Consider the following 57,671-nt stretch of genomic DNA (forward strand, 5'->3'; position numbering starts at 1 on the left):
CCACCCCCGCTGACCCGCAGCCCTCGGTCAGCTTCGACGGATTCTGCCGCCACGAAAGGTGCACGATGTCCTCCCCCATCAGCAGACGGCACCTCCTGCAAGCAGCCGGGGCCACCGCCGCCGTCACTGCAACCGGACCCCTCATCGGCAGCTCTCCCGCCCACGCGGCGGCCGTTCCTCCGGTGAGGGCCGACATCGGGGTCTCGGCGCACCCCTTCGCACTCGGCCAGGTCCGGCTCACCGCGAGCCGATGGCTGGACAACCAGGACCGTACGCGGAACTACCTGCGGTTCGTCGACGTCGACCGGCTGCTGTACAACTTCCGCGCCAACCACCGGCTGTCGACCAACGGCGCGGCCGCCACCGGCGGCTGGGAGGCTCCGGACTTCCCCTTCCGCACCCACAGCCAGGGGCACTTCCTCACGGCGTGGGCGCATCTGTACGCGGTGACCGGGGACACCGTCTGCCGGGACAAGGCCACGTACATGGTCGCTGAGCTGGCCAAGTGCCAGGCCAACAACAGTGCCGCCGGTTTCGGCGCCGGATACCTCTGCGGCTACCCCGAGTCCGACTTCACCGCCCTCGAACAGCGGACCCTGAACAACGGCAACGTGCCGTACTACACCATCCACAAGACCCTCGCCGGCCTGCTGGACGTATGGCGCCACATCGGCAGCACGCAGGCCCGGGACGTGCTGCTCGCCCTGGCGGGGTGGGTCGACCGGCGCACCGGCCGGCTGACCGGCCAGCAGATGCAGACCATGCTGCAGACCGAGTTCGGCGGCATGAACGCCGTGCTGACCGATCTGTACCAGCAGACGGGCGACGAACGGTGGCTCACCGTCGCCCAACGGTTCGACCACGCCGCGGTGTTCGACCCCCTGGCGGCCAACCAGGACCGGCTCAACGGACTGCACGCCAACACCCAGGTGCCCAAGTGGATCGGGGCCGCCCGGGAGTACAAGGCCACCGGCACCACCCGCTACCGGGACATCGCCACCAACGCCTGGAACATCACCGTCAACGCGCACACCTACGCCATCGGCGGCAACAGCCAGGCGGAGCACTTCCGCCCCCCGAACGCCATCGCCGGCTACCTGAACAACGACACGTGCGAGAGCTGCAACACCTTCAACATGCTGCTGCTCACCCGGGAGTTGTTCGCGCTGGACCCGAACCGGGCCGAGCTGTTCGACTACTACGAGCGGGCGTGGCTGAACCAGATGATCGGCCAGCAGAACCCGGCCGACAACCACGGCCACATCACCTACTTCACCCCGCTGAACCCGGGCGGCCGACGCGGGGTCGGCCCGGCGTGGGGCGGCGGCACCTGGAGCACCGACTACGGCTCCTTCTGGTGCTGTCAGGGCACGGGCCTGGAGATGAACACCAGGCTGATGGACTCCGTCTACTTCCGCAGTGACGACACCCTGATCGTCAACCTGTTCGTGCCCTCGGTGCTCACCTGGTCGGAGCGCGGCATCACCGTCACCCAGACCACGAACTATCCCGTCAGCGACACCACGACCCTGCGGGTCACCGGCAACGTCAGCGGGACCTGGGCGATGCGCATCCGCATCCCGGGCTGGACCACCGGGGCCACCGTCAGTGTCAACGGCACGGCGCAGAACATCACCACCACCCCCGGCAGCTACGCCACCCTGACCCGCTCCTGGACCTCCGGCGACACGGTCACCGTCCGCCTGCCCATGCGGATCGCCCTGCGAGCGGCCAACGACAACGCGAACGTCACCGCGGTCACCTACGGGCCGGTGGTCCTGGCCGGCAACTACGGCAACTCCTCGCTCAGTTCCCTCCCGACGCTGAACACGTCCTCGATCACACGGACCGGCAGCAGTTCGCTCGCCTTCACCGCCACCGCCAACGGCTCCACCGTCAACCTGGGCCCGTTCCACGAGGCGCACGGCCACAACTACACCGTCTACTGGAACACCGGCGGCGGCACCGTCCGCCTCGCCAACGCGGGCAGCGGTCTCGTGCTGGGCGTCCAGAACATGTCCACGGCCGACGGCGGCCGCGCCCTGCAGTGGCACGACTCGGGCACCGCGGACCACAACTGGGAAATGATCACCGACGGCAATGCGGTCCGCTTCCGCAACGCCCACAGCGGCAAGGTGCTCGGCGTCCAGGGCATGTCCACGGCGGACGGCGCGACCGTCCTGCAGTGGTCGGACAACGGCACCCCCGACCACCGATGGACGCTCCTCGACCAGGGAGACGGCACCTACAAGATCCGCAACGAGCACAGCGGCAAGCTGCTCGCCATCGCGGGCAACTCCACCGCCGTCGGCGCCTTCGCGGTCCAGGACTCGGACGACGGTACTGCCGACAACCGCTGGCGTATCGTCCGCAACGGCTGACGAGATCGCCGGGCGGGGCTCCGTGTGGTCGGCCGCCGACCACACGGAGCCCCGCCCGGCTCGACGCCGGACCTGATGACGAGCTGCGCGCGGGCGGTGAGGCGGGCGTCGCCGCGGCGAGAGCGTCGACGCCGACCGCCATGCCCCGGGGACTGCGGGCCGTGGCGCACCGCACCGATGCCGTCGCCCCGTCGATGTCGCGGTCCCGGACACAGCCGGTGGCCGTGCCCCGGCCGCCGAACTCCGTTGCGGCACTTGCCTTGTGGGATGCGCCCCCGTCGCGGCGGCCACCACGAGCGCGGCGATCGCACTCCGCTCCGTGGGCTGCCGGACTGCGCGCCGGAGGATGCGGCAGGGGGTCCGGAAACAGCTTCTGCACGACCTATTGACGCGATTCGGGCCGAGAAATAGCCTCCGGATGCCTTGTTCGGCACACGGACAGTTGTTCGCATTGCGCACAGGGTATGCGCAGGCGATTCCTCTCGTCAGGAGGCCCCATGCAGAGGCGCGTTCTCGGGCTTGCCATAGCGGTGGTGACGGTCGCGGCCGCGGCCGGATGCGGATCTTCTTCCGGGACCGGTGGTTCGTCCTCCTCGGGCGGGGGCAAGAACACGCAGGTCAAGGTGGGGATCATTCCGATCGTCGACGTGGCTCCGCTGTATCTGGGCCAGGAGAAGGGGTTCTTCAGCAGCCGGGGCATCGACCTGAAGATGGAGTCCGCCCAGGGTGGCGCCGCGATCATCCCCGGCGTGGTGAGCGGTCAGTTCCAGTTCGGGTTCAGCAATGTCACCTCGCTGATGATCGCCCAGACCAAGGGCGTGCCGATCAAGTCCGTCGTCAACGGGGCCGCTTCGACCGGTGACGTCGGCAAGGACGTCAGCGCGGTGGCCGTCAAGAAGGACAGCCCGATCAAGTCGGCCAAGGACCTCGTCGGCAAGACGGTGGCGGTGAACACGCTGCAGAACATCGGGGACACCACGGTCCGCGAGACGGTGCGCAAGGACGGCGGCGACCCCTCGAAGGTCAAGTTCGTGGAGATGCCGTTCGACCAGATGCCGGCCGCGCTGGACGGCGGGCAGGTGGATGCCGCCTGGGCGGGCGAGCCCGCGCTGACCATCGCCAAGGGACAGGGCGCCCGCGTCGTGGCGTCGCCGTTCGCCGAGACCGACCCGAAGCTCACCATCGCGACGTACTTCGCCTCCACCAAGCTGGCCCAGGAGAACCCCGACCTGGTGAAGAGGTTCACGGAGGCGGTGACCGAGTCGCTCGAGTACGCCTCGGACCACCCGGACGAGGCACGTCGGACCCTCACGACCTACACCAAGATCGACGGTGAGGTCCTGAAGAACCTGACGCTGCCCACCTGGCCGGCCCAGTACGACATGGCCTCCCTGGAGAAGCTGGTGTCCCTCGGCGAGGAGGACGGCATCTTCGGCGACGGCAAGCCCGACCTGGACGCCCTGTTCTCATGACCGGCGCCGGGAGCACTCCTGTGCTGACGAAGGCCGTGGATGCCGCCGGGACCGGCACGGGCCCCGGCGGTCCCGGCCGCGGCCGCGCCCGGCGCGCCCTGGAGGGAGCGGCCACCCCCCTGCGCGGCCTGGCGGGCCTGGCAGGCCTGGTGATACTGCTTCAGGCTCTGCCGCACAGCGGGCTGGTCTCCGCCGACTACCTTCCGCCCGCGTCGGAGATGGGCCGGGCCCTGTGGGCCCTGCTCGCCGAGGACGCGTTCTGGACCGCGTTGGGCGACACGCTGACCGGCTGGGGCCTGGGGCTGGCCATCGCCGTGGCGGCGGGCGTGGCGGCCGGGATCGTGATCGGCTCCGTGCCCCTGCTGCGGGCCCTGACCGCCTCCACCATCGAGTTCCTCAGACCCATACCGTCCGTGGCGCTGATCCCGGTGGCGGTACTCCTCTACGGCACCGATCTGAGGTCCAAGCTGCTGCTGGTGGTCTACGCCGCCTTCTGGCAGGTGCTCGTCCAGGTGCTGGCCGGCACGCAGGACGTCGACCCGGTGGCGGACGACACCGCCCGCAGCTACCGGCTGGGTGGCTGGGGGCGGGTGCGGTACGTCATGTGGCCCACCGCGCTGCCGTATGTGATGACAGGGGTGCGGCTGGCCGCGACCGTGGCGCTCGTCCTCGCCATCACCGCGGAACTCGTCATCGGCTCGCCCGGGCTGGGCAACCAGATCGCCGTGGCGCAGACGTCCGGTGCCGTGCCACGGGTCTACGCCCTGGTCCTGGTCACCGGGGTGCTGGGAGTCGCGGTCAACCTGGTGGCGCGGGCCGTCGAGCGGCGGGTGCTGCACTGGCATCAATCCGTCCGAAGGGAGGGCTAGCCGCATGAACCGGACGACCGTCCTCGCCATGGCCCGGCGGGTCTCGCTGGCCCTGGGTCTGCCCGCGGTCCTGTTCGCCGTGTGGTGGTTCGCCACCGCCGACAGTACGGACTTCTACGTCCCGCCGCTGTCCACCATCCTGCGGACCTTCGGGGAGGTCTGGACGGCGGAGCGACTGCTGTCGGACGTCGTCCCCAGCCTGCTCCGCCTGACCGCGGGCTACCTCCTGGCCGTCGTCATCGGTATCGGGATCGGTCTGGTGGTCGGCATGAGCCGCGTCGCGCGCGACGTCCTGGAACCGGTCCTGGAACTCTTCCGGGCCATTCCGCCCCCGGTACTGGTACCGGTGATCATGCTCTTCGCGGGCATCGGCGACACGATGAAGGTGCTCGTCATCGTCAGCGGCTGCATGTGGCCGGTGCTGCTGAACACCGTCGAGGGGGTGCGCGCCGTGGACGAGGTGCTCAGTGACACCTGCCGTTCGTACGGCATCACCGGCACCTCCCGGCTGCGGCACCTGGTGCTGCGCTCGGCGAGCCCGCAGATCGTCACGGGCATGCGCCAGGCCCTGTCGATCGGGATCATCCTCATGGTCATCAGCGAGATGTTCGCCGCCAGCAACGGGCTCGGCTTCACCATCGTGCAGTTCCAGCGTTCCTTCGCCATTCCCGAGATGTGGAGCGGCGTCCTGCTGCTCGGCCTGCTCGGGTTCCTGCTGTCGCTGCTCTTCCGGTTCGCCGAGAACCGGGTCATGGCTTGGTACCAGGGTCTGCGCCGGGCTCAACGCAACACCTGACAAGGAGACGCCGATGCTCGACGTACGCAATCTGCAGAAGATCTACGCCGGACGCAACCGCAGCGTCGAAGCACTGCGGAACCTTTCATTCCATATCGGTGCCGGTGAACTCGTGTGTCTGGTCGGCCCGTCGGGGTGCGGCAAGACCACCCTGCTGAAGTGCATGGCCGGGCTGCTGACGCCGACCAGTGGCGAAGTCCGCCTGGACGGCCGCCCGGTGGACGGACCACCGCCCGGCATGGCGGTGGTCTTCCAGGAGTACGGCCGTTCCCTGTTCGCCTGGATGAACGTACGCGACAACGTCGCCCTGCCCCTGCGCCGCAAGAAGCTCGGCAAGGCGCGGACACGGGAACTGGTCGAGCACGCTTTGGAGGTGGTCGGCCTCGGCGACGCCCACCAGGCCTACCCCTGGCAGCTCTCCGGAGGCATGCAGCAGCGCGTCGCCATCGCCCGCGCGGTCGCCTTCGAGCCCAAGGTGCTGCTCATGGACGAACCCTTCGCGGCCGTCGACGCCCAGACGCGCGCCGAGCTGGAGGACCTCATCCGACGGCTGTGGCACGAGCTGGGCGTCACCGTCCTGTTCGTCACCCACGACATCGACGAGGCCGTCTACCTCGGCCAGCGCACCCTCATCCTGTCCACGTCGCCGACCGTGGTGCTGGAGGACCTGACCATCGATCTGCCCGACGGACGCGACCAGTTGCACACCCGCTCCAGCACCCGCTTCGCCGAACTGCGCGCGCACGTGTACGAGCAGATCCAGCGGGCCAAGCACCACAACGGTGACACGGACACACCGGCGGCGGACCGCGGAGACGAGCTCGCGCTGCAGAAGTCCGAGTCCTGACCCGCCCTTCGACACAGGGACCACAGCGCATGGACGACAACGAACCCGGGCGGTACTTCGTGCAGTCCCTCGAACGAGGGCTGGCGGTCATCCGTGCCTTCACCGCCGACACACCCGCCATGACCCTCTCGGAGGTCGCCAGGAACACCGGCATGAGCCGTGCCACCGCGCGGCGCTTCCTGCTGACCTTCGCCGACCTGGGATACATGGCCACCGACGGCCGCCTCTTCCGCCTCACACCCCGGGTCCTGGAGCTGGGCTACGCCTACCTGTCCAGCATGTCCCTGGCCGAGATCGCCCAGCCCCACCTGGAGCAACTGGTCGCCGAGGTCCGCGAGTCCTCGTCGGTGGCGGTGCTCGACGAGGAGGACGTGGTGTACGTCAGCCGGGTACCCACCCGGCGGATCATGACGGTCTCCATCAGCATCGGGACCCGCTTCCCCGCCCACGCCACCTCCCTCGGCCGGGTCCTGCTCGCCCACCTCGACGCGACCCGGCTCCGGCACTACCTGGACACCGTCTCCTTGAGGCCGCTCACCCCGTACACCATCACCTCCAGGGACGCACTCGCCGCCGAACTGGAACAGGTGAGGGCACAAGGGTGGTCCCTGGTGGACCAGGAACTCGAGCAGGGCCTGATGTCGATCGGCGTACCGATCCGGAACGAGACACGACGGGTGGTGGCCGGCATCAACCTCTCCACCCACTCCAGCCGGCGTACGCCGGAGTCGATACGCCACGATCTGCTGCCGCCGCTCCTGGCCACCGCTGCGCACATCGAGGCCGAGCTGAAGGTCCCCGGCTAGCCGGTCGGGAGGCCGGGCTCCCGGCAGCGGCCTCGGCGCACGGCCGCGCCGCCCTCCGCGACGAGCATGCCGTGAACTCTCGCTCCGCCGGACCTGTCGGCTCCGCCCTCACCAGGCATCATTCACTACAGTGACGAGACAGCCGCCGCGGAGAGCCCATGACACTGCCCGACGCCCTGACGCCTGCCGACCCCACGGCGGCCGCGCCGCCGGAGGAGGCAGTGGCCCCTCTCATGCGGGGCATCGCCGTACTGCGTGAACTCACCGATGCCGGAGGGGCGGCCGGGCTCAGCGACCTGGCACGCGCCACCGGCCTGGCCCGCGCCACCGTCGACCGGGTCACCGGCACCCTCGCTCACATGGGGTACGTGCGCCTCGACGGCAGCAACGTCGCCCTGGCTCCCCGCCTGACGGAGTTGGGGAACGCGTACCTGGCCGCCCTTCGCCTTCCCGCCCTGCTGAGCGCGCACGCCGATGCCCTTGCCGACGAACTCGACGAGTCGGTGTCCCTCGCGGTGGCGGACGGTGACGGCATCCGCTTCATCCATCAGGCGATCCGCCGACGTGCCCTGTCCCTGAGCTTCCGCATCGGCGATCTGCTGCCCGCCGAGCGCACCGCGCCGGGCCCGCTGCTGGCCGCCGAGTGGAGTGCGCAGGACTGGGCGCGGTGGCACCAGCGGCAGGCCGCCGACCCCGAGGACCTGGGCTTCCCGGCGATCCCCCCTCGCTCGCACGGTGCCGCCGCGACGGACTTCGAAGAACGGGTGGAACGGGCACGCGCCCGTGGCTGGGCACTGGACGACCAGCTGATCGAGCCGGGCCTCGTCGCCGCGGCCGTTCCGGTGCGCACCCCCGACGGTCGCATCGCCTGTGTGGCGAGCGTCGTCAGCCATACGAGTCGGCACAGCGCGGACTCGTTGCGGGACTTTCTCCTCCCCAGGCTCCGTGCGGCGGTGACCGTCATGGAGCGGGAGTTGGCCGACGCGCCGCTTCCGGCGCCGCCGAGCCGGAGCGCCCCCTCCGGGCTCGCCACCTGGACGAGCGTGTCCAAACAGGAACTGGGCGGGGAGTTCGTGGAATCCCTGGCCCGTGGCCTGACCGTGCTCACCGCGTTCGGCGAGGGCCGTGCGGCGCTGACCCTCACCGAGGTCGCCGAGACCACCGGCCTGACCCGCGCCACGGCACGCCGCGCCCTGATCACCCTGGAGCACCTGGGATACATCACCCTGCACGCGCGGATCTTCCGGCTCACTCCCCAAGTCCTCGCCCTCGGATTCCCACCCCTGTCCAAGACGACGCTCACCCGGATCGCGCACCCTCATCTCGCCGCCCTCACCCACAAGGTGGGGGACTCGACGACCCTGTCCGTGCTCGCCGGTGACGACGTCCAGTGCGCGGCCTCGGTCGCCGCGGGGCGCATCATGGACGTCGCCATCGCCGTGGGGGCGCGCGTGCCCGCCTATGCGACCTCCACGGGCCGGGTGCTGTTGGCGGCACTGCCGGCCGAGGAGCGCTCCGTCCGGCTGGCGCGGCTGCGGATGGGAGCACTGACCGCTCGCACCGTCACCCGGTCCACCGACCTCGACGCGATCCTGGAGCGAGTGCGCCAGGACGGATACGCGCTGGTCGACGAGGAACTGGAAGAAGGTCTTCGCTCGATCGCCGTACCGGTGCGCGACCGCGACGGGAGGCCGGTCGCGGCGATCAACGTCACCATGCACAGCGGTCGCCGCTCGGCCGCCGAATGCGTCACGGACATCCTGCCGGAACTGCGGGCCACGGCTGCTCGCATCGAGGTCGACCTGCACACAACCGGGCGCTTCGTGCGAGTTCCGGCCGTCTGAACCCCAGGGGCGCTGCGGGACGGTGTCGGGCGAGGTCGACCCCGGTGTCGGTCACCTCAGCGCACCTCCCGCGCGTACGGCGTGACCGTGATCCGGTCGATCAGGGGTGCGTGGCGGGAGCGGAGCAGTACGCCGGGGAAGGTGTCCGAGGCGTAGGTGGTGCCGTCGAAGTCGGGCAGTTCCTCGGAGCGGAAGGTGATCGTGTTCCGGCCCTCCTCGAGGTGGAGCGGGACGGTCAGTCCCCAGAAGTTGTTGCGGTGGAAGCTGTGCGGGAAGCCGACGCGCCGCGGCTCGCCGCCGTTCACGCTGATGTCGGCGTAACGGGCGAGCGGATCGGGGTTGTAGTGGGTGGCCTCGGACTGCTCGGGGTTGGAGTAGCGGACGCGCAGCGCGTGGAGGCCGGTCCGGTCGGCCTCGACGGTGAACGTCGCCGTGGTGCCGTTGCCGGGCTCGCCGCCGACGCCGGTGATCGCCGTACCGGCGGTGGCCGACGACAGCGGGGTGAGCGTGGCCGAGCCTTCGAGTTGGGCGGCACCCGCCTCGTACGTACGTGTCCTGAGCGAGCCCTCCGTGGGCGTCACTGTGAGGCGGTCGACGAGGGTGGCGGGTGAACCGCCGGTCACCGTCACCCTGTTGACGCCACCGGAGAGGGAGACGGCCACGCTGCTTCTGCCCTGGGACAGCTGCAGGACGTCGTGTCCGTTGACGGCGAGCCGGGCGTGGGCGGCGCCCAGCGTGTCGATCGTGAGGGTGGCCTCGCGGTCGGCGGGGGAGTGGACCCAGAACGTGGCGGTCTGGCCCGCGTCGAGCCGGGCGGCGCCCGAGCCGGTGGCCGGGGTTCCGGTCTGCTCCGGCAGGTCGTAGACGGGTCGTGCTCCGCCGCTCAGCCAGGCCAGTTCGCCCTCGTACACCCGGGTCGCGGCCGATCGCGCGGGCAGGGCGAGGGTGAGGCGGTCCACGATGGCGTCACCCTTGGTGGCCCGCACGCCGTCGAGGCTCTTCGCGGCGAGCGTCAGCGTGTGCCTGCCCTTCGTCAGCCGCACCCCGGTGTCGGTGTGGTCCCACACCACCCACTTGTAGGCGAGCGGCAGGTGCAGCTCCTGCTCGCTGTCCGCCTCGCCGTCCACCCGCAGGAAGACGTTGGTGGGGCCCTGCTCCTCGACCCGGTCGAAGGTGTTGAGGGAGTTGGCGAAGACGCTCAGGTCGTACGTGCCGTCCTCGGGCACGTCCACGGTGAAGTCGAGCGTGACGTCCGAACCGGTGCGCAGGCCACCGACGTTGTACCCGCCGGAGGTGTAGAACTTCGAGACGTCGCGCGGCGAGCCCTCGGGGCCGTTCTTCGAGTAGCCGGACCCGGTGTGGGCGGCGTCCTCCGCCTCGTACGACCCCTGCCAGCGCACGGGCGGGGACTGGGCGCCCTGCGCCTTCCCGGCCGGGGTGAGGACGATCTCGTACGCGGAGGACTCCTTCAGCTCCGGCAGGGTGCCGTCGCCGAAGTCGACGACCACCCTGCCGTCGTCGCCGACCTTGAGGTTCCGCTCGGCGAGCAGCTTCGGGCCGGAGGAGTCGCCGAGCTGCCCGCTCCACTCGATCTCCCGTACCCAGGCGTGCACTTGGTCCCCGAAGAGCTTCCTCGGCACGTCCGCGAAGGTGATGTGGCCCTTGCCGGTGGACCCGCCGAAGATCAGCCGGGACTGCCGCTTGGCGGCGTCGAGCGTGGCGACACCCTGCATGGTGTAGTTCTCGCCGGGGAACGGCGGCGCCACCTTCACCGTGTGCCCGCTCATCGAGGCGTACGCGTGGAGCAGCCACCACTGGCCATTGCCCCGGTTCGACTGCACCGCCGAGTCGGAGAGGTTGCCGTCGATGTTCCAGTACGCGATGTCGGCGTCCACCTTGGACTCCTCGATCGCGGACACCCACTGGATCATCTGGCCGGGGACGGAGGTGTGGTAGTTGAAGGCGTACTCGTTGATGTTGACCGGGAGTCGGGTGCCCTCGTGCTCGGTGCCCTTGAACAGTTCCTTCTCCCAGGCGCGGTACGTGGACACGCTCCGGCGCACCGCCTCCGGGTGGCTGAGCTCGTGCCAGGTGATGACGTCCGGGAGGGTGCCGGCGGCCAGGGTGTGCGTGAGGAAGCCCTTCACCTGGTCGTACAGCACACTGGTGTTGGGGCCCGCGATACGGGCGTCGGGCATCCTGCCCTTGATGAGCCGGTAGAAGTCGTCCCAGGCGGCGAAGTAGGCGGTGGGGTCGTTCAGCCAGCTGACCCGGTCGTAACTCCACTCGCCGGTGCCGAACATGTTGCCCTCGGGTTCGTTGAACGGCACGAAGACGATGTTGTCCTGGTACCGCTCCGGCAGCCGCAGCACCTGGTCGACCTGGTGCGCGACCTTGTCCCGGTAGAGCTTGACCTTCTCCTCGGGGCTGTCGCCCGGCCACTGGTAGGGGAAGCCGCGGTGGATGTCGGTCATGTAGACGTACACGTCGCCGTCGGTGGAGTCGGCCAGCGGCCCGACCACCTCCAGCGCGTCGCCGCCGGGGTGCTGCGGGCCGTCCTGCGCCTTCGTGGAGACCGTCCGCAGGCCCATGCCCTCGATGAGGTTGTTGGTGGGCACGTCCGGCCCGTACACGCCGTAGAGCGTGCCGGAGGCGCCGCCGTGGAACGCGCCGGTGTCCGAGCCGAGATCGACGGTCAGCTCCCCCTCGCGGACCACGGTGACCGACGCCCGCACGGAGCGCCCGGCCGCCGTGCCGGCCACCGTGAACGTGCCCGGCCGCGCGTACTTCTCGGCCGGTACGGCGTCCCAGGCGAGCGGGATGTCGCGGTCGTAGCCGTCGGAGAAGGAGGAGCGGACGGCGGCGGGCAGGGGCGGGGCGGTCCCGGCGGCCGTACGGAGCTCGAAGGCCGTCCGCGACAGCGCCTGGACGGTCGGCACGGCGGGGACCAGGCCGGCCACCTGCTCGGCGCTGAGCGCCGCGTGCCACACCGTGAAGTCGTCGATCGCGCCCTTGAACAGCGGGTCCGGGTGGAAGGACTTGCCGATGCAGCCCGCGGCGGTGGCCGAACCGCCCAGCAGATCACGGGCCTTGACGGTGGTCTCGGCGGACGAGACCGGCACGCCGTCCAGGTAGGTGGTCAGCCGGCGCGCGGAGGTGTCGAGGGTGACGGTGACGGTCCGCCACGCGTCCGCGGGCAGGGACGCGTGTCCCGCGACCTGCGCCTCCCCGCTGCCGGTGGTCGCGGCGGTGCGCAGGACGCCGTCACCGCTGGAGGGGGTGGTGAAGAGGTAGCGGCTGGTGTCGCTGCCCAGATCGAAGATGCGCTGCCAGGACCATCTGTCGCCGCCCCACTTCAGACGGACGGAGACCGTCAAGTCGCTCGCGCCGACGAGTACTTCACGGGGCAGGCGGACGTAGGCGCCGTCGGAGGTGGGGGCGCCGCCGGGCAGGGCCAGCGCCGTGCCGCCCGCCGCGCCCGCGACGGAACCGGCGGTGGAGGCGTTGACCAGGCTCGCCGTCAGGCCGTTGCCGGAGACGTCGGCGATCCGGCCGGAGGCGAGGTCGTCCTGGTCGAAGGTGTAGCGGGCGGCGGGCCGGGGTGCGCCGGGAGTCGGGGCCACGGCGGCCGGGGCGCGGTGCCGGGCGGGTCCGTCAGCGGATGGCATGGAGGGCGTCCTCAATCCTTCGGTAGCGGGTGCCGGGCGGCCCCGAGGGGTTGTCGAACCGGTTCGATCACGTCTGGCGATCGACGGAACGGGATCTGTCCAGGTGGCAGGGTGGCAGTCGTGTGCCGCGGCGGCTGTGCGGGGTCGGTCCGTGGAAGGGGGGACGGAGGGCTGGTCGAACCGGTTCGCTGAAGCTAGCACCGGGAAATCGGCCCAGCAATCCCCTCGGTGTGCCTCTTGCGCGGCCACCGGCAAGGGTTTTGGAGATGCTGCCCGGAGTGTTGACAGGGTCTCGGGTGGTTCCTACCGTCACTCCATGCGAACCGGTTCGACCAAGGAGTTCCCGTGAACATCGGTGAGATCGCCAGGCGGGCCGGTGTCTCACGGAGCACCGTGTCCTACGCCCTGAGCGGCAAGCGCTCGGTGTCGGAGGAGACGCGCCGGAAGATCCAGCGGGTCGTGGACGAGCTGGGCTACCGGCCCAGCGCCAGCGCCCGCGCCCTGGCCAACGGACGCACCAGCACCCTCGGCCTGGTCTTCCCGCCGGCCGGGAACCACTACACGGGGATGCAACTGGACTTCATCGGCAGCGTGGTGGAGGCCGCCGCCGCCCACGACTACGACGTGCTGCTGTCACCGAGCGGCGTGGACAGCGACCGTTCGTTCCAGCGGCTGCTGGGGGAGCGGCGGGTCGACGGCGCCATCCTGATGGAGATCAGACTGGAGGACGACCGGGTCGACCACCTGGCCGCACTGGGCTTCCCGGCCGTCGCCATCGGCCGCACCGCGGACCCCGAGGGCGGCTGGTGGGTCGGCCTGGACCACACCGCGCTGGCCGCGGCCTGCGTCCACCACCTGGCCGACCTCGGCCACCGCAGGGTCGCCTTCGTCAACCGGCCCGAACAATTCCTGCGGTCGGGCTACGAGTCCGCCCACCGCGGCCTGGACGGCTTCACCAAGGCCGCCGCCGAGCGCGGGCTGACGGTACGCACGTACTGCTGCGGCGACGACGCGGCCTCGGGGCAGGCGTGCGTGGACCGGATCCTGCACGACGACCCCGCGACCACGGCCCTGGTCACCCTCAACGAGGCCGCTCTGGGCGGCCTCTACCGAGGGCTCGCCCAGGCAGGCCGCCATGTACCGCGCGACTTCTCCGTCACCGGGGTCGTCGCCGGCCGCTGGGCGGAGACGGTGACCCCGCGGCTCACCGCGGCCGACGTACCGGCCGAGGAGATGGGCCGCCGCGCCGTCGACCTGCTGGTGGAACGGCTCGACCACCCCGACGCCCCGCCCCGCCACCACCTCCTCACGCCGCCGATCTCCCTGCGGGCCAGCACCGGGCCCGTGACGGCGCCCTGACCGCACCGAGCGGCTAGCCCCCGCGCGCACGTCGGCCGCCCCTGCTCCAGAAACGAGTCACCCCTGATGACCGTCGCCCGGTCCGGTCCCGCCTTCTCCGTCCACGACATCCCGTTCAGCACCCACGGATCCTGGTTCGACATCTCGCCCGTCGTGGCCGAGCAGACCTACGCCGACGACCTGCACCTCGTCTCCCACCAGAACGGGATGCACCCCGTCCTGCGCCTGGTACCGCTGGACCCGGCGACGGGCGCCCGCGCCGACCCGCGCATCGAGGCGACCCCGGGCCTGCTCAGCTGGACCGGCGGGACCGGACGCATCGACCTCGCCTACGAGTCACCGGACACCGTACGGCTGCGCGGCACCGGCCTGGACCTGAGCGTCCGCGCGGCAGCGCAGACCCTGACCCCGTTCAGCGGCACCTACTTCTTCCACGACCCGGCGGCGGACGCGCACGTGTTCACCTCGTACGAGACCGGCCGCCGCTACCGCGTCACCGTCCTGTCCGGCACCCTCGCCGCAACGCCCGGAACCCAGACGCTGGGCAGCGCCGACCGCGGCCTGACGCTCACCGCGCAGCAGGGCGGAGCCTGGGACATCGCGATCGAGGAACTCGACACCGCCCGCCCCCGGTACACGACCGCGGCGACCTTCGACACCCTCGTGCACCGCGCTCAGCGCGCGTTCGCGGACTTCGCCGACACGGTCGCCCCCTGGCGCTCGCCCGCCACCCCGGCGGCCGAACTCGCCGCGTACGTCATCTGGTCCGCGACCGTACGCCCGGCCGGTCTGGTGACCCGTCCGGCGGTGCTGATGTCCAAGCACTGGATGGACAAGGTGTGGAGCTGGGACCACTGCTTCAACGCCCTCGCGCTGGCCCGCGGATGCCCCGAACTGGCCCTGGACCAGTTCGCCCTCCCCTTCGACCACCAGGACGACAGCGGCGCCCTGCCCGACTCGGTCACCCACTCCGAAGTCCTCCACAACTTCGTCAAACCGCCCATCCACGGCTGGACCCTCGGCCACCTGCGCCGCCGCCTGGCAACCCCGCCCACCGGCACCGAACTGACCGAGACATACGACCGATTGGCCCGCTGGACGGACTTCTGGCTCACCGCCCGGCGCGCCCCCGGCGACCCGCTGGCCCACTACCAGCACGGCAACGACAGCGGCTGGGACAACGCCACCACCTTCGACCCCGAGCGCGTGGTGGTCACGGCCGACCTGGCCGCCTTCCTCATTCTCCAGATGCGTGAACTCGCCGACCTCGCCACGGAGTTGGAGCGCCCTTCCGACGCGCGCCGGTGGAGTCGTGCGGCGCAGGAGATGCAGGCCGCCCTGCTCGACCGGCTGTGGGACCAGGACAGGTTCGTCGCCCGCGGAGTCGGCACCGGAGACACCTGGAGCAGCGCCAGCCTGCTCGACCTGATGCCCATCGTGCTGGGCGAGCACCTGCCCGACCACGTCAGCAGCGCCCTGGCCGACCGCATCAAGGCCCACCTGACCCCGTACGGCCTGGCCACCGAACTGACGGACTCCCCGCACTATCTCGCCGACGGCTACTGGCGCGGCCCCGTCTGGGCGCCCGCCACCGTCCTGATCCACGACGGCCTGCGCCGCGCCGGCCACCACCGGCCGGCCGACGACATCAGCGCCCGCTTCCGCGCCCTGTGCGAAACCCACGGCTTCGCCGAGAACTTCGACGCCCTGACGGGGCAGGGCCTGCGCGACCGCGCCTACACCTGGACCGCCGCCTGCTACCTCCTACTCGCCGAGGCACACGCCCGTGGCGACGACGACCGGCTGGGCCGAAGCACGACAGGTGTCACCCCTGGCATCCGCTGAACTGCGGCTTCAGTCGGGCGAAGCACAGTGGTTGTCACCGATACGGCGCGTTACGCGTCACCAGCAGACCCCGGCGTGATCAACGTGGTGAACGCGCTGCCGCAGGTCGCGCCGCAGTGACCGTCACAGGGCTCCGGCGTCCCGGGCCGTCCAGACGCTCGGGTAGATCGGCCGGAAGCCGAGCTCCCGGCGGATCCGCTGGTTGGACGTGATCCCGAACCACGGGTCGGGGTCCGTGAGTTCGTGGAGCCCAGCGGGCACCTCGACGCCGTTGAGCTGGTACAGCTCGACCGTCGTGACGGGGGCGTCATCGGCGATGTTGTAGATCCGGCCGGCGATGCCCGGCGCGTACAACAGACGCATCAGGCCCTGGGCGACGTCCGCGTGGTGGGCCATCTGCAGGCGCTGGTGCGGCGCCCAACGGGCGGCCCAGCGCAAGGAGTCGGCGAGGTGCGGGTCGCCCTCGCCGTAGACGAAGGGGAGCCGCCCGATGCGTACGTCCAGGCTCTTGAGAGCGAGCAGTTCGCGCTCGGCCTCGGCCTTGGACTCGGGGTAGGCGCCCCACATCTCGCCGCCCGGCCGACTCTCGTCCGCCTCGGTCAGCGGTCGGCCCCGTCCGACGCCGTACACATTGTTCGTGCTGACTTGCACGAACCGCTCCACGCCCAAGGCCTGCGCGGCGCGGCCGAGGGCCACCGCGGCGTCCCGGTTGACGGCCCACGCCTCCTCGTCCGGCACCCCGCGGAAGGATGCGGCGATGTTCACGACGGCGTCCACGCCGGCGAGCGCCTTACTGAGTGTCTCCTCATCGCGCATGTCTCCTACGGCGACCTGGGCGCCCAGCTCCGCGAAGGGCTCGCCGCGGGCCGCGTCCCGTACCAGGACTCGCACCTGCTCGCCCGGCTGCCGCTGGACCAGCAGCCTCGGCACGAAGCGGCGTCCGATCTGTCCCGTCGTACCGGTCACCAAGGTCAGCATGATGTGCTCCTCACGCACGGTGTCGCCTGTCGTCGGTGACCAGCCTCGGTGGATGCGGGAACGACCGGGAGAGACCTCTTCATCAGGGGATCGAAAGTCCCTGGATAAGCCGGCCGGCGTCGCCCACCCTGGAGAGGTGAACCGAGCCGAACTCGCCGACTTCCTGCGCCGCGCTCGCGCCCGCCTGGACCCCTCCGACGCGGGTCTCACGGCCGGAGCCCGCCGCCGTACGCCGGGGCTGCGCCGCGAGGAGGTGGCCCAGCTGGCCGGCATGTCCGTGGACTACTACACGCGGCTGGAACAGTCCCGGGGCCCGCGCCCGTCCCGCCAGATGCTCACCGCGCTGGCCCGCGCCCTGCGCCTGACGGAGGACGAACGCGACCACCTCTTCCACCTCACCGGTGAAGAGCCGCCGCGCCGGGAGGCGACCAGCACGCACGTGCGCCCGGGCCTGCTCCTGGTGCTGGACCGGCTGCACGACACGCCGGCGATGGTGGTGACCGACTGCGGCGAGGTCCTGGCCCAGAACGCCCTGTCACGGGCGCTGAGCGGAGACGTCCTCGCGCGCCCGCCCCGAGGACGCAACATGATCCGCCGTTTCTTCCTGGACCCGGCGGTCCAGGAGCTGTTCCCGCCCGAGGACCGCCCGGAGCGCGCCCGCGAGCAGGTCGCCGGCCTGCGAGCGGTGGCCTCGGCCCGCCCCACGGACCCCGAACCCGCCTCCCTCGTCGCCGAACTACGCGCCGCGAGCGAGGAGTTCGCCCTGCTCTGGGACGAGCACGAGGTCGCCGTACGCCGCGCCGCCACAAAACGCTTCCGGCACCCTGCGATCGGGATCCTCGAACTCGACTGCGAGATCCTCGTCAACTCCGACCACAACCAGCAACTCGTCATCCACACGGCCCGCCCGGGCACGGAGTCGTACGAGCGCTTGCAGTTGCTGCGGGTGGTGGGCCTGCAGGACCTGACGCCGACGAGCTCCTGACCGCGTGCGCGCCTTTCGAGTTCACTCCCTGCCCGTCGCACATCGCCCTAGCGGCGGCCAGTGACAACAAGCCTGCCTGTGTGACAACTGTCGTGCTTCGGCTCACCGGCCGTTGACGTAGGACGCGTGGGACGCCCCTCAGTCGAGGCAGAACTCGTTGCCCTCGACGTCCTGCATCACGAGGCACGCCTCGTTGTCGTCATCGGGGGGCAGCAGTTGTACGCGGGAGGCCCCGAGCGCGACCAGCCGCGCGCCCTCGGCCTCCAGCACGGCCACACGCTCTTGCCCCACGAGGGCGGTGCCGACCCGCACATCCAGATGGACGCGATTCTTGACGACCTTCCCCTCGGGCACGCGCTGGAAGAACAACCGCGGCCCGACCCCCGAGGGATCACTGCACGCGAACCACGCCCCCCGTTTCTCGGGCGGCTGCGCACTCCAGTACGTGTCCCAAGTGGCAAACCCCTCGGGCGGCTTCGGCACGACGTACCCCAACACCTCGCACCAGAAGCGGGCGACCCGTTCGGGGTCGGCGCAGTCGAAGGTGACCTGGAACTTCTTGATCGACGACATCGGGCCATCGTAGGGGAGGAGTTTGACGGCCTGTTAGCGTGCGCGGATGGACGATCTGGGAGTTGTGGACTGGCCGCCCGCGCCGATCCGGACGGAGCGGCTCGTGCTCCGTGAGGCCGAGGCCAGGGACCGTACGGCGTTCGTCGAGCTGCATGCCTCGCCGGAGGTGAACGCCTACCTCGGTGGTCCCCGGCCGCGTGACGAGCTCGAGCGGGAGATGCCCGAGGTGCCCGCGCGGTGGCCCGGGAGTTTCGTCGTGGAACTCGACGGGGCGATGATCGGTCAGGTCCTGCTGCGGAGGGCGACCGGGCACCGTCGCCCGGCTGCCGCGGGGAAGGCCGATCTCGGCTACCTGTTCCTGCCGCGGGCGTGGGGATCCGGATACGCGGCCGAGGCGTGCGCGGCGGCTCTCGGCTGGCTCGACGGAGTCCTTCCCGGCGAGCCGGTGGTCCTCACCACCCAGACCGCCAACGTCGCCTCGATGCGCCTCGCGGCGAAGCTGGGTTTCGCCGAGGTGGAGCGGTTCGAGGCGTGGGGCGCCGAGCAGTGGCTCGGCATGCGCCCGAGCTGAGGGAAGCGGCCGACGAGGGCAGGCGATTCGTGCTGCGACCGGCCGATCGATAGGGTGCCTGATCACGACCGCACCCGTTCGATCCACGGGCCGGTCAGGGCTCTGCCGCAGCGTGTGGCACCTCCACCGCTGCACCGCCGGCCCCTGCCCGCCCGGGCCCTGGAACACGGGGGCGATCTTCACGGCGGGGCAGTCGGGCCCCGGCCGACGGGGTCAGGAGGAACGAGTGGCACAGATCATCGCCGAGGTCTCACGGACGTTCAACGAGTTTCTGCTGCTGCCGAACCGGACCCGGACCGACTGCTCGCCCGCGACGGTCGAACTGCGCACACCCCTCGTCCGGCACGTCGTGGGGGAGCCGTCGGCGATCGAACTGCTCTCCCCGTTCACGTCCGCGATCATGCAGGCCGTCAGCACACCGGAACTCGCGATCGCGCTCGCCCGCAACGGCGGCCTGAGCTTCCTGCACCACAACCAGCCGATCCAGGACCAGGTCGCGGCCGTCGGCCAGGTGAAGAACTTCAAGGCCGGGTTCGTCACCAGCGACACGAACGTCCGCCCCGACGACAGCCTGGGCGCCCTGTCCGACGTCATGCGCCGCACAGGGCACAGCACCGCCGCGGTCACCCACGACGGGACCGCCACCGGCCGCCTGCTCGGCCTGGTGACCTCCCGCGACTTCCACCCCCAACGCCACGACCTGGCCGAACCGGTCAGCGGGCGCATGACCGCCATCACCGACCTCCCCCACGCCGGGCCCGACACCACGCTCTCCGAGGCCAACGCGCGGCTGTGGGACGAACGGCTGGACTGCCTGCCCGTCCTCGACGCCGAGGGCAACCTCCAGCATCTGGTGTTCCGGTCCGACTACACGGACAACAAGCGGTTCCCGAACCAACTCGTCGACGCCGCCAAGCGCCTGCGCGTGGGCGCGGGCGTCAACACCCACGACTACCAGGAGCGCATCCCGGCGCTGGTCGAGGCGGGCGCGGACGCGCTGTGCTTCGACTCCTCCGACGGCTACAGCGACTGGCAGGCGCAGGCCCTGGCCTGGGTGAAGAAGCACTACCCCGAGATCCCGGTCGGCGGCGGCAACGTGGTCGACGGCGAGGCGTTCACCTTCCTCGCCGAGGCCGGGGCGGACTTCGTCAAGGTCGGCGTGGGCGGCGGTTCCATCTGCATCACCCGCGACCAGAAGGGCATCGGCCGGGGCCAGGCCAGCGCCGTGCTGGACGTCGCCGCGGCGAGGGAGGCCTTCCGCGAACGCACCGGAGAGCACGTGCCGATCTGCTCCGACGGCGGCCTGGTCCACGACTACCACGTGGCACTGGCGCTGGCGATGGGTGCCGACTTCGTCATGATGGGCCGGTACTTCGCCCGCTTCGACCAAGCGGCCGGCGCCAAACTGCCCACCCGCGACGGCTTCGTGAAGGAGTACTGGGGCGAGGGCTCCCACCGCGCCCGCAACTGGCAGCGCTACGGCCAGGGCAGCCGGGGGCTGCTCTTCGAGGAAGGCGTGGACGGATACGTTCCCTACGCCGGTGACCTCGACGAAGGGCTCGCCGTGACCCTTGCCAAGCTCAGGACCACGATGGTCTCCTGCGGCTCCACCACCCTGCCGGAGTTCCGGTCCACGGCCCGGATGACCCTGGTCTCGGACCAGAGCTTCCAGGAGAGCCACGCCAACGTCACCCTGCGGGACACGCCGACGACGGTCTCCTGACGGCACGGCCGCGGTCAGGCTCGGCAGCGGAGCATCTCCAGGGGCGGGCTTGCGAAGAAGTCCGCCCAGAAGTCCTCGCCGTACGCATGGATTCCGGCGTCCGACACATGCAGCGGGACCCACTCCAGCGCGCTGAATCCGGCCGCCCGCAGGCACTTCTCGTAGACCTCGCGGCGCGGGGCCGAGCTGACGATGGTGATCGGCCGGGGGGCGAGGAGGGCCGTGACGCGCACCCGGCGGCCCGTCTCGATCTCCCCGGCCGGCTCGCAGCGGAAGCCGTACGCCTCCAGGGATGCGCAGTCGAACGCGTAGTCGGGCTTCTGGGTCAGCACGAAGAACTCCCCGCCCGGCACCAGGTTCCGGTGGATGCTGCGGCACATCCGCTCCATCTCCGCGATGTCCTGTGCGTAGTTGAGGCACTGCACTCCGAGAGCGACATCGAAGCAGCGCTGCAGGGGCGGGAGTTCGGTCACGTCACCGACCTCGTAGCGCACGCCCAGCGGGTCACGGTGCTCCCTCTCCCGTGCGGCGGCGATCATCTCGCCGGAGATGTCGACACCGAAGACCTCCGCTGCGCCGCGCCGCTTGAACTCCCTGCTGTAGAAGCCGGTTCCGCACGCCAGGTCGAGAACCGACCTGCCGCTCACGTCCCCGACCATGCCGAGGAAGCTCGGTACCTCCCCGTAACGCATCAGCGGCAGGGACTTGAACCCCTCGAACGCCTCACCGATCTCGTCGTACTGCTGCCCGCTCACGTGCGGCCCCCTTCTGCGCATCGTCCGTTGCGCGGCCCTATCGATCCGGCCGCGGTCGTGGCAGAGAGTCTTCCTTCGTCCCGTGCGGCATCCGTACTGGCTGATGGCACGAAGAAGGTGGCCGCCGAACCCCTTATCGCCCAAGACCGCTCGGTCGAGAGGGCGAGTGACGGGCGTCCCGGAGCGTCGCCCTCACAGCTTGGCGGCGCGGTCCTGGGACTCGATCTCCGCCCAGTGGACGGTGCGGTCGCACCAGCGGTTCAGGAGGACGTGGTCGTGGCCGACGGCCAGCAGGCCGGCGCCGGTGGTGCCGCGGTATTCCTCGACGGCGGCCACCAGTGCGGCGGTGGTGGAGGCGTCGAGCATCGCGGTCATCTCGTCGCAGATCAACCAGCGGGGACGCAGGACCAGGGCGCGGGCGAGACAGGCGCGTTGGAGCTGGCCGTCGCTGACCTCGTGGGGGCGGCGGTCCAGGAGGTCGGGGGTGAGGCCGACGGCGGTGGCCAATTCCGTTGTGCGCAGCGGGATGTCGGCGGAGCGCCCGGTCGCCCGCAGGGGCTCGGCGATCAGGTCGGCGAGCCGCAGGCGGGGGTCGGCGGAGAGGCGGGGCTGCTGGAAGACCACGCCGACGGCCGTGCGGTGGGCGCGTGGGGCGCGGTGGCGCCAGCCGCGTACGGGTTCGCCGTCGAGGGTCACGGTTCCGGTGTCGGGGCGGTGCAGCAGGGCCGCGACCCGGGCGAGGGTGGACTTGCCGCAGCCGCTGGGACCGAGGAGGCCGACGGATTCGCCGGGGGCGACGGTGAGGGTGGCGTGGCGGACGACGGGGGCGTTCCTGTCGTATCCGGCGGTGATGTCGCGCAGTTCAAGCACGCAGGTCCTCCGTGACGTGCGGGTGGTGGCAGGCGAGGCCGTCGGTCGGCCGGGGGAGTGCGGTGCAGGTGGCGGTGGCGCGTGCGCAGCGGGGGGCGAAGGCGCAGCCGTCGGGGAGGGCGCCGAGTTCGGGCGGCATGCCGGGGATGGGAGTGAAGGCGCGGTCGGGCAGGGCCTGGAGGAGGCCGCGGCTGTAGGGGTGGCGGGGGCCCCGGGCGCCGAAGAAGGCTTCGGCGTCGGTGAGTTCGACGATCCGGCCCGCGTACATCACGGCCACCCGGTCGGCGATGCGCTCGGCGGCCGCCAGGTCGTGGGTGATGACGAGCAGGCCGCGGCTGCCGGTGTCGACGTGGCGGCGCAGTTCGTCGACGGTGTGGTCGACCAGGTCGCGGTCGAGGCCGGTGGTGGGCTCGTCGGCCAGCAGCAGGGGTGCGTCGCCGACGAGGGCGAGGGCGGTGGCGGCGCGCTGGGCGAGACCGCCGGAGAGTTCGTGCGGGTGGCGGTCGAGGTGGCCGGTGGGAAAGGCGGCGCGTTCGGCGGCGGCCTCGGCTGCCCGGCGTACCGCGGCCCGCCCTGCGGTGTCGGTCAACGCGCGGACGGTTTCCTCCAGTTGGGAGCGGACCGTGCGTACGGGGGTGAGGTGCGCGGCGGGGCTCTGCGGGATGAGGCCGATCAGCCGGCCGCGGACCGTGCGGGCGAGGGTGCGTTCGTCGGCGGTGAGCAGGTCGAGGTCGCCCACGACGGCCCGGCCCGCCGCCTGGGCGTTGGCGGGCAGCAGGCCCAGCAGGGCCGAGGCCAGGACCGACTTGCCGCAGCCGCTCTCGCCGATCAGGGCGAGGCACTCGCCGGGGGCCACGTCGAAGTGGGCGTCGGTGACGGCGGCGATCCGGCGACCGCCGGGCATGAGGAAGCGCACCGACAGCCCGCGTACGGAGAGGACTGGAGTGGTCACAGCATGAGCTCCGATCGGCGGCGGGGATTGATCCGCTCCCGCCAGGCCCCGGCGAGCCCGGCGATGGCGAGGGTCGGCACGATGATGAACAGGCCCGGGAAGAGGGTCGGCCACCACTGCCCGGCGAGCAGTGAACCTTGGGCGCCTTGGACGAGGGTGCCCAGGCTGGCGGTGTGGGTGGGCATGCCGAGGCCGAGGAAGGACAGCGCCGACTCGTGCCACATGGCGTGCGGCACCATCAGTACGGCCGCGAGCGCGGCCTGGGGCAGCACGGCGGGCAGCAGATGCCGTACCGCCACCCGCCACCGGGAGGCGCCCCCGGAGACGGCGGCGTCGATGAAGGGGCGCGAGCGCAGGGACAGCACCTCGGCGCGCACGATCCGGGCGGTGGAGAGCCAGTGGGTGAGCGCGACCGACACCACCACGGGCCACACGCCGGGCCGGAACATGGCCACGATGAAGATGCCCAGCAGCAGGTGCGGTACGGACGAGACGGTGTCGACGACCCGCATGAGGGCCCGGTCGGCCCAGCCGCCCAGCGCTCCGGCGGTGGCCCCGACGGCCGTGCCGATCACGGTCGCCGCGAGCGCGGCCGCGGCCCCGACGAGCAGGGAGACGCGCAGGCCGTAGACGCAGCGCAGGAGGAGGTCGCGGCCGAGGTCGTCGGTGCCGAAGGGGTGCGACCAGCTCGGCGGGAGCAGCTTCGCGGACAGGTCGACGGCCTGCTGGTCGAGTTGGGCCAGCGGCGGTACGAGGAGGACGGCCAGCACGGTCGCGGCCACGAGCCCGGCGGAGACGCGTACGCGCAGCGCCCGCAGGGAACGGCGGCTGGTGCCGTACGAACGCCAGACGGTTCCTTGAGGGGATTCACATGTCACTGAACTTCACCCTCGGGTCGAACAGGCCGTACAGCAGGTCGGCGAAGAGGTTGCCGAGGAGGACGGCGGCGGTGGCGAGTGTGGTGAGCGCGGCCAGGAGCGGGAAGTCGACGGCGGTGGCCGCTTCCACGGTGGCCGCCGCGATTCCGGGCCAGCTGAAGACGCTCTCCACCAGCAGGGCGCCGGTGATGAGTTCGGGAACCCGGGAGCCGACCAGGGTGAGGACCGGCAGCAGGCCGGAGCGCAGGGCGTGGCCGAGCAGGACGGTGCGTTCGCTCGACCCCCGTGCGCGGGCGCCGCGTACGGGGTCCTCGGCCAGGGCGTCGGCGACGCCCTGACGCACGTACAGGGTGAACCACGGCAGTTGGGAGACGGCGAGCACCCCGGCCGGCAGCACGAGGTGGCGGGTGACCTGGCCGAAGGTGACCTGCTCGCTGGCCGTGTCGGTCAGCCCGCCCGCCGGGAGCACGCCGAGCTGGAGGGCGAACAGCCAGATGGCCAGCAGGGCGAGCCAGAACACCGGTGCCGCCTCCAGGGAGTAGGCGGCGGCGGTGACCGCGCGGTCGAGCGGCGATCCCGGCCGGCGGGCGGCCAGCACGCCGAGCAGCGTGCCGGTCAGTACGGCGACGACGAACGCGACCGCGCACAACAGCGAGGACCAGAGCAGGCGTTCGCCGATCACCTCGGCCACCGGCTGCCGCAGCACGCTGGAGTGGCCGAGGTCACCGGTGACGGCGGCGGTCAGCCAGTTCCACCAGCGGGAGGGGAACGGCTGGTCCACGCCCAGGTTCTCGCGCAGCCGTGCCAGGGTCTCGGCGTCCGCGCCGAGCGCGGCCGTGCCCGCGTAGGCCTTGACGGGGTCGAAGGGGGAGGCGGCGGCGATGGCGAAGACACCGAAGGTGACGACGAGCAGGATCGGGGCGGCGAACAGCAGCCGCCGCCCCGCGAGCCGTGCCATCGCGCCCCAGGGCAGAGATCTTCCGGGGGCGGGCGTCACTTCTTCGGCCGCCAGGCTTCGAGGTTCCACCACGGGCCGGAGGCGAAGCCGTGCTCGTGCGGCTCGACCTGGGTGGTCAGTCCGGCCCAGCGGTCGGCGAGGACGTAGACGTGGTCGATGTGGGTGAGGAAGGTGTAGCCGGGGTTCTTCACCAGTTCGCGCTGGAGGCCGGCGTAGGCGGCCTTGCGGGTCGCCTCGTCCGAGCTGCGGCGCCCGGTGTCGAGTGCCTCGTCGACGACCGGATCGTCGTAGCGGGCCATGTTGTTGAAGCCGTCACCGGCGAGCGAGGAGTGCAGCAGGGTGTAGAGGCCGAAGTCGGGGTCGCCGTTGCTGCCGAAGCCCGCCAGGACCGCGTCGTCCTTCATGCGCGGTTCGATGACCTCCCAGGTGGCGCTCTCCGCCGTCACCTCGATGCCGGCCTTCTTGGCGTCGGAGGCGTAGGCGAGGGCGTGGTCCTGGCGGACCTTGTCGCCGGAGGGGTAGAGGAGGGTGAAGGAGGCCCGCCGGCCGTCCTTGACGCGGATGCCGCCCGCGCCGGACTTCCAGCCCGCCCGGTCCAGGATCCGCCGGGCCTCGGTCAGGTCCTGCTCGCGCTCGATGCCCTTCGCGAACCACGGGTCGTTGACGGGGAGCGGCCCGTACGCGGGCCGTCCCGCGCCGTAGAGGATCTTGTCGACCATGGCCTGCCGGTCCACGGCGGCGTCCAGGGCCTGCCGGACGGCCCGGTCGCCGGTGACCTCGTTCTCCTGCGGGAGGGTGACCGCGCGGAAGTCGTAGGTCTTCGCGGCGTACGTCTTCTTCGCGCCGTCGCTCTTGAAGGTGGCGGCGAGGTTGGGCGGCAGGACAGCGCCGTCGAGGTCCCCGGAGCGCAGCCGGGTGGCGCGTACGTTGTCGTCCTCGATGACCGCCATGGTCACCTTCTTCACCTTCGGCGCGCCGCCCCAGTAGCCGGGGTTGGCCTTGAAGGTGAGCTTCTCGCCCCTGCTCCAGGAGGTGAGCACGTAGGGGCCGGTGCCGACCGGCTGGGTGTTGAAGGACCCGGTGTTGGGATCCTGCCCCTTCGCCAGGTGCTCGGGGACGACGGGCAGGACCGTGCGCCCGGCGAAGGGCGCGTAGGGGTACTTGAGGGTGAAGACGACCTTGTCGTCACCGTCGGCGCGCACCCGCTTGACGGCGTCCAGCTCGCTGCGGTGGGTGTTGTTGGTCTTCGCGTCGAGGATCGTGTCGTACGTGAACACCACGTCGGCGGAGGTCAGCGGCTCGCCGTCGCTGAACTTCACGCCGTCGCGCAGGGTGTAGGTGTAGGTCAGGCCGTCGGCGCTCACCTCGGGCAGGGCCTTCGCGAGCGCCGGCTTCAGCGTCAGGTCGGTGTCCCGGGCCAGCAGGCCGTCGAAGATCTTCGAGTTGCCGTCCTTGCCGTACCCGAGCAGCGGGCTGAGCGTGTCCGGCTCGGTGGCGACGCCGATCACGACCGAGTCGGCCGCGTCGCCGCTGCCTGTGCTGTTGCCCGGGGCCGAGCAGGCGGCGACGCCGGTGAGTAGCGCCGCCGTGGCCGCGGCTGTCCGTATCCGACGGACCGTCATGGAACCTCACACCCTTAATGAAGATCTAAAGCTGTTGCATGGTAATCGCAACAAGGGGTGTCCGGGCAGGTCGGAGGGGGAGAGGCGGCGATGGTCACGTCGTCCCCGCTTCGATCCGCCGCTGCCCTGTGACCGGGCCGCCACGGCGGTCTATGCTCCGGGGCACGACGACGGCGGACTACCTCCGGAAAGAGGCACGGGTGACGCACTCCACCCCCGACGCCCTTCTGCGGCCCGATGACGGCGACGCCCTCAGACAGGCGCTCCGCCAGGTCCACGACCGCTCCGGCATCCCCGTCCTGTTCGGCGGACAGGTGGAGAACGGGCTGCTGAACCTGTCGCAGCACATCGGCGTACGGACGGCAGCGCTGCGCGGTCTCACGGTGCGCGCCGAGGCCGGGCTGGGCGGCCGGGTCCTGGCCACGGGGCGGCCGGCCGGCGTGAGTGACTACAGGTCGGCCCGCTCGATCACGCACGACTACGACCGCCCCGTACTGGCGGAGGGGATCCGCTCCGTCGTAGCCGTCCCCGTCGTGGTGTCCGGCGGGGTGCGCGCGGTGCTCTACGGGGCCGGCCGCGGCACGGCCCCGCTCGGGGACCGGGCGGCCGACGCGGTCGCCGACGCCTCCCGGCGGCTGGCCGCCGAGCTGGCCGTCCGTGACGAGGTCGACCGCCGTCTGCGCCTGCTGAACGCCGCGCAGGGCAGCGCCGCCGACGGACACCGGGGCGTACCGCTGGAAGAGCTCCGCCAGGTCCACGCCGAGCTGCGGAGCATGGCCCAGCAGGTGTCCGACGGTGACCTGCGCGGCCGGCTGCTCGACGCGGCCGGGCGGCTGGTCGGGCCGCCCGCCGCCCCCTCGACGCCGGGGCCGGCGCTGGCGCCCCGAGAACTCGACGTCCTGGCACAGGTGGCCCTGGGCTGCAGCAACGCCGAAACCGGTCGTCGGCTGTCGCTGCTGCCCGAAACCGTCAAGTCGTATCTGCGCAGCGCGATGCGCAAGCTGGGCGCGAGCACCCGCTGGGAGGCGGTGGTCGCCGCACGCCGACGGAGTCTGCTTCCCTAGGCGCTCTCGTTCCCTGGGTGCTCTCGCCGCGGCCGTCCTTGCCGTGGGTCAGCGCAGTCCGGCGAAGAGGTCGTTCTCGGGTATGACCGCGCCGGTGGTGTCCTTGACCCGTACGAAGGTCTCCACGCCCATCAGCTCGCCGAACCGCTCCTTGCCCATCTTGAGGAAGAAGATGTTCTCGCCCTGACTGGCGTGCGCGGCCAGCGCGTCGAACTTCTGGCCGCTGAACCCGGTCGTGTCCACCCATGTGCTGATCTCGTCGTCGGGGAGGCCGATCTCGGCCAGCGCGGCGGCCTCGGCCGGATCCGGCTCCGGCATGTCCGGATGGAACTCGCGCATGATCTCGCCGAACCGCTGCATCCCCGAGCGGGGCATCGTGGTCCAGTACACCTTCGGTGTCAGCTCGGTCATCTCCAGCGCCGCCATCGTGATGCGGTGGGCCTGGATGTGGTCGGGGTGGCCGTAGAAGCCGTTCTCGTCATAGGTGACGACCACATCGGGCCGGTAGTGCCGCATGAGGTCCGCGAGCCGGGCCGCGCCTTCCGCCACAGGGGTCTGCCAGAAGGAGCCGGGGGCGTCGTTGCTCGCCCAGCCCATCATCCCGGAGTCGGCATAGTCCAGCAGCTCCAGATCGCTGATCTTCAGGACGTCGCAACTCGCCTCGAGTTCCCGACGGCGCATCGCGGCCACCGCCGCCGGATCGTGCCCGGGATCACCGGGCTTGACGCCTCCCGGTCCGTCGCCGCAACCGCCGTCGGTACACGTCACGAGAACCGTGCGGATGCCTTCCGCGGCGTACCGCGCGAGGACCCCTCCGGTTCCGGTGGCCTCGTCGTCGGGGTGGGCGTGTACTGCCATGAGCGTCAAGGGCCGTTCGGTCATGAAGAATCCTCCTGCAGACATACTGCTCGGTCCGAGTACGGCGACGGCGTGCGGCGCCGGTACCTCGTCGGTACAACCGCGTCCACGGGACCGGCTGTTCCCGGTGCGGAGGAGTTTCAGGGCAGGCTCGGCCGGTACTGCTGTCCCGTCGGTCACCGAGGTGGCGAGCACGTCGTCCGGCGCGGGGCGGCCTCGGAGAAGGTGCGGCGCGGGTCGGTCACGTCGGGCCGGTCGGGGGCGAACCAGCGTGCCCGGCCGTTGTCGACGCGTGCGCAGCGACTGTCGAGGTCGGTGCCCGTTGCAGGCGGTCGGCTCGGACCGTTGTCAGCGGCCCACGGGGTCGCCCTCGGCGCCGTCGGTCCGCGTGCGCAGCATCGCGTGGCCGCCGTGGTCCAAGGGGGTGTCCAGCTTCAGCCGGGCCGCCTCGCTGCCTGTCGGCGCGTCGAAGACGTGCACTTCGCCGTGGCCGCCACGGGTGACGGCGACCCAGTCGGAGCCCGGTGAGGCGGCCACCGCACGGCGTTGGACGCCCTCCCAGGGGGTGCCGCCGCGGCGGGGTGCGCCGTCCATGGCGGGGAGGGGGACGTGGTGGGCGGTGTCGGCGGCGTCCAGGAGGATCAGTTCGTCGCCGTCGGGGTGGATGCGGGTGAACGCGGTGTGATTCCGGGCGAGGGCCAGCCGGAAGACCAGGCCGGGGCCGAGCTCGGTCAGGGTGGTGCGGTTCGTCCCCAGGTCGTGGCGCCAGGCCTGGTTGGTCCATTCCGGCCACCGCAGCGGGTCCGCGGGGCCGCCCCGCAGCGTCGACCAGAGGGCCCGCCGCCGGGGGTCGAGCCGCAGGTACCACCCGCGGGCGGGGGAGTCCCAGGGGATCGTCCGCTCCGGTACGAGGGTGTCCCCGTCGCGGCGCATCCGGTGCACCCCGTCGCCCGTGGCCGCGAACACATGGGCGCAGTAAGGGTCTTGGGCGTCCCCGTGTCCGTCGTCCGGCAGCGGAAGCCGCGTGTGGGGAGTGACCGCGGGGCAGCCGTGCGGCGCCGTGAGCAGGTCGGCGAACCGGTGGACGGCCAGCGTGCCGGGCTCCCGGTGGCGCAGGACGACCAGCGGATCGCCGTGGCCCAGAACCGTCACCCCCGGTTCGCCGACGCGCGTACGCACCCGGACCGCCTCTCCCGTCGTGAGGTCGGCGACCGTGAGCAGGTCCGACCACGGTTCGCCGTTCTCGCCCAGGCCCGTCGTGACGGCCACCCATCGGCCGGAGGGGTCGCAGGCCAGATGCTCGGCCGGTACGGCGACCGGGATCGCGGTCTCCACCAGCTCGTCGCCGAACGGGTCGAGCACCAGCAACTCGCCCCGGCGGTCGTCGACGCAGGCCGCTCGCCCGCCCGGCAGCGCCAGGAACCCGGCGTGCTCCGAGAGGTGGCGGCCGGTGAGGCGGCCCGCCTCGATGCCGTCCGGCACGGTCAGCACATGGAGGGAGCCCGCCATGTGGTCGGAGACGAGCAGCAGGGCGCGGGCGGCTGTCATCGGGGCCTCCGGGAAACATAGGTCATAGTGAAAACGATTATCATGTATCTTCGGGGCGTTCCGGGTCCCTGAGAAGAAGCGAGGGCATCGATGCTGCGCTCACCGTCGAGAATCGTCCGAAGTTGGATCACCGCCGCCCTGGTGGGCTCGGTGCTGGTCGGATGCGGCTCGTCCGCCGAGCCGGCGAGCGAGAAGGCCGCCGCGGCCGGCCCGAAGACCGACGTCAACGTCGAACCCATCAAGGCGACACGGACGTTGACCGACACCGGCGGTCTCAAGGTCTCCCTGGAGAAGGAACCCGAGCGGGTCGTCTGCCTGTTCGCGCTCTGCGACGACATCCTGACCGAGCTGGGCATCGTCCCCACGGCCACGAACAGCGCGCTCCTCGCCCACCCCGACTTCCTGGGGGAGCAGGAGGCCAAGAAGGTCGACGTCATCCCCGGCGGGTTCATCGCGCCGGAGGTGGAGGCGATCCTCTCCCACAAGCCCGACCTCGTGATCGGCCTGGAGGACACCCACGGCAAGCTCGCCCCGGCCCTGAAGGGCGCCACCACGTTCTGGCCCATGCAGCCCGAGACCTGGCAGGACAGCGTCGGCTACCTGCGCGACGTCGCCGCCCTGACCGGCCGTACCGCCGAGGGCGAGAAGGCCGAGAAGGCGTTCCGCACCAAGCTCGCCGAGGCCGAGAAGAACAAGAGCGACAAGGCCGCGCTCATCATCTACGGCAGTGACGAGAACTTCGGTGTCGCCACCCCGGAGACGGACGTGGGCGCCAGCCTCTTCCCGAAGATCGCCGACTACCCGTGGAAGTCCCGAGGCGTAGAGGGAAGTTACAGCCTCGAAGAGATCCTCGCGGCCGACGTCGACGTGCTGTTCGTCGAGACCCTGAGCTTCGGCGAGGCGGACGGCAAGCTGTCGGAGAAGCTGGCGAAGAACCCCCTGTGGGGCAAGATCCCGGCCGTGAAGAACGGCGACGTCCACGAGGTGAACTCCGAGGTGTGGGCCAAGGGGCGCGGAACCCGTTCGCTGGGCATCGTCCTCGACGAGGCCACGGCCGCGCTGCGGTGAGCGCGCCCGCCGCGACACGCACCGCGGCAGTCGAGTCGGCATCCGGCGCAGGGCGGCCCGTGCGCCGGGCAGGGGCGGGACAACTGCTCCTCCTCGTCACCCTGTTGATCGCCGCCTCGGCCTGCGCGCTGTGCCTCGGCACGCCCTACGTCCCGCCGCACCGGCTGCCCGGTGCGCTGATGGACGCGGACAGCACGCTCGCCGGGATCGTCGTCACCGAGCTGCGCGTGCCCAGGCTGGTGCTGGCGCTGGTCGCCGGGGCCTGTCTGGGTGCGGCGGGGCTCGTGCTCCAGGAGGCGCTGCGCAACCCCCTGGCCGTTCCCGAGATGCTGGGCGTCTCGTCCGGCGCCGCGCTCGGGGTGGCCGCGCCGCTGGTGCTGTCGCTGTCCCTCCCCGCGGCCGTGCAGCCCCTGTTGGCGCTCGGCGGGGCCGCGCTCGGCGGCGGGCTCACGCTGCTGGCCGCGGGGCTCGGGCGCAGTCCGTCCGCCGTCCTGCTGACCGGCGCCGCGGTGGCGGCGGCGCTGCAGGCCGCGCTGCTCGTACTGATGGTGATGGCCGACCAGCTCGACCTCCAGCTGATCTACCGCTACCTGCTCGGCTCGCTCTCCGCCCGTACCTGGGACGACGTCACCGGGCTGTGGCCGTGGCTGCTCGTCGCGGTCCCCGCGCTCGTGCTGTGCGCGCCGGTGCTGTCGGTGCTGCGGCTCGGGGACGAGGACGCCGAGGCGCTCGGCGTGCGCGTCCTGCGGGCCCGGCTGGCCGCGCTGGCCATCGCCGTCGTCCTGATCGCGCCCGTGACGGCCGTGTGCGGGCCGGTGGCCTGGGTCGGGTTCCTCGCCCCGCACCTGGCGCGGTGGTTCAACCCCGGGACGGACGCGGTGCGTTGGCTGCCCTGGTCCGCCGCGTGGGGTGCCGTCGTCGTGGCCGTGGCCGATGTCCCGGCCCGCCTCGCGCTGGCGCCGGTGGAGACGCCGGTCGGCGCGTGGACGGCCCTGGTCGGTGTGCCCGCCGGGGTCGCCCTGCTCCGCTTGGGCCGACGCAGGCCGAAGGCTCCGCGAGCGGCGGCGGGAACCGGCACGGCTTCCCCGCGGGCCCAGGCGGCCGGGGAGGAAGCGGCGCCGAAGGTGATGTCGGAGGAGGCCCGGTGAGCCGGCGCTTCGCGGTACTCGCCGCACTCGTCGCCCTCTGCGCGGGCGTGGAACTGGTGGCCGGGCGCGGCATGTCCCCGGCCGTGGTCTGGGACGTCCTGGGCGGGGGCGGGGACGCGACGGAACGGCACATCTTCTTCCAACTCCGGCTGCCCCGCCTGCTGGTGGCCCTCGGCGCGGGGGCGTGCCTCGGGGTGGCGGGCCTGGTCCTGCAGTCGGCGCTGCGCAACCCGCTCGCCGGGCCCGAGGTGACGGGAGTGACGCCGGGCGCGGTGCTCGGCGCCGTCGCCGCGACCGGCCTCGGACTCGCCGGGTGGGAATCGCCGCTCGCCGTGGTCGTCGCCGCCTGCGTGGGCGGCTTCGCCGGGGCCGGGCTGCTGTGGCTGCTCGCCGGGCGGGGCCGCAGCGACCCCGCGCAGACCGCCGTCAACGGAGTGCTGGTGTCGGCGGTGCTCGGCGGGCTCACCGCCATGGTGCTGCTCGTGGCGCCGGGCGAACTCGGCAGCGTCGTGCAGTGGCTGGTCGGCACCACGGAGGGCCGGGTGTGGCAGCACTGGCACCTGCTGTGGCCGTGGGCGCTGGTGTGGGGCGTGGTGGCGTGGCTGCTGGCCGGGCCGCTGACCCTGCTGCGCTGCGGGGACGACATCGCCCTGGCCGCGGGACTGTCCGCCGCCCGCGCCCGGTTGCTCGCCCTGCTGTGCGCGGTGGCGCTGACCGCGGGTGCGGTGGCCGCCGTGGGGGCGTTGGGGTTCGTCGGGCTGCTGGTCCCGCACGTCGCCCTGGCCGTCTTCGGCGCCGATCTGCGGGTGACCCTGCCCGGCGCCGCCCTGGTGGGCGCGGTCGTGGTGTGCGGGGCGGACGCGTCGGCGCAGTTGTCCTCGCGGCTGCTCGCGGCGGCGCTGGACTCCGGTCGGCTCACGCTGCCGGTCGGGGCTCTGACCGCCTGTCTCGGGGCCGCGTTGCTGCTGGTCGTCGTGCGCCGCACGCCGAGCCGTACGTTCTGATGTCGACTTGAAGGACAGAGCATGACCGAGTCCGTGGGGATCCGCGCCGAGGGGGTCCACTTCGGCTACCCCGGCCGACCCGTGTTGCGGGGCGTTGACATGACCGTCGAACCGGGGGAGCTGATCGCCCTCATCGGCCTCAACGGCTGCGGGAAGTCGACCCTGTTGCGGCTCGCCGCCGGGCTGCTGCGGCCGGACGAGGGGCGCGTGCTGCTCGCCGGGGACGACCTCGCCCGGCTCTCCCGGCGTGCCACCGCCCGACGGGTCGCGCTGCTGCACCAGGCGGCCCCGGCCGTCCCCGGCATGACCGTACGCCAACTCGTCCGGCAGGGGCGGTACGCGGCCCGCGGCCCGCTCGGCATGCTGCGCGAGGGCGACGATCCCGTCGTACGCCGTGCCTTGCGCGACGTCGGTGTGGAGCAGTGGGCCGAGCGGGACGTCGACGCGCTGTCCGGGGGCGAGCGGCAGCGGGTGCGGCTGGCGATGGCGCTCGCCCAGGACACCCGTGTCCTGCTGCTCGACGAGCCGACCACCTACCTGGATCTGCACCACCAGCTCGACGTGTTGCAGACGGTGGTCCGGCTGCGCGAGGAACGCGGCCTGACCGTGGTGATGGTGCTGCACGACCTGGCCCACGCCGCCCGGTTCGCCGAGCGGATCGTCGCGCTGCGCGAGGGGCGGGTGGTGGCCGACGGCACGCCGAAGGAGGTCGTCACGCCGGGGCTGCTCGCCGAGGTGCTCCAGGTGGCCGGCCGGGTCGGCCTGGACCCCGAGGGGGGCTGGCCGGTGTGTTACCCAGATCACCCCCTCCCAGCACTAGAATATGAAAATCATATTCATTAGGGTTCCTTGTGCGGCGCTCACCAGAACGCCGCATCTCCCCGATGAAGAAGGAGAGTCCATGGACACCGAGAAGGTCTTCGCGCCGATCGCCGACCCGGGTCAGCTGGCTCACGCCTCGGCCTCGCACTCCAACGCGCTCGTCGAGAACCCCTTCGAGGACACCGAGGAGTAAGCGAGGGTCCCACCCCTCGACCGTGGGCCCGCCCGTCACCTTCCGGGCGGGCCCACACCCTTCCAAGGCCCCTTCCCCACAGGAGGATTGACGTGTCCCGCAGCCAGCTCGTGCCCGGTGTCGAGCTCGTCACCGTACCCGGGCGGGGTCTCGCCGTCCGTACGGCCGAGGGGGAGTTCCTCAGCGTCAGGACGGCCGGCACGGACGAGGAAGCCCTCCTTGCCCGCCTCTCCGGTACGGCCGTGGCCGAGCCGGACGACGAACTCGACCGCCTGGTCCGGGCGTTCGAGGACGCCGGATACCTGGCGGACGCACCGCGGTCCCCTGGGTGGCCCGCCGACCGGCGTGACATCCGGCTGCTGGGCGACGCGGTCCTGACCGAACCGCTGGCCGCGCTCCTGCGCACGCTCGGCGCCGAGCCGCGAACCGCCGTGCACGGCAACACCTCACCGTCCCTCGACGACCTGTCCGCCGCAGACCCCGCCGCCGTTGTGTGGTGCCTCGACGGGCCCGTGTCCGAAGGGCTGTGGGACGCGGCCGACCGGCTGCCCGAGCGCGGCATCGCCTGGCTGCGCTGCCACCGCGAGGGCTGGCAGGCCTATGTCGAGCCCCTCGCGGCCACCGCCGGGGACGTCACCTCCGCCCATGTCCGGGCCCGCCGGCTCGCCGCCACCCCCGCGCACCGCGAACTGGCCGCCTACTGGAACGGGCCCCGCACCTCCGGCGCCCCCGTCCGCCTCACCGCGCCCGCCGCCGCCCTGCTGGCCGCCCTGATAGCCGACGACCTCACCCGCTGGATCACCGGCGTGGCCGACCCGGCCGGCCTGCCCGCCCGGCGCCGGCTCCGGCGCGTCGACCTGCGTACGCTGGCCGTGACCGAACACCCGGTGCTGCCCGTCCCCGACGTCGCCCCCCAGCCGAAGCAGGCCGGATGACACCGGCCACGCGGACCGTCGACGGGCTCGCCACCGACCTGCACCTCCCGGACGGCGACGGCCCCTTCCCGGCCGTCCTCATCCGCACGCCCTACGACCGCACACGGCACCGCGCCGAACTGCGCGCCTGGGCCCGCCGCGGATTCGCCGCACTGGCCCAGGACGTACGGGGCCGGCACGCGTCGCCGGGGGAGTGGCACCCGTACGAGAACGAGGCCGCCGACGGAACGGCGGCCGCCCGCTGGATCCGCCAACAGCCCTGGAGCAACGGCCGGTTGGTCGCGGCCGGTGCCTCCTACGCCGCCCACTGCGCCCTCACCCTCGCGCTCGAAGCGCCCCCGGACGCCCGGCCCGACGCCGTCATCGCCGCCGTCCCCGCGCTGGGCCACGCCGAGACGGCCCGCGAACCCTCCGGTACGGAACGGCTGCTGGCCCGCGCCGGATGGTGGGCCGCCCACGGCGACCGGCCGGACTCCGACGACCACGCCCTGGACAAGGCCCTCGCCACGGACCCCGGCCTGCTCGGCCACCTCCCGCTGACCGGCCTCCCCGACCGGCTCGGCCGGCCCCTGCCCTCCTGGCCCGGCCTGTGGCGGCACCGCGAACGCGGCCGAATCCACGCGGCGGCGCAGCAGGCCGGGATGCCCCTGCTCGCGGTCGGCGGCCACCACGACCACTTCACCGAGGACACCCTGACCCTGTGGCGCCGCTGGGGCGGTCCGTCGGCACGACTGCTGCTCGGGCCCTGGGGACACGGCCTCGTCGCCGAGCCCGGACCCGACGCCGACCCGGCCCACCGGGTGAACCTCGGTGAGCTCTACGTCCGTTGGGCCCGCCGTGCCCTCGCCGGGGACCTCGCTCCCGGGCGGCGCGGCGCGATCGCCCTGGGCGGCAGCCCCCTGTGGACGCACGCCGACACGGAGGGCGAGCCGCGCACGCAGCACCTGCGTCCGCTGCACGGCGCCTCCTTCACGGCCGACCCCGAACGCCCCGTGTCGTCGGCGGACCTGGCCGTTCCGCAGGACGGTCCGCCCGACCGCTGTCTGCTGGTCACCCCGCCGCTGCCGCGTCCGCTGGACGTGGTCGGCGACGCGGAGGTGCGGCTGCGGGCCACCGCCCACACACCGTCCGCCGACTGGGCCGTTCGGCTCGTCTCCCTCACCCCCGAGGGAGTGGCGCAGCGGCTCGCCGTCGGGGTCGTCCGGCGCGCCGAACCAGCAGGAAGGCAAGCCGAGTTCACCGTAGGACTCGGCCGGCTCGCACGGCGGCTGCCCGCGGGCACCCGGCTCCGCCTGGAGATCGCCGGACACCACTTCCCGGCCCACGCCCGCAACCCCCACACCGGCGACGACCCGGTCACCGCCACCCGGCTGCTCCCCTCCCGGCGCGAGGTCGACGCCGGGAGCGTGGTGCTCCGGCTGCCCGTCCTCCTGTCCCGCCCCGCACCCGCCCATCCCGCAGAGGAGATCCCGCGATGACGGCGCTGCCGCTGGAAGCTCTGGTCGACCCCGTCTGCGGCATCGTCCGCGACGTCAAGCCCGTCGACCACCCGGAGGGCGCACCACCCCGCTACACCGCGCTCACCGCCGAGATCGCCGACGCCCGCCGCCTCGGCCTGTGGCCCGCCGACCGGGTGTCGCTCGGCACCACCTTCGGCGACCCCGAAGGCGCCCGCACAGCCGCGATAGCGGAAGGGATAGAACGGTACTGCGGCAACCGGGTGCCGCCGCCCGGCCACCCCGACGCACCCCTGCGCGCCACGGCCGCCGAACTGGCCGAGAAGGGGCTGCGCCTGTACGGCCCCGACGCACTGCCGGCCTACGCCGACTGGCAGTACGCCCGGGAGAAGTTCCCCTACCGCCGCCTCACCGCCGACACGCCGTCCCTGTGGACGCGGGGCACCGAGCGGCTGCCCGGGGGCGGGACCGCCGAGGTCTGGGCGCCCGTCGCGCTCACCCACCTCAACTGGCGCCAGGGCGAGCTGCGTTCACTGCCCCGCACCCACCACCTCAACTACGCGGGCATCGCCACCGGGCAGGGCTTCGACGACGCGGCCGAGCGCGGCCTGCTGGAGATCGTCGAACGTGACGCGCTCGAAGTGTGGTGGCACCTCGACGGCCCCACCCGCGGCATCGACCCGGCCAGCGTGCCCGGCCTCACCGACGACCTCGCCGGAGCCGCGCTCGACGTCCATCTCGTCGAGATGCCCTCGGAGTTCGCCCCCTGCATGGCCGCGCTCGTGCACGACCCACGGACCGGACTGTACGCCGCCGGGTTCGCCTGCAAGTACGACCCGGCCGAGGCCGCCCGCAAGGCCGTCCTCGAAGCCGTCCACACCTGGGTGTTCACCCGCGGCCTCACCGACCCCGACGGCTGGGTGTTCCAGGCCGTCGAGGCCGGGCTGCTCGCCCGCGGACTGTACCTGGACCACCGCGCGGACGGCCGCTATCTCGACGCGTGCGGCGCCCAGTTCGAGCACGTACGGGACCTGGGCGCGCACGTGCAGGTGTGGCTGGACGAACGGATGGCGCCCGAGGCCCGCCGGTTCACCGACCCCGCCCACGGGACCGTCTCCCTCGACGAGGTCCGGCCCGGCAGCCGGGACCGGCTGGACCGCGCCCTCCACGAGGGCGGCCACCGCGTCATGACGTTCGACCTCACCACCGAGGACGTGGCCGAGACACCCCTGCGCGTCGCCCGGGTCCTCGTCTCCGGACTCCTGCCCAACGCCCCCGCCGCCTTCGGCTACTTCGGCTGCCCGCGCCTCGCCGAGGCCGCCGTCGCCCGCGGCTGGCGGACGACCGCGCCGAGCGCGCCGGAGGACTTCACGCTGGCTCCTCCGCCGCACATGTGAGGTACCTGCTTCCCGTGGATCCCCTTCATGAGCGCGTGGGCCCCCTTCATGAGCGCGTGGACCTCAGCCCCGAGCGTGCCGAACCCAACCTCGAGCGTGCCGAACCCAACCCCGAGCCCGTGGATCTCGCAGCCGCCCTCGCCCGCGCCCGCTCGCTGGAACGGCCCGGCCCGGACACCCCCGCAGGGGCCGCCGTCCGCGCCTGGCCGGGACCCCCGCACGCCCTGCCGCAGGCCGTCCCCGGCCAACTGGACCTGGACCGGCTGCTGCGCCTCTCCCTGGCGGCCTCGGACGGCTCCGGGCGGCTGCGACCCGCCCCCTCCGCGGGCGCGCTGCACCCCGTGGACGCCGAACTCGTCGTAGGCCCCGGCTGCCCGCTGCCCCCCGGCCGCTACGGCTACGACCCGCTGCGCCACCGCGTCCACCACCTCGGCCGCCAACCCGACGGCACGCCGCCCGGGGCGAGCGTCGAACTCTCCGTCACCCCACAGCGCACGGTCTCCCACTACGGCCACCGCGCCTGGCCGCTGATCCTGCTGGACACCGGGCACGCCGCCGCGGCGCTGTGGCTCGCGGCCCGCGCACTGGACCTGGCCGAGCCGGAACTCCGCTGCGACGGGCGGAACGAAACTCCGCTCGCCGCACTGCACTTCGCCCTGCCGCAGGCAGCAGGCCGGACGTCCCGGCCCGAGCGGGCGCGCTCCGGCGAACTGCTGGCCCGCCGCAGCGCCGCGCCGCCGCTCACCGGCACCCCGCCGCGGGACGCACTGCGCGCGGTCCTCACCACCGCCGCCCGGGCGGGCGCCGGTGAACTCGCCTGGTGCGCGGCCGTCGGCGAGCCCCGGCCCGAACTGGTCGAACCGGCCCCCGACGGCACCCTGCGGCGGCTCGCGGCGGGGGAGGCCCGGCCGACCCTCGCCGTCTGGGCCGCGCGGCAGGCGTGGATCGCGGACGCGGGCGCCGTCCTCCTCGCCCACGGCTGCCCGACCGACGCCGACGCACCGCGGATCCGCCGCGCGCATCTGCGGGCCGGCTTCGCCGTCCACCTCGCCCACCTGACCGCCGCACGCCACGGCCTGGCCGCCCGTCCCGTCGGCTCCTGGCAGCAGGCGGACCTGGGCGCCGCACTCGGCGGCCCGCCGGGCCGCGACTGGATCGTCCACGGCCTGGCCCTCGGCACCACCCACTCCGACCAGGAGAAGACCTCGTGATCGTCCACCCCGAGCTGCGCCGCGCCGCACGGCACGCACGGCGCCCCCTGCTCGCGGCCACCCTCCTGCAGGCGGCCGTCACCCTCACCCACCTCGCCCAGGCCGTCCTGCTGGCGGTCGCCCTCGCCGACCTCGCCCGGGGGGACACCGAACGGCTCGCGCCGCTCCTCGGCGCGGTGCTCGGCGTCGTCGCCGCGCGCGCCTGGCTCGGCACCTGGCAGCGGCGCACCGCCACCCGCGCCGGGGCCGCGGTCCGGGTCGCGCTGCGGGACGAACTCCTCGCCCACCTCGGACGGTTGGGCCCCGCGCATCTGACGACCGCCCGCGCCGGAGCCGTCCGCACCACTCTCGTCGACGGCGTGGAGGGCGTCGACGCCTACGTCTCCCGCTACCTGCCGCAGCTCCTGATCACCCTCGCCGTGCCGCCCCTGCTGCTCGCGGCCCTGGCGGTGATCGAACCGGCCGCCCTCCTCGGCCTCGTCCCCGCCGTACTGCTCGCCCTCCTCGGACCGCGCGCCTGGGACCGGCTGCTGGCCAAGCGCGGCAAGGAACACTGGGACACCTACGAGGAACTGGGCGCCGACTACCTCGAAGCACTGCAGGGGATGCCCGCCCTCCGGGCCGCCGGGGCCGTCGGGCGCACCCGTAAACGGCTGGAGCGGCGCTCGGCGGAGCTGCACCGCGCGACCGTCGCCAAGCTGCGTGTCTCCCTCGTCGACACCGGCATCACCGACCTGGCCATCCAGGGCGGCACCGCGGCCGCCGCGCTCCTCGCCTGCTGGTCGGCCGTCACCGGATCCACCACGGCCACCGGCACCTACCTGGTGCTGCTCCTGACCTCCGAGTGCTTCCGGCCGGTCCGCGACCTGTCCCGCGAATGGCACGCCGGATACCTGGGCGTGTCGGCCGCCGACGGACTCGCCGCGCTGCGCACCGCCGAACCCGCCGTCCCCGACACCGGAACGGCACCGGCACACTGGCCCGGCCCGCCCGAACTGCGCTTCGAGAACGTCGAGTTCACCTACGACGGCGCCGAGACGCCCGCGCTCGGCGGCGTCACCTTCACCGCCGAGGCGGGACGCACGACCGCGATCGTCGGCCCGTCCGGCGCCGGCAAGTCCACGCTCCTCGCCCTGCTCCTGCGCCACCACGACCCGCAGGGCGGCCGGATCACCCTCGACGGCCGTGACGTGAGCGCGTACACGCTCGACTCGCTGCGCCAGGGCATCGCCGTCGTCTCCCAGGAGACCTACCTCTTCCACGCCACCATCGCCGACAACCTGCGCCTGGCCCGGCCGGACGCCACCGACGAGGAACTGGTGCGCGCGGCACGCACCGCCGGCATCCACGCCGAGGTCACCGCCCTCCCCGACGGTTACGCCACCGTCCTGGGCGAGCGTGGCGCCACCCTGTCCGGCGGCCAGCGCCAGCGGCTCGCCCTCGCGCGCGCCCTGCTGGCCGACGCTCCGGTGCTCGTCCTCGACGAGGCCACCAGCGCGGTCGACGAGCGCCGCGAGGCGGACATCGTCCGGGACCTGCTCCACGCCGCGGGCGGCCGGACCGTCCTGGTGGTCGCCCACCGGCTCGCCGCCGTTCGGCACGCCGAGCGCATCGTCGTCCTCGACGGCGGACGCGTGGACGCCGTCGGCGAGCACACCACCCTGGTCGCAGCCGGGGGCGTCTACACCGAGCTCGTCAAGGCGGGCCACGCTCACCAGGAAGGGCTCGCCGCATGAGCAGCACCACCACCGACCGCGGCAGCGCCGCCATACCCGCACGCGGCTCCCTGCGCGCCCTGCTCCCCGCCCTCGCCGGGCACCGGGGCATGATGGCCCGCACCTGCGGCGCCGCGCTCGTCGAGCAGGGCTCGCTGGTCGCCCTGCTGACGCTGGCCGCGCACACCGTCGGAACCGCCGTCATCGAGGACCGCGCCCCCGCGGCCGGCACGATCACCGCGCTCGTCGTCCTCGTCCTTCTGCGCACCCTGATGACCTGGCGCGAAATGGACCTCAGCCACGACCTGGCCTACCGGGTGCTGTCGGAACTGCGCGTGCGGGTCTTCGACGGGCTCGCCCGCAGCGCGCCCGCCCGCGTCGCCGGCCGCCGCAGCGGGGACCTCGCTGCCACCGCCATGGCCGACGTCGAGGCACTGGAGTTCTTCTACGCCCACACCACCGCCCAACTCCTCGCCTCCGGCGTGGTGTTCACCGGCGGGACCGCCGTGCTGGCCACGGTGGAGCCATGGCTGCTGGCGGCGGTGCTGCCGGTCGCCGCGCTGCTCGCCGCGGCGCCCTTCGCCGACGCCCGCGGCCGGGCGGCGCGCGGAGCCCGCACCCGGGCGGCCACCGCGAAGCTGTCGGCGGACAGCGTGGAGGCCGTCGACGGGCTGCGTGAGCTCCTCGCCTTCGGCGGGCTGGCCGAGCGCCGCCGCCTCCTCGCCGACCAGGGCCGACGGGTGGGGGAGGCCCAGCGCGCCGAGGCCACCTGGGAGGCCATGGCCGCCGCGGTCCGCGACCTCCTCATCGTGCTCGCGGTCCTCGGCGTGGTGGCCGCCGCCGCACAGTCGGTGACCTCCGGGCGGCTGCACGGCGCCTGGGCACCCGCGGCGATGACGCTGGCCCTGTCGGTGCTGGGGCCCGTCGCCGAGTCCGCCAGGGTACTGAGCCAGGCCGTGGGACTGCGCGCCGCCGCCGCCCGCGTCGATACGGCCCTCAAGGCGCCGGCCCTCGCCCCGCCGCCCGCCTCACCCCGCCCCCTCGGCCCGGGACCGCTGGGCGTCCGGCTGCACCGGGTGCGCTTCGACTACGGCGGTCAACCCGTGCTGGACGGAGCCGAACTGACCGTACCCGCCGGGCAGACCCTCGCCCTGGTAGGGGTCTCGGGGGCAGGCAAGTCGACCTGCGCCCACCTGCTGGCCCGCTTCTGGGATCCGTCCGAGGGCAGCGTCCAGCTGATACCCGGCGACGGCGAGCCCGTCGACCTGCGGGACCTGAGCGACGCCGAACTCCGCCGCGCCGTCGCCGTGGTGGGCCAGGACACCCCCCTCTTCCACGGCACCCTCGCCGACAACGTACGGCTCGCCGCGCCCGAGGCCGACGACGACCTCCTCGCCGAAACGGCCCGGCTGTGCGGCGTCGACCGGATCGCCCCCATGGACACTCTCGTCGGCGAGCGCGGCTCCACCCTGTCCGGCGGCCAGCGCGCCCGGATCGCGCTCGCCCGCGCGCTGCTCGCGCAGCCGAGACTGCTCGTGCTCGACGAGACCACCGCCCACCTGGACAACGCCGGTGACGCCCAGCTCGCCACCGTTCTCCGCACGGAAGGCCGCACCACGATCGTCATCGCCCACCGCCCCGCCACCATCCGCCGCGCCGACCGCATCGCCGTCCTCGAAGCCGGCCGCATCACGGAGGAAGGCACCTGGGACGAACTCACCGCCCGCCCCGACAGCGCGCTGGGCCGCGTCCTCGCCCTCGGCTCGTCCGCAGCCGTCGACTGACGCTCGATTCCGTCGTGCACGAGCGGACGGCAGCGGAGCGACGTGGCCCAGGGCAACGACGGTGCCGGGGCCGCGCCGGAGGGCGAGGGGCGCGGTGCGAGCGGGCGGCCCGCCCGTCGCCGCGGGACGTGGCCGGCGCCGGCCACGCTGCGCTCGAACCGGCCACCGGTGCCGACGCCATGGACCGGGGAGCCCGGTGCGGAGCCGACCCGGAGGAGGGCCCCTGGCGGCCATCACGCTCGCGGAGGCACGCGCGGTCGCCGGGAGCCGCACACGCCGCTCGCCTCCAGCCGGGCTCCGCCGCTGTCGTCCGGGCGGCGGCGTGTCACGTCTGGTCGTCGGAGTCCGTACGGGCCTTGGCCGCCCGCCGCAGCCGCCGGTGACGTACCGGGCCCTGCTCGGTGATGACGTCGCCGACCATCGTCCGTACGACGTCGCCCAGCCCGTGCAGCGCGTGGTGCCGGGCGGGTCCCGCGCCCGGGTCCTCCCGCAGTTCCTTCACCAGCGCCCAGCACAGCACCAGCATGACGACCACGAAGGGCAGCGCCACCAGGATCGTCGCCGTCTGGAGCGAGTTCAGCCCGCCGACGACCAGCAGCACCGCGGCCACCGATGCCATGAGCACACCCCACATCACGACCAGCCAGGACGGCGGGTGCAGGGCGCCGCGGCTGGTCAGGGAACCCATCACCAGCGAGGCGGAGTCGGCACTGGTGATGAAGTAGGTCATGACCAGGACCATCGCGATGAACGACGTGATCGCGCCGATCGGCAGCGCGTCCAGCATCGCGAACAGCGAGGCCTCGGCGCCGTCCTCCACCGCGCCCGCGAGGTCCGCCTTGCCGGTCGAGTCCAGCCGGAGCGCCGAACCGCCCATCACACAGAACCAGATGACGGTGGCGCCGCTGGGCACCAGCAGCACCCCGACGAGGAACTCGCGGATGCTTCGGCCGTGCGAGATCCGGGCGATGAACGTGCCCACGAACGGCGCCCACGACAGCCACCAGGCCCAGTAGAAGATGGTCCAGGCGCCCAGCCAGTCATGGTCGGTGAAGGCGCCGGTCCGGGTGGCCATCGGCAGCAGGTTCTGCAGATAGCCGCCGACGGACGCCGGGATCGTGTCCAGGATGTAGACCGTCGGGCCGAGCAGGAAGACGAACACCATCATGCCTGCCGCGAGCACGATGTTGATCGACGACAGCCACTTGATGCCCCGGTGCAGACCGGAGAAGGCCGAGACGACGAACGCGGCGGACAGGGCCGCGATGATGACCAGTTCCGTGGTCCGAGTGGCGGCGATCCCGAAGGTGATGTCGAGCCCCTCGGCGACCTGGAGCGCGCCCAGGCCCAGGCTCGTGGCGGTACCGAAGACGGTGGCGAAGACGGCGAGCAGGTCGATCACCTTGCCCTGCCAGGACACCGCCCGCCGGGCGCCGATGAGCGGCACGAACGCGGCGCTGAGCCGGTTGCCGCGGCCCTTGCGGAACCCGGCGTAGGCCAGGGCGAGTCCCGCGATCCCGTAGATCGCCCACGGGGTGAGCGTCCAGTGGAAGAACGAGTACTCCATGGCCGTCCGCGCCGCTTCGCCGGACGCGGGCTGCGCGCCGCTCGACGGGGGCGGCGACAGATAGTGGGTGAGGGGCTCTCCGACGCCGTAGAACATCAGGCCGATGCCCATGCCCGCGCTGAACATCATCGCGATCCAGGCGAGATTGCCGAACTCCGGCTCGGAGTCGTCCTTGCCGAGCCGGATGCGGCCGAACCGGCTGAACGCGATCACCAGGCACAGGACCAGGAAGACGTCCGCGGCGACCACGAAGAGCCAGCCGAAGTTGTTCAGGACCCAGGTCAGACTCGTGGAGGAGGCGCTGTCGAAGGAGTCGTCGCCGAGCCAGGCCCACAGGACCACGGCGGCGACGACGGTCATGCCGATGCCGACGAGGACGCGGTCGGGCGAGCCGGCGACAGGAGTGCCGGGCGTCGGTCCCGGCTGGGGCTGTTCGATCGGTTCCGTACTCATGGCGCCCCACTATGGTGCGAAACCTCTTCCCGACGCGGCGTGGCACGCCGCCTGATGCCGTGGTTTGGGGCGTCATTCCCGGGCAGGCGAACGTTTCCGGCCAGGCGCGGGTCCGGCCGTCTCAGGCGAGGGCGTCGAGCGCGGCGAGGATGTCGGCGGGCTCGGCGCGCTTGGTGCAGTCGGTGTCGACGAGGGCCCGGCGGACGGTGCCGCTCCGGTCGATGACGTAGGTCGCGGGGACGGGCAGGGTGCGGGTGTGGCCTGCGTCGGAGCGGTTCAGGTCGATGCCGAAGCGCTCGTAGACGGCGGCGAGGTCGTCGGGGAGGTCGAAGACGAGACCGTACCGCTTGGCGGTGTCGCAGCCGAGGTCGCTGAGCACGTCGAAGGCGAGGGCGTTCTTCCCGGCGTACGACAGGGACTCGTCGGGGATCTGGGGCGAGACGGCGACCAGCCGGGCGCCGCGGGCGGTGATGGCCTCGTGGTGCTGCTGCAGGGAGCGCAGGGCGCTGTTGCAGTAGGGGCATCAGGCGCCGCGGGGCGGCAAGCAGGAGCTGTACCGCGCCGCCCTCGAACGCCACGTGGAGGACTGCTCGGGCCCGAACATCGCCGCGCTCCGGGCGGAGGACGGCGGCCTGCCGGCCGTCACCGAGTTCTTCAGCGCGCTGATCGAGACCCGGTGCACCGGCGAGTTCGCCCAGTGGGGCTGCATGGTCTCCAGTGCCCACGCCGGCGCCGAGAACAGCGACCCCCCGGGTGCGCGCCCTCCTCGACCGCCAGCACCAGCGGCTGCGCGACGCCCTGCACACCGCGCTCCTGAAGGCGCATCACCAGGGGAGCTCGCCGAGGAGGCCGACCCCGCGTCCGCGGCCGACGTGCTGGCCCTCCCCGCCCACGACGTGAACCTCCGCTCCCGCGCCGGGGCGGACGCCGGCCGACTGCGCCGGACCGTCGCGGCGGCGATCACGGCCGTGGCACGCGGGCGGGAGGCGACGGCACCGCAGACTCCGTGACTCCCGCGCACGGGGAGCGGGCCCGGGTGCAGCCGCCCGCGAGACGGGTGGGCTTCCGTGACCCCCGCGCGCGGGGAGCCGGCGGCCCCGGTCCGGCCCGGTGGCGCGATTCCGGTGTTTACGTCCGACGGCCGAGGGGACGCGGTCACGAGGTCGCCCCGACCGCACAGTTCGGCTCAGCCCGTCGGATGGGTGGAGGACCCACGATGACCGACACCAGCACGGACACGGACGTCCTCGTGGTGGGCGCCGGCCCCACCGGACTGCTCCTCGCGGCCGAACTCAGCCGCGCGGGCGTCACCACGACCCTGGTCGAACGCCGGGACACCGAGTCCAACCTCACCCGCGCCTTCGCCGTCCACGCCCGCACCCTGGAACTCCTCGACGCCCGGGGAATGGCCCGCGAACTCGTGGCCACCGGCGTCACGGTCGACACGGTCGGCAGCCTCCCTCAGTTCGGACATGCGGAAATCGACCTGACGCGGCTGCCCAGCCGCTTCCCCTACGTCCTCGTGACCCCCCAGTACGAGACCGAGCGCCTGCTGCGCGCACACGGAGAAGCCCTGGGAGTCGACCTCCGCTGGGGCACGGAACTGGTCTCCCTGCGCCGGCACCCCGACACGGTCGAGGCCGAACTGCGCCGAGGGGACGGGACCACGTACACCGTGCGGGCCTCGTACCTGGTCGGCACCGACGGCGTGCACAGCACCGTGCGCCGCGAGCTGGGGCTGCCGTTCCCCGGCCGCTCCTCGGTGATGGAGTCGGTGGCCCTGGCCGACGTACGGCTCGCGGAGCGTCCCGAAAGGGCGCTCACCGGCAGCGCGACCCGCGACGGCTTCGTCTTCATCGCGCCCTTCAAGGACGGCTGGTACCGGGTCATCACCTGGTACCGCCACCGCCAACTCCCCGACGACACAACCCCGACGCTCGACGAGGTGCGCGAGGACACCCGCCGCGTCCTCGGCACCGACCACGGCATGCACGACGCCCGCTGGCTGTCGCGGTTCGACAACGACGAGCGCCAGGTGCCGCACTACCGGCAGGGCCGGGTCCTGCTGGCCGGCGACGCGGCCCACACCCACTCGCCCATCGGCGGGCAGGGCATGAACATCGGGCTGCAGGACGCGGTCAACCTCGGCTGGAAACTGGCCGCCACCGTGCGCGGCCGCGCCGACGACGCGCTGCTGGACAGCTACGAGGCCGAGCGCCACCCGGTCGGGCGGCGCGTGGTGCGCGGGACGGGCGCGCTGACCCGGATCATCCTCCTGCGCAGCCGGCCGATGCGTGCCCTGCGTGCCCTGGTCGGTGGCGCTGCGCTGCGCCTCGGGCCCGTCGTCGACAGGATGACGAGTCAGCTGTCGGGCATCGGCCTCCGCTATCCGGCAGGACCGGGCGCCCACCCCTCGGCCGGAGCCCGCGCCCCCGACCTGCCGCTGTCCGGCGACACCACACCGAACCGGCTCTACGAGGCACTGCGCACCGGCGGCTTCGTCCTGCTGGTCACAGAGCCTGCGAAGGCGTACGCGCGCGAGCAGGAGGTCTACGAGGTGGACGTGCACGGGGTGGCCGAGGAGCGCGCCGCCGCCGTACCGCCCGCGATCCTCGTACGACCCGACGGCTACATCGCCTGGGCGACCGACGAGCCCGATCCCGACAGCCGCCGACGCGCACTGGCCGCCGCGCTGGAGCACTGGTGCGGACGCCGCGTCCCACAGGCCACCACCTCGGCTCGGTGAGGGGAACCGTCACCGGCGCACGCCCGCGGACCGGGACGGGGTGACGAAGGCGCGAGGCCCGGAAACGCCCGCTCGGGCTCGATCGGGTGCAGGGCCCTCGGCGACCGCCTCCCCGCGCCTGCCACCTGCGCATAGCCTGAAGGTGAGGCAGGGGCGTATGCGGCCTGTGGGGGCGGGCGTTCGCCGGACTGGTCGGGGGGCGCCGTACCGCCTGGCTCGGCTCTGCGGCCAGGGTGCTGTGCGTCGTGCTCGGCTGCTCAGTCGCGGTCATCCGGCGCCGATGGCGGTACGCCGGGACGGGACGGTCGACTTCCCGCAGCCGCCCGCCTTGTGCGGAACATGGTGGGGGCCGGCCGAATGGGACGTGCTGACGGCGAGGGCGGCGGGGCCCGGCCGTCGGCTGGTGCTCTGCGACGGGCGTACAACGACCACGACGGGCGTACAACGACCACGAAGCCGCGGGCGGCCTCGGTCGGCAGCCGGACGAGCTTCCTTTGCATTGTGCAAAAATTGCAGGGTGACGGACACTGACGGGGCGGAGCACAGGGGAGAGCGCCGGCACATGGAGGACGCGTCCATGGCGAGGAGGGCCAGAGCCACGGGGCCGGGGCTGGGCCCCTGGGACTGTCCGCGGCCTCCGGGAGGCCGGCGGGGAAGGACGGCACCGGTAGTGGTGCACCAGCCATTCGACCCTGGTGTTCGCCAAGTGTCGGTCAGGGATCAGGCCGTGGGCGTGGCGCGCAGCGTGGCGGACGTGCTGGCGGTGGTGCGCCGCCTCGGCATCGTGCTGGGGCACGAGGAGGCGGGCACGACTCCCCTGATCGAGTGGCGGGGCGGGGGAGCCGACACCTGGCCGTAGTAGCGCGACGGGAGCCTGTCGGCCCGCGCGTCCCGCTGCCGCGTGCTCAGGACGACTCCTCCGCCGCACGGCACACCGGACAGGTCAGCCGACGGGCCGCGCGATCGTGTATGACCTTGCCGGGGTGCGCGGCCGAACGGAGTTGGACCGTCTCCGCGCGCACATGGTCGGTGCAGACGGAGGCACCGCACAGACAGCAGACGGCCACTGCCTCTGAGACGCTCCCCAGCCGGACGCATTCGTAGCAGTTCATGTAGGACCTCCCACCTGGGGCCGGCGATGAGGGCGGCCAGTCTCGTCGCCGTCGACCTCGAATGCCCCCGCAACGGCTCCGCAAACATGGGTGCGGCACGGTACGGGGCACGGATCCGCCCGGCTGCTCGACTCCCTGAGACCGACAGTGTCGTCGTCCAGCCCCGCCGAGCCGGGCTTCACCCCCTTCAGGGCGTCCGTCAGGGGTGGGTGCCCGGTTCGACCGCGCGGACCTCGAAGACGCCCCCGCACACCCGGAACGAGTCAGCCGAGGTCCGCAGCGCCCAGGTCGACCCCGGTGGGTAGGCCTGGATCCGCGCGGCCGGCCTCCAGCAGGGTTTGTCGGTGAGTCCCGGGGCGACGGTGTGCAGGGCCGCATGGGCGCTGTCGCCGGGGTGCAGAATCACGGGCGGGGCGGCGGGGCCCTGGCGTTCGGCCGGTTGGCCGATCCGGTCGCCGGCGGAGTCGAGGAGAGTGACACCGGGATAACCGTGCAGTGAGCAGGGCCGGGTACCTGTGTTGGTGAACACCAGGGGGGCGTACCGACTGCCTGCGCCCGGCGAGACGCGGCCCAGGGACAGATCGAGACGGTCACGGGTGCAGCGGGCCGGTGACACGGAGGGCGAGGCACTTCCGTCACCCGGGGTGGTGGCGGCCGTCGTGGCCGAAGTGGGCTCGACGGTCGAGGAGACGGGCGTCGACGGCGGTGGCGGCTCGGAGCCGCCACCGCCGCATGCCGTGGCCGCTCCGAGCACGACGGCCCCGAGCACCGCGCCCGTCCGCGGGAGCCCCGCACTACGCGGCGGCGCCGACCGCCGACCGGCCGGACGGACGGTCCGCCGGTCCGCGTCGGTGGTCACGGCTGCCCGGGCAGCCGGGGGTACGGGGGATACACGTACCCGGTGCCCCAGAAGGGGGCGTAACCGTAGTGCCGGTAGACACGGTCGTAGAACTCGCTCCGGTCCACGATCTCCGGGTCGTACTCGGGAGCGTCCGCGACCTGCTGCCGGGTGCGGTCGATGCGGATCCGGTCCTCGGTGACCTCGGCGACGGCGTCGACCGGGACGTAGCTCTTCTTCTCGCCGATACCGAGGAACCCACCGTGCTCCAGCAGGAGGAAGCGGACCTTGTGCTCGGCCTCGTCGACGAGCAGGTCACCGACCTTGCCGAGTTCGTTGCCCGAACGGTCGGTGACCGTGCGGCCCCGTACGTCGTCCTCGGGGGCGGTGATGGCCTGGCGGGAGTCGGAGAGCCTGGTCAGGACGGGGATGTCACCGGATGTCATGCGGCCTCCTTCGACGGTGCGGCACGGACCCTTCGGCCGGGCCCGGCCTTGCTTCGCCCACGGGTCTCCGTTTCGAGGAAGGCCATGCCCGGTGGCGCTGCGTGCGACGGACGCGGGGTATCCGCCGCCGGGAACCCCGGATGCACCCGCGAGGAGTGCGGGGAGTCCCAGGGAAGGCGGGCGGCAGGTGTGTTCCGGGCGCGGAGTCGTGGCGGCGCCCCGTCACACCGGCCTGCCGGCGCCGCCCACCGCCGAGGTCGTCATCGCCGTACGGCACTGAGCCACGGCGGCAGGGCAGCGAAGAAGCCCGATGCCCTGGTCCGCGCCGCCGGCCCGGCCGCCCGCCGCGCGGTGGTGGTCGACGAACGGGGCGGCCCACCGGCCGACGCCGGTATACCGCTGCCCCCGCACACGCCGCGCAAGCTCTACACCGGGCAGCCGCACATGGAACTGCGGGGTCTGAAGGGGCGTCCGCGGGCCGGAGACTTCACGCGCCTGACGCTCACCTTCCGTGAGGCCGGGACGGTCACCTTCTCCCTTCAGGTGCTGAACCGGACCTGGGAGACGGAGGAACCGGCTTCGGCGCGTCCGGCGTTGAGGGCGTCCACCGCGCCGCGTACGTCGCCGAGCGTCGCGTAGTCCACCGCCACGAAGTTGACCGGCCTGCCGCGCAGCCGCTCGCATTCGTGTACCCGTTCCAGTACCTCCTGGCGGGAGTTGACCGTGCCGGCGTACAGGCGGCGCCCGCCGCCCGCCGTGACGAAGTGGTTGAGCAGGAAAAGCCGCTTGTCCGTGCCGCCACGCTGGGGAGCGCAGGTCATCCGGTCGGGGCTGGGCACGGCGAACGGGGTTTCCATGCCGTACCGGTAGAAGTTGCGGTACCACGGCGCCGGGCCGTCCGCCCGCTGCGCGAACACGACCAGGCGCCGATCGTCGTCGATCATGTCCCTCAGCGTCGGCCACGGACGGTCGGGGTCCGGATCGGGCTCGTACAGCAGGTCGGTGAGACCGGCCTGTTCGAAGGCGTCGCTGGTGTCCTCGGGGCTGATGCCGTCCTGGATGACCAGGGTGACGATCTCCGTGGAGTGGGTGCGCAGCCAGCTACCGATCTGCCGCAGTGTGGGCACCAGTTCGAGGGCACCGGCACCGCAGACGGAGTGGCACAGCCACAGTCCCGGGCGGTGCGGATTGACCTGTTTCAGGGCCCCGGTGAGCTGGCGGCGCAGTTGCGGGGAGAAGTCGGAGGTGGCGAGGCGGTCCGCGATCTCCGAGGGCTGCTCCCAGTAGTGGGTGTCCAGGAGCAGCACCCGCACTCCGGCGTTCAACTGGCCGACGATATCGGGGTCCTGAAGGGGGCTGATGAACCGGTTCGCGGTCGTGGCCATCGCGTTGTGGGCCGCGAGCTGCGCCAACTCGTCGTAGCGCAGGTCGCACAGCCGGGAGCTGCCCTGGCAGACGCGGGGGGCGGGGCCGGTCAGCGCCGCCGGGGACAGCGTCGTACCGAGGAGCGCGACCGCCGAGACGCCGGCCGCGAGGGCGACGCCCTGGCGCGGGGCGAGGGAGACCCGCAGCACGGGCCGGGTCTGCCGGGCCCAGCCGACGGTGACCAGCAGCGCCCCGGCGGCCAGCAGGATCGCCGCGGCGAGCGTGGCGGTGGTCAGCAGCCGGTCGACGGCGGTGGCCTGGAGGTCGTCGACCAGCCGTGCCGCCGTCGGGGGCCAGGAGGACGGCGGGCGGTAGGGCGTGTCGCCGACCGCGACCCGGGCGACCGCCACCGCCAGCGCCAGTGGTACGGCGGCCGCCGCCAGGGTCCAGCCCAGCGGCATGAGGCGGCGGGACGTGGGCGGTGGGGAGGCGGACCACAGCAGCATCAGGGAGGTGACCGCGAGCACCAGGGCGGTCGGCTCGACCGTCTCCTCGAACAGCCGGGTCACGGACCGCACCTGGTGGGCCTGGGCCCGTACGTCGTCGGAGGGGGCGAGCTCGGTGGTGATCACCCAGGTGCGTCCGCCGACGCCCCGCAGCAGCTCCGCGGCGGCCGCCTGCACACGGTCGGAGACGGCCGCCGGGGCGACGGCGGCCAGGGCCGAGCCGATGTCCCCGTCGCTCAGGGCCGCCTCGACCTCGGGCCGCAGCCCGGCGCGTTCCGCCGCCGGCACCAGCCGCAGCAGCGCGTTCGTCGCGGCGACCGCCTGACGGGGGGAGAGCGCCAGCGACGGCAGCCCGTCGAAGGAGGTCTCGCCCGCCACCAACTGCTCCACCACCGTGGTCAGACTCTCCTCGAACCCCGCGAAGTCGGGCTCGGACCGCTGCTGCAGCGAGGCCACGGCGTCGGCGAAGTAGACCTGCCCGAGCCGGGCGATGTTCGCCACGACAGGCCCGAGGTCGACCGTGAGCCGGAGATGCTCGCGATCGCCCTCCAGATAGCGGACCAGCTCGGCGATCTGCTGGTCGCCCATGGCCCGCAGAGTCTCCGGCGGGATCACGAGCTTGACGTTGGCGGTGATCGCGGACTCCGGAACGGGCAGCCGGCCCAGCAGGTCGCTGACCACCGGGGCAGTGTGCGGACCGACCAGGACCTCGTCGTAGACCCTCTGGTAGGCCCGCTCCTCCTCCAGCACCTGGCCGTAGAAGCCCGGATCGAGCAGGGTGCTGCGCACGACGGCGGCCGCCGCCAGGACGGCCAGGCTCAGCACCGCGACGGCCCGGACCAGCAGCCGAGCCCATCGTGAGCGGCGCAGCAGTGCTTCCATGCCCTCCCGTTCTCGCGTTCCGGTTCCTTCGGGCACCGAGGTCAGGTGTCGGCGCCCGCCAGGAGGAGCGGCCCGGTGGGCGACGTCCGGCTCGTCCTCTCGGTGGAGTCGCACAGGCATGCACACCGGACAGATGACTGTGTACCCGCCGGGCCCGCGGGTACACGGCGGTGCATGAAGTGGCAGCAGCTGGCAGACGGGCAGGGCGCCATGCATGTCGTCGTGCTCGAACCGGACGAGGAGCCCGTGCAGGTGCTGACGGCGTTCGCCCGCGACCACGGCATCCGCAGCGCGCAGATCACCGCCGTGGGGGCGTTCGCGGAGGCGGTGGTCGGGTGGTTCGACCGGGAGGCCCGGGACTACCGGCCCATCCCGGTGACGGAACAGTGCGAGGTGCTCTCGCTGGTGGGTGACATCGCCGAGGGCGAGGACGGGCCGGTACCGCACCTGCACGCCGTTCTGGGCCTGGCCGACGGCCGGACCCGGGGCGGACACCTGCTGCGGGGGCGGGTGTGGCCCACGCTGGAGGTCGTCGTGCGCGGCGGAGGGCCTCCGTTGGCCAAGGTCTACGACCCCGACGTCGGGCTCGCGCTGATCGAACCCAGGCATCGGGATCCGACCCCGTGAAGAACGCGGCCGGCCGCGGACGCTGAGCGGGCCCGGCAACCCGCCGACCACCACCGCCCCGTACGCCACGAACCCCCGCTGCCCCGCCGGCGCGATGTCTCCGACCGACAGGAGCCGTACGTCCACTCCAGGCCGACCCGGTCGCACGGCTGAGTCCGCCTCCACCAACTGCTCCGCGCGAACGGACGGAAGCCGACGGGCACGCGGGAAGGGACGGTCACTCCTGCACCCCCCTTCCCTTCGAGGATGGGGAGTGCCAACCGTGAGGAGTCGAGATCACCCTCGTCGAGGCCGCCCAGACCCTGGCGGACGCAGCGGAACGGCTGGAAGGCCGCCCCGCCGCCATGCACCTGCGGATCCTCTCGACCATGGCGGAGATCTCCAGTGGGCGGAACTCCACCCTCGTCTGCCCTCTGCCGGTGGAGGTGCTCCGCCTCGTCGGCATGCTGCGGGCCCCGGACGCCGCAGGGGACGGCGCGGCCTTCGCCGGCCCGCATGACCGGACAGGAGGTCACCATGAGCTCTTTCGACGACGACGCGCGCGTCCTCGCGGAGATGGAGCGCTGTCTGCTGCGGGACGACCCTCGTCTGGTCCTGCTGATGGACACCCTCAACGAGCAGTTCCCGGACACGACCCAGGACAGCGACCCTGCCGACGACGGCCCGGCGGCCGACGGCGAGGGCGGCGGGCACGACTGGCGCTGGAAGACGACCGTGGCGTTCCTCGCGGTACTGGCGGTGGCCCTGGTTCTCACCTTGCTCCTCAACAGGCCGCCTTCCACGGCCGGCGATTCGGGATCCCTGAACGACCGCGCCGCCGACGTGTCCTCGTCCGCTTCCGCGCCATGGATCCGGTGAACGGGCCGGCAGAGCAGCCCCTGACCGATCGCAGGGCGGTGTACCAAGGGGCCACGGCCCCGGGCGACAGGGAGATTGACCGGCCCGAGAGGGGTACCCCGTAGCCGCAAGGGAGGTGAGCCCATGAACGCGACGTTCTCCCTGGGGCGCATCGTGGGCATCCGCGTCGGAGCGCACTGGAGTGTCCTGGCCGTCCTCCTGATCCTCACCGCCGGGCTGGCGGAGGGCCGCCTGCCCAGCGCCCACAGCGGCCACAGCGTCTGGACCTACTGGGCCGTCGGACTGGCCACCGCCGCGGTCTTCCTCGCGTCCCTTCTGGCGCACGAGATCAGCCACGCCGTCGTGGCACGGCGTAACGGAGTGACGGTGGAAGGCATCACGCTCTGGCTGCTGGGCGGTGTCGCCCGGCTGCGCAGCGAGGCCCCGTCACCGGGCGCGGAACTGCGTATCGCGGGAGTGGGACCGCTGGTCAGCCTGGTTCTCGGGGTCCTGTTCGGCGCCGCCGCCGGCGTGCTGGGCGGACTTCGGGGCGCCGGTCTGGGCGTGGAGGCGCTGGCCTGGCTCGCCGGGATCAACATTCTGCTGGCCCTCTTCAACGCTCTGCCCGCCGCTCCCCTGGACGGCGGACGGCTGCTGCGCGCGGTGGTGTGGCACCGGACCGGCGACGCGCTCCGCGCGACCTTGACCGCGACGGCAGCCGGCCGCGTCCTGGGCTGGCTTCTCATCGGCGCCGGCCTGTACCTGCTGTTCCTGGGGGCCTCCTTCAGCGGGATCTGGCTGGCCGTCATCGGCTGGTTCCTCATCGCCACGGCGACCGTCGAGGGCGGTCAGGCCAGGATGCGAGAGCTGCTCTCCGGAGTGCCGGTACGTGACGTGATGACCCCGGATCCGCATGCGGTACCCGCGGGAGCGAGCATCGCCGGCTTCCTCGGAGACCCCGCACTGCGCTACCGGCATTCGGCCTTCCCCGTCCTCGGCGACGACGGTCGGCCGGTTGGCCTGATCACCGTGCACCGGGCCGGGCAGGTGCCGCCGGGCGACCGTGACACGACGGAGCTGGGCTCCGTGATGGTGCCCATCACGGAGCTGCCCACGGCCGGCCCGTCGGATCCGTTGGCCGGGCTGCTGCCCCGCCTCGAAGGCAGTCCCCTGCGCCGGGCCCTGGTGCTGTCCGACGACGGCGCTCTGGCCGGCATCGTCACCTCGTCCGACATCAGCCGCCTCACCACATGGCTCACGTCCACTGCGGTCTGGCGCGGTTCGACCGCGTCCTGGCACGAAACCGCCGGGCGACGCACGGACGACCAGCGGTGACCACCGCCTCCCACGCGGCGAGGGGCACCCGCCACACCGCCCCTGCGGTCGCCACGCCCAAGGCGTCCGCCCCGCGACCGAGGACATCCCCGTACGGCACGCCGTACGATGCGCCTGCACATGCTGCACATGCCTCACGCCCGGAACTCCAACGAGTGATTGAGCGGTGGCCGCTCGGCGTACTCCCACGGCCCGTCCGGATCAACGGTGAGGCGGCCGCCACGGCTCTGTCGTCGGCCGACGACAGGTCCGGACAGTGACGGCCGGGCGGGGGCCTGCTCGATGCGCCCGCCCATCGGCCCACCCCGCCGCCCCTGCCGTGACCACTCCGCGGCGATCCGGCACCGCGGGGCGCCTGTCTGCCGCGAGTGGAGGGGCGGTGGCCGCGCGGACGCCTCAACGCAAGGGGAAGCGCGGGACTTCGTCGGTGTGGCCGATTTCGAGAACCGTCTTGACGTCGCCCGGCCGCGAAGCGAACCCCGAGGAGAAGTCGGTCAGCGGGACGCGGCGGGTGATGAGCTGCTCCAGCCACACGTGGTCCGCCGCGGCCAGCGCGGCGGCGGCGCGCACATAGTGGGCACGGTTGGCGTTGACCGAGCCGACCACCACGGCGTTGTCCATGACCATGGTGCGGTTCAGATGGCCGGCGTCGACCTCCAGGGTGCGTCCGACGGGGGAGAGCCCGGTCAGACACAGCACGCCGTACGGTCCGATCTCCGCCATGGCACCGAGCGCGACCGCGGCGGCCCCCGTCGCCTCGATCACCACATCCGGCCGCACCTTGCGCATGACCTCGTCGATTCCGTCGCTGTGGTAGTGCCCGCCGAGCCGGCGGACGAGGGCGGGCTTGATGCCTTCCGTGACTCTGTCCAGGACGTGGACCTCCAGGCCGCGCTGGGCCCCGAGCAACGCCGCCAGCAGCCCGACGGGTCCCGCGCCGGTGACCAGCACCGCGCGGGGATCTGCCCAGGACCGTGCCTGCACGTGTTCGACCTGCTCCCATGCCTTGGCCGCCACGCTGGTGGGTTCGAGCAGGACACCGACGCCGGCCAGCGCGGGGTCCAGTCGTACGGCGAAGTCGGCCTCCACAGTCCACCGCGTGGCCGCGAAACCGTCGAGTTCCTTGATGCCTCGTTCGGTGTAGCGGCCGTTGCGGCACATGTCGAACCGGCCGTGGGCGCACGCGCCGCAAGGCACCGGGTCGGGGCGGCGGACCACGCCGACCACCAGGTCGCCCGGGCGGAAGCCGGTGTCGGCCGGACACCGGAGCACCTGGCCGAGGGACTCGTGGCCGATCACGAATCGGTCGCGGCCCTCCGGCGCGCTGCCGTGCCGCCCCTCGGCGATCTCCCGGTCCGTGCCGCACAGGCCCACCGCGACGCCCGCCACCAACAGCTCACCAGGATCCGGTTCGGGATCGGGCAGGGTTTCCAGGCGCAGCGAGTCCCGCTGTCCGGGTGCGATCGTCAATGCCTCCATGACCGCGCTGGGTACCCCGTGCGTCCCGGAGGACACGTCCGGCGACCGCCGGGTTCGCGGACCTCGCCCGTCGGCGTCCACGGGGACCGGGTCGACCCTGGCGTGGTACACACCGGAGCCGTGCGGCAGGACGGCCGGCAGGGCCGGAAGACGCCCCGTGCCCCGAGGCGGCGGTCGCCGTCGTCACCGGCTAGGACAACGGCTGTGGGGCGGTGACGACGACCGCGTAGCCGCCCACTCCGATCAGTTGGTCGCCGGGGATCTGCTCCTCGTCGGTCACGAGGTGACTGATGCGCCCTGACAGCTCGTCGAACTCGACGTCGGTCACCGTGCCCTTGTCGAGACCCGTGTCGGTCAGTACGGCCTTCCCGATGGGGTCGTGGGCGGGGTGCGCCGCGTCGTCGGGGCCGATGGCCTTCTCGTCGCGGATGCGGTCGGCCTCCTCCACGACGACGGCGTCCGGGCCGAACGACCGGACGTCGTTCCAGTCCAGGGCGTGGTGTCCGCGGCCCTTGGTGTTCA

General features: G+C 72.7%; 48 protein-coding genes and 1 pseudogene (1 of these 49 running past the window's edge). 30 read left to right on the plus strand and 19 right to left on the minus strand.

From position 1 onward, the window contains the following. Nucleotides 1-65 precede the first annotated feature (65 nt). The 7 genes from ICC28_RS22165 (at nucleotide 66) to ICC28_RS22195 (ending at nucleotide 9,015) form a co-directional block, all read left to right on the plus strand. Entirely contained in the window at nucleotides 66-2,381 is a 2,316-nt protein-coding gene (locus ICC28_RS22165; protein WP_188290414.1) for a beta-L-arabinofuranosidase domain-containing protein, read from the plus strand. Nucleotides 2,382-2,878: 497 nt separating this feature from the next. Further along, nucleotides 2,879-3,853, plus strand: a complete 975-nt coding sequence (locus ICC28_RS22170; RefSeq protein ID WP_188290415.1) for an ABC transporter substrate-binding protein — start codon at nucleotides 2,879-2,881, stop codon at nucleotides 3,851-3,853. A 98-nt stretch (nucleotides 3,854-3,951) separates the two neighbouring features. Further along, entirely contained in the window at nucleotides 3,952-4,722 is a 771-nt protein-coding gene (locus tag ICC28_RS22175) for an ABC transporter permease (protein WP_188290609.1), read from the plus strand. Between the two features lie 4 nt (nucleotides 4,723-4,726). After that, complete coding sequence (locus tag ICC28_RS22180) at nucleotides 4,727-5,518, plus strand: ABC transporter permease (protein ID WP_188290416.1); 792 nt, start codon at nucleotides 4,727-4,729, stop codon at nucleotides 5,516-5,518. Between the two features lie 13 nt (nucleotides 5,519-5,531). After that, nucleotides 5,532-6,365: an ABC transporter ATP-binding protein gene (locus ICC28_RS22185; RefSeq protein ID WP_188290417.1), complete on the plus strand. Its 834-nt coding sequence runs from the start codon at nucleotides 5,532-5,534 to the stop codon at nucleotides 6,363-6,365. A 29-nt stretch (nucleotides 6,366-6,394) separates the two neighbouring features. Continuing rightward, nucleotides 6,395-7,171, plus strand: a complete 777-nt coding sequence (locus ICC28_RS22190) for an IclR family transcriptional regulator C-terminal domain-containing protein (RefSeq protein ID WP_188290418.1) — start codon at nucleotides 6,395-6,397, stop codon at nucleotides 7,169-7,171. 158 nt (nucleotides 7,172-7,329) lie between these two features. Further along, on the plus strand, nucleotides 7,330-9,015 hold the full coding sequence (locus ICC28_RS22195; protein WP_188290419.1) for an IclR family transcriptional regulator C-terminal domain-containing protein: 1,686 nt from the start codon (nucleotides 7,330-7,332) through the stop codon (nucleotides 9,013-9,015). Nucleotides 9,016-9,071: 56 nt separating this feature from the next. On the opposite strand, the gene ICC28_RS22200 is transcribed toward ICC28_RS22195, so the two are convergent. Then, nucleotides 9,072-12,683 carry a LamG-like jellyroll fold domain-containing protein gene (locus ICC28_RS22200; protein WP_188290420.1) on the minus strand — a complete coding sequence of 1,204 codons (3,612 nt, stop codon included), beginning with the start codon at nucleotides 12,681-12,683 and terminating at the stop codon, nucleotides 9,072-9,074. Between the two features lie 345 nt (nucleotides 12,684-13,028). Between ICC28_RS22200 and ICC28_RS22205 the strand changes: the two genes are divergently transcribed. Then, a complete protein-coding gene (locus ICC28_RS22205) occupies nucleotides 13,029-14,042 on the plus strand; it encodes a LacI family DNA-binding transcriptional regulator (RefSeq protein WP_188290421.1) in 1,014 nt (337 codons plus the stop codon). A gap of 66 nt (nucleotides 14,043-14,108) precedes the next feature. Continuing rightward, nucleotides 14,109-15,887, plus strand: a complete 1,779-nt coding sequence (locus tag ICC28_RS22210) for an amylo-alpha-1,6-glucosidase (protein WP_188290422.1) — start codon at nucleotides 14,109-14,111, stop codon at nucleotides 15,885-15,887. Between the two features lie 123 nt (nucleotides 15,888-16,010). On the opposite strand, the gene ICC28_RS22215 is transcribed toward ICC28_RS22210, so the two are convergent. Further along, nucleotides 16,011-16,865 carry an NAD-dependent epimerase/dehydratase family protein gene (locus tag ICC28_RS22215; protein WP_188290423.1) on the minus strand — a complete coding sequence of 285 codons (855 nt, stop codon included), beginning with the start codon at nucleotides 16,863-16,865 and terminating at the stop codon, nucleotides 16,011-16,013. 136 nt (nucleotides 16,866-17,001) lie between these two features. On the opposite strand from ICC28_RS22215, the gene ICC28_RS22220 reads away from it, so the two are divergent. Further along, on the plus strand, nucleotides 17,002-17,850 hold the full coding sequence (locus ICC28_RS22220; RefSeq protein ID WP_188290424.1) for a helix-turn-helix transcriptional regulator: 849 nt from the start codon (nucleotides 17,002-17,004) through the stop codon (nucleotides 17,848-17,850). Between the two features lie 138 nt (nucleotides 17,851-17,988). Here the strand turns inward: ICC28_RS22220 and ICC28_RS22225 are convergent, their stop codons facing one another. Beyond that, nucleotides 17,989-18,423, minus strand: coding sequence for a VOC family protein (locus ICC28_RS22225; protein WP_188290425.1), 435 nt, complete (start codon nucleotides 18,421-18,423; stop codon nucleotides 17,989-17,991). 46 nt (nucleotides 18,424-18,469) lie between these two features. Between ICC28_RS22225 and ICC28_RS22230 the strand changes: the two genes are divergently transcribed. Further along, nucleotides 18,470-18,994, plus strand: coding sequence for a GNAT family N-acetyltransferase (locus tag ICC28_RS22230; protein ID WP_188290426.1), 525 nt, complete (start codon nucleotides 18,470-18,472; stop codon nucleotides 18,992-18,994). Between the two features lie 226 nt (nucleotides 18,995-19,220). Continuing rightward, nucleotides 19,221-20,717, plus strand: a complete 1,497-nt coding sequence (locus ICC28_RS22235; RefSeq protein WP_188290427.1) for an IMP dehydrogenase — start codon at nucleotides 19,221-19,223, stop codon at nucleotides 20,715-20,717. A gap of 14 nt (nucleotides 20,718-20,731) precedes the next feature. On the opposite strand, the gene ICC28_RS22240 is transcribed toward ICC28_RS22235, so the two are convergent. The 6 genes from ICC28_RS22240 to ICC28_RS22265 form a co-directional block, all read right to left on the minus strand. Beyond that, nucleotides 20,732-21,472 carry a class I SAM-dependent methyltransferase gene (locus ICC28_RS22240; protein ID WP_188290428.1) on the minus strand — a complete coding sequence of 247 codons (741 nt, stop codon included), beginning with the start codon at nucleotides 21,470-21,472 and terminating at the stop codon, nucleotides 20,732-20,734. Nucleotides 21,473-21,664: 192 nt separating this feature from the next. Then, nucleotides 21,665-22,342 carry an ABC transporter ATP-binding protein gene (locus tag ICC28_RS22245; protein ID WP_188290429.1) on the minus strand — a complete coding sequence of 226 codons (678 nt, stop codon included), beginning with the start codon at nucleotides 22,340-22,342 and terminating at the stop codon, nucleotides 21,665-21,667. Further along, a complete protein-coding gene (locus ICC28_RS22250) occupies nucleotides 22,335-23,294 on the minus strand; it encodes an ABC transporter ATP-binding protein (RefSeq protein ID WP_188290430.1) in 960 nt (319 codons plus the stop codon). Before ICC28_RS22250 ends, ICC28_RS22245 begins: the two co-directional genes overlap by 8 nt. Continuing rightward, nucleotides 23,291-24,172, minus strand: coding sequence for an ABC transporter permease (locus ICC28_RS22255; RefSeq protein ID WP_188290431.1), 882 nt, complete (start codon nucleotides 24,170-24,172; stop codon nucleotides 23,291-23,293). Before ICC28_RS22255 ends, ICC28_RS22250 begins: the two co-directional genes overlap by 4 nt. After that, complete coding sequence (locus ICC28_RS22260; RefSeq protein WP_188290432.1) at nucleotides 24,162-25,130, minus strand: ABC transporter permease; 969 nt, start codon at nucleotides 25,128-25,130, stop codon at nucleotides 24,162-24,164. Before ICC28_RS22260 ends, ICC28_RS22255 begins: the two co-directional genes overlap by 11 nt. A gap of 35 nt (nucleotides 25,131-25,165) precedes the next feature. Beyond that, on the minus strand, nucleotides 25,166-26,752 hold the full coding sequence (locus ICC28_RS22265; RefSeq protein WP_188290433.1) for an ABC transporter substrate-binding protein: 1,587 nt from the start codon (nucleotides 26,750-26,752) through the stop codon (nucleotides 25,166-25,168). 200 nt (nucleotides 26,753-26,952) lie between these two features. On the opposite strand from ICC28_RS22265, the gene ICC28_RS22270 reads away from it, so the two are divergent. Beyond that, a complete protein-coding gene (locus tag ICC28_RS22270) occupies nucleotides 26,953-27,816 on the plus strand; it encodes a helix-turn-helix transcriptional regulator (RefSeq protein WP_317454061.1) in 864 nt (287 codons plus the stop codon). 48 nt (nucleotides 27,817-27,864) lie between these two features. On the opposite strand, the gene ICC28_RS22275 is transcribed toward ICC28_RS22270, so the two are convergent. Then, nucleotides 27,865-28,698: a PIG-L family deacetylase gene (locus ICC28_RS22275; protein ID WP_188290435.1), complete on the minus strand. Its 834-nt coding sequence runs from the start codon at nucleotides 28,696-28,698 to the stop codon at nucleotides 27,865-27,867. A 324-nt stretch (nucleotides 28,699-29,022) separates the two neighbouring features. Beyond that, on the minus strand, nucleotides 29,023-30,222 hold the full coding sequence (locus ICC28_RS22280) for a hypothetical protein (RefSeq protein ID WP_188290436.1): 1,200 nt from the start codon (nucleotides 30,220-30,222) through the stop codon (nucleotides 29,023-29,025). A gap of 90 nt (nucleotides 30,223-30,312) precedes the next feature. Here ICC28_RS22280 and ICC28_RS22285 point away from each other — a divergent pair, with 90 nt between their 5' ends. From ICC28_RS22285 to ICC28_RS22330, 11 genes are all read left to right on the plus strand, one after another. After that, a complete protein-coding gene (locus tag ICC28_RS22285) occupies nucleotides 30,313-31,290 on the plus strand; it encodes an ABC transporter substrate-binding protein (RefSeq protein WP_188290437.1) in 978 nt (325 codons plus the stop codon). A 59-nt stretch (nucleotides 31,291-31,349) separates the two neighbouring features. Continuing rightward, nucleotides 31,350-32,438 (plus strand): iron ABC transporter permease, encoded by a 1,089-nt coding sequence (locus ICC28_RS22290; RefSeq protein WP_317454062.1) that lies wholly within the window; start codon nucleotides 31,350-31,352, stop codon nucleotides 32,436-32,438. Then, nucleotides 32,435-33,442 (plus strand): FecCD family ABC transporter permease, encoded by a 1,008-nt coding sequence (locus tag ICC28_RS22295; RefSeq protein ID WP_188290438.1) that lies wholly within the window; start codon nucleotides 32,435-32,437, stop codon nucleotides 33,440-33,442. The genes ICC28_RS22290 and ICC28_RS22295 overlap by 4 nt, the downstream gene beginning before the upstream one ends. 21 nt (nucleotides 33,443-33,463) lie before the next feature. Further along, the gene (locus ICC28_RS22300; RefSeq protein ID WP_188290439.1) at nucleotides 33,464-34,285 is read left to right on the plus strand and encodes an ABC transporter ATP-binding protein; all 822 of its coding nucleotides are present in this window, start codon (nucleotides 33,464-33,466) and stop codon (nucleotides 34,283-34,285) included. Between the two features lie 58 nt (nucleotides 34,286-34,343). Next, complete coding sequence (gene amiA / locus ICC28_RS41125; RefSeq protein ID WP_262928487.1) at nucleotides 34,344-34,457, plus strand: streptamidine family RiPP; 114 nt, start codon at nucleotides 34,344-34,346, stop codon at nucleotides 34,455-34,457. A gap of 92 nt (nucleotides 34,458-34,549) precedes the next feature. Next, nucleotides 34,550-35,392 carry a hypothetical protein gene (locus ICC28_RS22305; RefSeq protein ID WP_188290440.1) on the plus strand — a complete coding sequence of 281 codons (843 nt, stop codon included), beginning with the start codon at nucleotides 34,550-34,552 and terminating at the stop codon, nucleotides 35,390-35,392. Continuing rightward, a complete protein-coding gene (locus tag ICC28_RS22310) occupies nucleotides 35,389-36,870 on the plus strand; it encodes a CocE/NonD family hydrolase (RefSeq protein WP_188290441.1) in 1,482 nt (493 codons plus the stop codon). The genes ICC28_RS22305 and ICC28_RS22310 overlap by 4 nt, the downstream gene beginning before the upstream one ends. After that, nucleotides 36,867-38,246: a YcaO-like family protein gene (locus ICC28_RS22315; protein ID WP_188290442.1), complete on the plus strand. Its 1,380-nt coding sequence runs from the start codon at nucleotides 36,867-36,869 to the stop codon at nucleotides 38,244-38,246. Before ICC28_RS22310 ends, ICC28_RS22315 begins: the two co-directional genes overlap by 4 nt. A 56-nt stretch (nucleotides 38,247-38,302) precedes the next feature. Next, entirely contained in the window at nucleotides 38,303-39,457 is a 1,155-nt protein-coding gene (locus ICC28_RS22320; RefSeq protein ID WP_317454063.1) for a nitroreductase family protein, read from the plus strand. Continuing rightward, nucleotides 39,454-41,193, plus strand: a complete 1,740-nt coding sequence (locus tag ICC28_RS22325) for an ABC transporter ATP-binding protein/permease (protein WP_188290443.1) — start codon at nucleotides 39,454-39,456, stop codon at nucleotides 41,191-41,193. Before ICC28_RS22320 ends, ICC28_RS22325 begins: the two co-directional genes overlap by 4 nt. Further along, complete coding sequence (locus tag ICC28_RS22330; RefSeq protein ID WP_188290444.1) at nucleotides 41,190-42,956, plus strand: ABC transporter ATP-binding protein; 1,767 nt, start codon at nucleotides 41,190-41,192, stop codon at nucleotides 42,954-42,956. The genes ICC28_RS22325 and ICC28_RS22330 overlap by 4 nt, the downstream gene beginning before the upstream one ends. A 325-nt stretch (nucleotides 42,957-43,281) precedes the next feature. Here the strand turns inward: ICC28_RS22330 and ICC28_RS22335 are convergent, their stop codons facing one another. Together ICC28_RS22335 and ICC28_RS22340 are read right to left on the minus strand one after the other, a co-directional pair. Further along, on the minus strand, nucleotides 43,282-44,976 hold the full coding sequence (locus tag ICC28_RS22335) for a BCCT family transporter (protein ID WP_188290445.1): 1,695 nt from the start codon (nucleotides 44,974-44,976) through the stop codon (nucleotides 43,282-43,284). 121 nt (nucleotides 44,977-45,097) lie between these two features. After that, nucleotides 45,098-45,499: pseudogene (locus ICC28_RS22340) on the minus strand (peroxiredoxin-like family protein); the annotation flags it as partial. Nucleotides 45,500-45,554: 55 nt separating this feature from the next. On the opposite strand from ICC28_RS22340, the gene ICC28_RS22345 reads away from it, so the two are divergent. The 3 genes from ICC28_RS22345 (at nucleotide 45,555) to ICC28_RS22355 (ending at nucleotide 48,581) form a co-directional block, all read left to right on the plus strand. Beyond that, the gene (locus ICC28_RS22345; protein ID WP_188290446.1) at nucleotides 45,555-45,986 is read left to right on the plus strand and encodes a hypothetical protein; all 432 of its coding nucleotides are present in this window, start codon (nucleotides 45,555-45,557) and stop codon (nucleotides 45,984-45,986) included. A gap of 206 nt (nucleotides 45,987-46,192) precedes the next feature. Then, on the plus strand, nucleotides 46,193-47,722 hold the full coding sequence (locus tag ICC28_RS22350) for an FAD-dependent monooxygenase (protein ID WP_188290447.1): 1,530 nt from the start codon (nucleotides 46,193-46,195) through the stop codon (nucleotides 47,720-47,722). A 706-nt stretch (nucleotides 47,723-48,428) separates the two neighbouring features. Continuing rightward, complete coding sequence (locus ICC28_RS22355; RefSeq protein WP_188290448.1) at nucleotides 48,429-48,581, plus strand: hypothetical protein; 153 nt, start codon at nucleotides 48,429-48,431, stop codon at nucleotides 48,579-48,581. A gap of 46 nt (nucleotides 48,582-48,627) precedes the next feature. Here ICC28_RS22355 and ICC28_RS41555 read toward each other — a convergent pair whose 3' ends face one another. The 4 genes from ICC28_RS41555 to ICC28_RS22380 form a co-directional block, all read right to left on the minus strand. Beyond that, nucleotides 48,628-48,834, minus strand: a complete 207-nt coding sequence (locus ICC28_RS41555) for a DUF2180 family protein (RefSeq protein WP_188290449.1) — start codon at nucleotides 48,832-48,834, stop codon at nucleotides 48,628-48,630. 199 nt (nucleotides 48,835-49,033) lie between these two features. Next, the gene (locus tag ICC28_RS22365) at nucleotides 49,034-49,693 is read right to left on the minus strand and encodes a DUF4232 domain-containing protein (RefSeq protein WP_188290450.1); all 660 of its coding nucleotides are present in this window, start codon (nucleotides 49,691-49,693) and stop codon (nucleotides 49,034-49,036) included. After that, on the minus strand, nucleotides 49,690-50,118 hold the full coding sequence (locus tag ICC28_RS22370) for a PRC-barrel domain-containing protein (RefSeq protein WP_188290451.1): 429 nt from the start codon (nucleotides 50,116-50,118) through the stop codon (nucleotides 49,690-49,692). The genes ICC28_RS22365 and ICC28_RS22370 overlap by 4 nt, the downstream gene beginning before the upstream one ends. Nucleotides 50,119-50,657: 539 nt before the next feature. Next, the gene (locus ICC28_RS22380; protein ID WP_188290453.1) at nucleotides 50,658-52,871 is read right to left on the minus strand and encodes a hypothetical protein; all 2,214 of its coding nucleotides are present in this window, start codon (nucleotides 52,869-52,871) and stop codon (nucleotides 50,658-50,660) included. A 174-nt stretch (nucleotides 52,872-53,045) separates the two neighbouring features. Between ICC28_RS22380 and ICC28_RS22385 the strand changes: the two genes are divergently transcribed. The 3 genes from ICC28_RS22385 to ICC28_RS22395 all read left to right on the plus strand — a co-directional run bounded on the left by ICC28_RS22385 (nucleotide 53,046) and on the right by ICC28_RS22395 (nucleotide 55,670). Further along, complete coding sequence (locus ICC28_RS22385) at nucleotides 53,046-53,498, plus strand: PPC domain-containing DNA-binding protein (protein WP_188290454.1); 453 nt, start codon at nucleotides 53,046-53,048, stop codon at nucleotides 53,496-53,498. A gap of 516 nt (nucleotides 53,499-54,014) precedes the next feature. After that, entirely contained in the window at nucleotides 54,015-54,356 is a 342-nt protein-coding gene (locus tag ICC28_RS22390) for a hypothetical protein (protein WP_188290455.1), read from the plus strand. A gap of 123 nt (nucleotides 54,357-54,479) precedes the next feature. Continuing rightward, on the plus strand, nucleotides 54,480-55,670 hold the full coding sequence (locus ICC28_RS22395; RefSeq protein WP_188290456.1) for a site-2 protease family protein: 1,191 nt from the start codon (nucleotides 54,480-54,482) through the stop codon (nucleotides 55,668-55,670). 396 nt (nucleotides 55,671-56,066) lie between these two features. Here ICC28_RS22395 and ICC28_RS22400 read toward each other — a convergent pair whose 3' ends face one another. Then, the gene (locus tag ICC28_RS22400; RefSeq protein WP_188290457.1) at nucleotides 56,067-57,149 is read right to left on the minus strand and encodes a glucose 1-dehydrogenase; all 1,083 of its coding nucleotides are present in this window, start codon (nucleotides 57,147-57,149) and stop codon (nucleotides 56,067-56,069) included. A 190-nt stretch (nucleotides 57,150-57,339) separates the two neighbouring features. After that, nucleotides 57,340-57,671 carry the 3' portion of a PRC-barrel domain-containing protein gene (locus ICC28_RS22405; RefSeq protein ID WP_188290458.1) on the minus strand. The gene runs 118 nt beyond the window's last position, so 332 of the gene's 450 nt are visible here — the last part of the coding sequence; its start codon lies beyond the right edge, outside the window; the stop codon is at nucleotides 57,340-57,342.

Source organism: Streptomyces sp. TRM68416, from assembly GCF_014596915.1.
Taxonomy (GTDB): Bacteria; Actinomycetota; Actinomycetes; order Streptomycetales; family Streptomycetaceae; genus Streptomyces.

Bases quoted from the DNA above. Each gene is read 5' to 3' on its own strand.
- ICC28_RS22165 (WP_188290414.1), top strand. From the start codon at position 66: ATGTCCTCCCCCATCAGCAGACGGCACCTCCTGCAAGCAGCCGGGGCC.
- ICC28_RS22170 (WP_188290415.1), top strand. From the start codon at position 2,879: ATGCAGAGGCGCGTTCTCGGGCTTGCCATAGCGGTGGTGACGGTCGCG.
- ICC28_RS22180 (WP_188290416.1), top strand. From the start codon at position 4,727: ATGAACCGGACGACCGTCCTCGCCATGGCCCGGCGGGTCTCGCTGGCC.
- ICC28_RS22185 (WP_188290417.1), top strand. From the start codon at position 5,532: ATGCTCGACGTACGCAATCTGCAGAAGATCTACGCCGGACGCAACCGC.
- ICC28_RS22190 (WP_188290418.1), top strand. From the start codon at position 6,395: ATGGACGACAACGAACCCGGGCGGTACTTCGTGCAGTCCCTCGAACGA.
- ICC28_RS22195 (WP_188290419.1), top strand. From the start codon at position 7,330: ATGACACTGCCCGACGCCCTGACGCCTGCCGACCCCACGGCGGCCGCG.
- ICC28_RS22200 (WP_188290420.1), bottom strand. From the start codon at position 12,683: ATGCCATCCGCTGACGGACCCGCCCGGCACCGCGCCCCGGCCGCCGTG.
- ICC28_RS22210 (WP_188290422.1), top strand. From the start codon at position 14,109: ATGACCGTCGCCCGGTCCGGTCCCGCCTTCTCCGTCCACGACATCCCG.
- ICC28_RS22215 (WP_188290423.1), bottom strand. From the start codon at position 16,865: ATGCTGACCTTGGTGACCGGTACGACGGGACAGATCGGACGCCGCTTC.
- ICC28_RS22225 (WP_188290425.1), bottom strand. From the start codon at position 18,423: ATGTCGTCGATCAAGAAGTTCCAGGTCACCTTCGACTGCGCCGACCCC.
- ICC28_RS22230 (WP_188290426.1), top strand. From the start codon at position 18,470: ATGGACGATCTGGGAGTTGTGGACTGGCCGCCCGCGCCGATCCGGACG.
- ICC28_RS22260 (WP_188290432.1), bottom strand. From the start codon at position 25,130: ATGGCACGGCTCGCGGGGCGGCGGCTGCTGTTCGCCGCCCCGATCCTG.
- ICC28_RS22265 (WP_188290433.1), bottom strand. From the start codon at position 26,752: ATGACGGTCCGTCGGATACGGACAGCCGCGGCCACGGCGGCGCTACTC.
- ICC28_RS22275 (WP_188290435.1), bottom strand. From the start codon at position 28,698: ATGACCGAACGGCCCTTGACGCTCATGGCAGTACACGCCCACCCCGAC.
- ICC28_RS22280 (WP_188290436.1), bottom strand. From the start codon at position 30,222: ATGACAGCCGCCCGCGCCCTGCTGCTCGTCTCCGACCACATGGCGGGC.
- ICC28_RS22285 (WP_188290437.1), top strand. From the start codon at position 30,313: ATGCTGCGCTCACCGTCGAGAATCGTCCGAAGTTGGATCACCGCCGCC.
- ICC28_RS22300 (WP_188290439.1), top strand. From the start codon at position 33,464: ATGACCGAGTCCGTGGGGATCCGCGCCGAGGGGGTCCACTTCGGCTAC.
- amiA (WP_262928487.1), top strand. From the start codon at position 34,344: ATGGACACCGAGAAGGTCTTCGCGCCGATCGCCGACCCGGGTCAGCTG.
- ICC28_RS22310 (WP_188290441.1), top strand. From the start codon at position 35,389: ATGACACCGGCCACGCGGACCGTCGACGGGCTCGCCACCGACCTGCAC.
- ICC28_RS22315 (WP_188290442.1), top strand. From the start codon at position 36,867: ATGACGGCGCTGCCGCTGGAAGCTCTGGTCGACCCCGTCTGCGGCATC.
- ICC28_RS22330 (WP_188290444.1), top strand. From the start codon at position 41,190: ATGAGCAGCACCACCACCGACCGCGGCAGCGCCGCCATACCCGCACGC.
- ICC28_RS22335 (WP_188290445.1), bottom strand. From the start codon at position 44,976: ATGAGTACGGAACCGATCGAACAGCCCCAGCCGGGACCGACGCCCGGC.
- ICC28_RS22350 (WP_188290447.1), top strand. From the start codon at position 46,193: ATGACCGACACCAGCACGGACACGGACGTCCTCGTGGTGGGCGCCGGC.
- ICC28_RS41555 (WP_188290449.1), bottom strand. From the start codon at position 48,834: ATGAACTGCTACGAATGCGTCCGGCTGGGGAGCGTCTCAGAGGCAGTG.
- ICC28_RS22370 (WP_188290451.1), bottom strand. From the start codon at position 50,118: ATGACATCCGGTGACATCCCCGTCCTGACCAGGCTCTCCGACTCCCGC.
- ICC28_RS22380 (WP_188290453.1), bottom strand. From the start codon at position 52,871: ATGGAAGCACTGCTGCGCCGCTCACGATGGGCTCGGCTGCTGGTCCGG.
- ICC28_RS22385 (WP_188290454.1), top strand. From the start codon at position 53,046: ATGAAGTGGCAGCAGCTGGCAGACGGGCAGGGCGCCATGCATGTCGTC.
- ICC28_RS22390 (WP_188290455.1), top strand. From the start codon at position 54,015: ATGAGCTCTTTCGACGACGACGCGCGCGTCCTCGCGGAGATGGAGCGC.
- ICC28_RS22395 (WP_188290456.1), top strand. From the start codon at position 54,480: ATGAACGCGACGTTCTCCCTGGGGCGCATCGTGGGCATCCGCGTCGGA.
- ICC28_RS22400 (WP_188290457.1), bottom strand. From the start codon at position 57,149: ATGGAGGCATTGACGATCGCACCCGGACAGCGGGACTCGCTGCGCCTG.